Source organism: Kitasatospora sp. NPDC032757 (assembly GCF_055579305.1).
Map to the genome: position 1 here is coordinate 1 of NZ_JBVINN010000006.1, position 54483 is coordinate 54483.

Genomic DNA, 54483 nt, shown 5'->3' on the forward strand with positions numbered 1-54483 from the left:
CTGCTTGTGACCACGTGACAGGTAGTTACCTACCGCAACGCCGTATCGCCTTGACGGCAATACGGCTTCCCCTGACCCGCTACGCGGGAGATCCGTTTCCTCCCCCGGCTGAAGCCGGGGGTATCCACGGAGGTATCCGATGATGAAGGACCTCCCTCACGGCCTGCCGCCGGCGAACTCGCGGAAGTGGCACAGCCGCCGCTGGTGGGACCAGCTGGGGTATCTGCGCGTGCGTTCGCCGGCGAACCCGAACTGGCCCCGGGACATGCCGTGGCTGATCACGTGGTTCCGGCGCGAGCGGTCGGCCGCGCCGCCGGAGGACCAGGCCCTCTACGACCGGGCCATCACCGCCTCGGCGGACGCTGAACGGGCGTGGGATCGCGTGCCCGAGCCCGTCGACGAGCTGCTCGCGCGGCGGCAGGCGAGGCACCTGGACGAAGTCCGTCGGGCCCGAGCCGGCCGAGGTGAGGCCAGTCCCTGATGTCGCTGCCCGGCGTCGGTGCCGTCCGCCGCCCGAGGTTGATCGCCGGGCCGGCCCGGGTGCGCGAGGCCGTCAGCGCGACGCCGTCAGCGCGAGGCCGCCAGCGCGAGGCCGTCAGCGCGAGGCCGTCAGCCGCCGCTCCCCATCCCGCCCTGTGCGGCGACCATCGTCATCCCCAGGCCGGCCACCGCCCGGGCCAGGCCCGGTGCCTCCTCGGCCAGCCGGCCGGTGAGCGCGGCGACCCGGTCGGCGTGGTCCCGCCGGTCCTGCCGGGAGACGACCAGCCGCAGGTGCCCGTGTGCCGCCAGCGCCGCCAGCACGGCGTCGGCGAACGGGACCGCGCCGACCGGGCCGCCGCCGCGGACGACCTCCGCCGCCCTCAGCTGGAGGTCCTGGGCCTCGCGCGGATCCGCCAGAGCCACCGGGCGCAGCGGCTCGACCGCGCCGTAGGGGTTGCGGTCCTGCACCGTCAGCACACCGAGCACCGCGAGCTGTTGCTCGACGGCCTCCAGCGTCTCGTCCCGGCTCCGTCTGATCCACGACTTCCAGCTGCGCGGGCGGGAGTCCAGCTCGGCGAGCACCGCGTCGAGGACGCGGTCCTCCGCGGAGGTGGTCGCCATGACCCGGACCCGGCCGGTCCTGTCCTCGGCGAGGTCGCCCCGGTGGGCGAGTTCGGCCAGGGCGGCCGCGCGCAGCAGGAAGCCGGCCCGGGTGCGGTCCTGGAGGGCCTGGGCCCGGGTGTCGAAGGCCAGCAGGTAGGCGGCCAAGTGCAGCGGTCGGCTCATGACAGCGACGATACGGCGCCCCGCGCGGCCCGCCATCCGCCCGCAGGACGGAGTCCTTCTCCACGTCCGGAACCACCCGACCGGCCTCGCTCCTCCTGCGGTCCCACCGAGGCCGGGCCCGGGAGGGGTGCGGCGCGGCCGTCGGGTACCGGCTCGGCGGCGAGCACATCGAAGGCCTGGTCGAGGAGGTCCGGAAGGTCCGGGGCGGCGGCGCCGACCGCGGGGTTCCGGACCCAGGCGCGCGAGGCGGCCTGGAGGGCGGCGGCGCCGAGGCCGGTGGCGACGGCGGGGCGCAGGTCTCGGTCGGCGTCCAGGCCGAGCCGCGCGGCGGCGATCCGGATGGACGCCTCCTCCTCGTCGACGCAGATCCGCCGGTAGGCGGCGGTCAGCGTGGGCTCCTCGACGATCAGGCCGAACAGCTCCCGCACGCCCGGACGCCGGTGCCAGGCCGGGTCCCGGTCGTCCCGGAGCCAGGCATGCAGGGCCTCGCGGTAGGCGGTCAGCGGGGGTTCGGCCGCGGGGCGGGCGGCCAGGGCGGCGTTGATGCGGGCGAAGTCGGCCCGCAGGCAGTCCAGCACGGCGTCCTCCCGGGAGGGGAAGTACCGGCTGAAGGTGCGCCGGGAGACGTCGGCCAGGTCGGTGATGTCCTCGCCGGAGACGGCGGCCAGGCCCCGTTCCAGCACCAGCCGGAGGGGGCGGCGGCCAGCGACTCCCGGGTCCGGCGGGCCTTGCGGTCGCGCTGCCGCTCGGGGGCCTCCCCGGTGGCCGTGGCCGTCTCGATGCTCACGCCGCCCACCCGTACACTCGGGATGTCCCGCGAGGACATGAGTCCCGGCGGGACATCCCGGGTGCCGCTCAGCTCACCTCGGGGTGGAAGCGGTGCAGGCCCTTGCGGTCGTAGTACCTGGTCATCGCGAAGCCGAAGACCAGCGCCGCCACCGTCCCGATCCCGATCATGATCCAGGCCCGGGCCAGCCCCGCGTCGGCGCGCGCGTCGAAGTACAGGATCGACCGGACGCCGTCGCTGAGCTGGCGCATCGGCTCGAACACCGCCAGCCCCTGGTAGAAGTCCGGCAGCGCCTGCAGCGGAATGGTCGCCCCGGAGGACGGCAGCGACAGCGCGATGAAGACGAACATGCTGATCAGCTGCCCGATCCCGCCGAACGCGGCGATCAGCGCCTGCGCGCCGAGCCCCACCGCCGCGCTGGCGCAGACCGAGAAGACCCAGAGCAGCGGCAGGTGCGAGGCGTCCATCCCGAGGACCACCACCGTCGCCAGCATCACCAGGCTGGACGTCAGCAGGGCCAGTCCGACCGACATCACGTTGGTGACGACCAGCGTCTGGGTGCGGCTGATCCGCACCAGCGGCCGCTGGGTGCGCAGCGGGCCCAGCTCGCTGGCCGCGTAGCCCAGGGCCACGTCGACACCGTTGCTGATCACGTTCGCGCCCAGGAAGCCGCAGAGGACGAGCAGCAGCGTGTAGTAGAACGCGGTCAGGCCGAGGCCGCTGTGCGGGCCGATGGGGTGGCCGACCTGGACCTCGACCGTCACCGGGTCCGCCAGTTGGAGCGCCGCCGCGTTGGTCGCCGCGCCGCCCTGGGCGGGCGGCTGGCCCGGCGGCTGGGCCTTGGCCTGCGCCTGGGCCTGCGCGGTGAGGGTCCTGCCGAGCTGCGCCGAGGCCTGCTGCGCGGCCGCCTGGGAGATCGAGGAGGCCAGCGAGGAGGCCAGACTGCCCACCCCGGGGTTGGTCAGGACGGTCATCGTCGGGCGGGCCGGCGGCTGCGGCCCGGCCGGGGCACCCATCGCCGCCACGGCGGCGGTGAAGCCGGCGGGGACCTCCAGCGCGCCCGCGAGCTTGCCCGAGGACAGCTGCTCGTCGGCGCCGGCCCGGTCGAGCACCCGCCAGTCGATCTGCCCCTTCGGGTCCGGCGCGGTGGCGATGCCGGCGGTGATCTGCGCGCCGAGGTTCTGCTGCTGCCCGCCCACGACGGCGCCCCCGTCGGAGTTGACCAGGCCGATCGGCAGCCGGTCCAGGTCGGCGCGCGGGTTGATGATGCCGCCCATGTAGAGCAGCGACAACAGGAACGCCACCGTGCCGATGATGATCGTCGGCACCATCCAGACCTTGGGGTTGCGCAGCACCTGCCAGGCGCGTACGCCGCCCTCAGGCCGGTTCGAAGTCATGGCTCTCCCGTGGACGTCGCTCGGTCGGCCCCCGCCCGAACGTAGCCGTCCGCCTCCGCCCGACCGTGGCGCCTCGCCCGTACCGCCCACCGGGCCGACCCGGTCGGCCCGGTGCCCCGGAAGGCGAGGCGGGAGGCGGGGCGGGAAGCGACGGGGAAGCGGGGCGGGAAGCGCGCCGCGGAGGGGCTCGCACGGGTCGGGCCCGGCGCTCAGTGCTTCAACCCGTCCGCGCCCCGGTAACCCGCCGGCACACCCTGGGCGAACACCACGTCGGCCACCATGTGCCGGGTGCGCAGCGTCAGGATCTCCCGGTAGGCGGGCGAGTCGTACCAGGCGCGCAGCCGCTCGCGGTCGGGGAACTCGATGATGATGAGGCCCTGGCCCCAGGCCCCTTCGACCGTCTCGACGTCGCCCCCGTGGGCGAGGAAGCGGCCGTCGAAGGGGTCGAGGGTGGCGTCGATGCGCTCCAGGTACTCGACGATGTCCGGGCCGAACTCGACCGAGTGGACCTGGGCCAGCGCGTAGGCGGTCATTGCTGCTCCTCTGGGCGGTCCCGGACGTCACGCTCCGGGGCGGTGGGCCATGGGCTGTGGGTGCCGGGTTCCCGGCTGCGGGTTCCGGTTTCCGGCTCGGCCACGACGGTACGGGCGCGCGGGCGGGCCGGAATCGGTCATGGATCGGTAGGGGTTGACCGATTGCCCCTGGCGCACTGACTAAGCGCTTGCTTAGAATCGGCTCCGTCGTACGTCCAGCGATCGGGAGCCGCCATGTTGTCCGCAGAGAACCGTCAGATCCGCCTCGCCCGGCGCCCGGTGGGCGAGGTCGGGCCCGAGGACTGGGAGCACGTCACCGAGGCCGCCGCGGCGCCCGCCGAGGGGCAGTTCGCCGGGCGGACCAGGTTCGTCTCGCTCGACCCGGCGATGCGCGGCTGGCTGGACGACCGCCCCTCCTACCTGCCGCCGGTCGGCCTCGGCGAGGTGATGCGGGCCGGCTCGGTGGTCGAGGTGACCGAGTCCAACCACCCGGGCTTCCGGATCGGCGACCTGGTCGCCGGCACCTTCGGCGTCCAGTCGCACGTGGTCTCCGACGGCAAGGGCACACTGAAGATCGACGCGTCCGCCGCCTCGCCGTCGACCTTCCTCGGCGCGCTGGGCATGCCCGGCATGACGGCCTACTTCGGGCTGCTGGACGTCGGGGCGCTCAAGGGGGGCGAGACGGTCGTGGTCTCGGGCGCCGCGGGCGCCGTCGGCACCATGGCCGGCCAGATCGCCAAGGCGAAGGGCTGCCGGGTCGTCGGCATCGCCGGCGGGGCCGAGAAGTGCGCCCTGCTGACCGACGAACTCGGCTTCGACGCCGCCGTCGACTACCGCACCGAGAACGTCAGGAAGGCGCTGCGCACCCATGCGCCGGACGGCATCGACGTCTACTTCGACAATGTCGGCGGCGAGATCCTGGACGCCGCCCTGGCCAACCTTGCGATGCGCGCCCGGGTGGTGGTCTGCGGCGCCATCAGCCAGTACAACACCACCACGGGCGTCCAGGGCCCGTCGAACTACCTGTCGCTGCTGGTGTGCCGGGCCCGGATGGAGGGTTTCGTGGTCTTCGACTACGCGCCGCGCTTCACCGAGGCCGCCCGGGAGATCGGCGGCTGGATCGCCTCCGGGCAGATCAAGGTCCTGGAGCACGTGGTCAAGGGCACCGTCGACGACTTCCCGCAGACCCTGCAGATGCTCTTCCGCGGCGAGAACACCGGCAAGCTCGTCCTCGAACTGGTCTGACCGCTCCGCCCCCTCAGACGGTGAGCGGCCCGTCCGAGGGGGCGACCGGGGCCGGGAGGTCGGTGCTGCCACGCAGGTAGCGGTCGACGGCCGCGGCCACCGCCCGGCCCTCGGCCACCGCCCAGACGATCAGCGACTGCCCGCGCCCGGCGTCGCCCGCGACGAACACGCCCTCCGTCCCGGCCGCGAAGCCCTCGTCCCGGGTGAGCCGGCCCTGCCGGTCGGCGGCCAGGCCGAGTTGGCGGACCAGGCCGGTCCTGCGCCCCGGACCGTTGAAGCCGAGGGCCAGCAGGGCCAGCTCGGCCGGGAGGGTCCGCTCCGTCCCCGGCCGGGGGCGACGGTCGCCGGGCCGCGCCTCGGCGAAGCGGACCGCCGCCAGCCGACCGTCCGTGCCCGCCTCGAACCCCACCGTGACCGCCGCGAACACCCGCGGCTCGGCCGCCGAGCCCCCGGCCTCCTCGTGCGAGGTCGTCACCCGGTACACCTTGGGGTGGACGGGCCAGGGCTGGCCCGGCGAACGGCGCTCCGGCGGCCGCGGGTTGATGTCGAACTGGGTGACGGCGGCAGCCCGTTGGCGCAGCACCGTACCCAGGCAGTCGGCGGCGGTGTCGCCGCCGCCGACGATCACCACGCTGCGCCCCTCGGCGCTCAGCGGGGAGGCCTGGCAGTCGCCCTCGTCGACCCGGTTGGCCAGGGTCAGATAGGTGATCGCCTGGTGCACCCCGGGCAGCCGGCGGCCGGGCACCGGGAGGTCCCGGCAGGCGGTGGCGCCGACCGCGACCACCAGCGCGTCGCACCGGGCGCGCAGGCCGTCCGCGGACACGTCCCGGCCGACCGCCACCCCGGTGCGGAACCGGGTGCCCTCCGCCGCCATCTGGTCGATCCGCCGGTCCAGTCGGTGCTTCTCCAGCCGGAACGGCGGGATGCCGTACCGCAGCAGCCCGCCGATCCGGTCGGCGCGCTCGTACACGGTCGTGGTGTGCCCCGCCCGGGTCAGCTGCTGGGCGGCGGCCAGGCCGGACGGCCCCGAACCGACCACCGCCACCCGCAGGCCGCTCATCCGCTCCGGCGGCTGCGGCCGGTCGTAGCCGTCCTCCCAGGCCCGGTCGGCGATCGCCAGCTCCACGTTCTTGATCGTCACGGCCTCGGCGTCGATCGCCAGCACGCAGGCGCTCTCGCAGGGGGCGGGGCAGAGCCGGCCGGTGAACTCCGGGAAGTTGTTGGTCGCCAGCAGTCGTGCGGCGGCCGCGCCCCAGTCGTCGTGGGCGACCAGGGTGTTCCAGTCGGGGATGACGTTGCCCAGCGGGCAGGCGTGGTGGCAGAACGGCAGGCCGCAGTCCATGCAGCGGGCGGCCTGGGCGCCGATGACCGGCAGCAGCGCCCCCTCCCGGTAGACCTCGTGCCAGTCCCCCAGCCGCTCCTGCGGGGGCCGGCGCTCGCGCGCCCGGCGGGGCGTGGTGAAGAAGGCCATGCGGTCGGCCATGGAATCAGCCATCGCGGTCTCCGGCAGGGCGTGCCAAGGCGGGGCGGTGACGCCGCCGTACCGGGCCGGTCGGGCGCGCCGCCGGGCTGCGCATCACCGTGTGGCCACCGTACGCCTGCGAACCGCCCGGCGGGAGGGGCGGGGGCGGGCCGGCCCGCCGGGCGGCCGTCCCAGCGGGTCGGCGGACCCGGCGGTCGGACGTCGGCGGCGGGTCGGCGGCGGGTCGGCGGCGCGCCCGGCTGTCCCGGAGGGGGCCGCTCAGGCCTTCAGGAAGGCCTCCAGCGCGGTGGCGAAGGCCACCGGCACCTCGTGCATCGGGTAGTGGCCGGAGTTGGTGAGGACCTCCAGCTCCGCCTGCGGGTAGTGCGCCAGCCAGGTCTGCCGCATCACCTCGGCGGACAGGGCCGGGTCGCGCTCGCCGACGAAGACCTTGACCGGGAGGGTGCTCCCGGCGACCTCGGCCGCGAAGTCCTGCGTGGTCCAGTCCCGGAGGTAGCCGGCCACCGCCTCCGGGCGGGAGCCGGCCACCGAGCGGGCCGTCATCGCGTCCAGCCAGCGCGCGCAGGCGCGGTTCCCGGTGACCAGGTCGAGGATGGCCCGCCGGTTGGCCGGGTGCTCGGCCGCACCGTGGAAGAGGTCGTACGCATCGCCCTCCAGCGGGAAGGCGCTCGCCGGGACCGGAGCCACCCCGACCAGCTTCCGCACCCGGCCGGGCGCCTCGGCGAGGACGCGCTGCGCCGCCTTTCCGCCCATCGAGTGGCCGACCACGGAGAAGCCGTCCCAGCCCAGCCGGTCGGCCAGGGCGAGCACGTCCGACGCGATCTCGGCGAGGGTGAACTCGCCCTCCACGTCTCGCCGTTCGCCGTAGCCGCGGTAGTCCGGGAAGGCGTAGGCGAAGGCCTCCGGATCCAGGTGGTCGAGGAACTGGCCCCAACCGGCGCTGGTGCCGAACCAGTCGTGCAGGACGAGGACCTTGTGCTCACCGTCTCCGATGGTTCGATGACCGATCGTCATGGAAGGCTCCCTTGGGGTGGTGTGACGGCGGGTACCTTCCCCTCGGCCGCCGGGCTACTCCCGGCCCTGCCCACGCCGGTGGGGCCAGAACGCCAGACCGGTGCCGCAGACGGCCGCCACCAGCCCGAGCACTGCCACCGGGCGCGACCACTCACCCGCCCCGGTCGGCGCGAACGCGACCGGCAGGACCAGGACGGACGCGGCGACCGCGGCCACCGCGTGCGCCGGCCGGGCCGTGCGGCGGTGCGGGCCGAAGGCGTCGACCAGCAGCAGGTAACCGGTCAGCAGGACGGCCACCGCCGCGGCCTGCCAGAACGGCGGCTCGCCCGGCGCGGCGAGCAGCACAGCCCCGGCGGGCAGCACGGTGGCGCGGCCCGCCAGGAGCCGGGCGGGCCAGCCGACCGGACGGCGCGGCGCGTCCACCGGCGGCACGGCGACCGCGGCGGCGAGGACGACGGCGACCACGGCAGCGGCCGGCCCGAACCGGTCCACGGCACTGCCGGGGCTGCCCGCCGGCCCCGCGGCGGCGAGCGCCAGGGCGGCGCCCGTGACGCGCAGCGCGGCACGCTCCGGCCGGCGCTTCGGCGGCACGCTCGCCGTACTCCTCGGGCTGTCGTGGTGCGGATCCACGGTCTTCGGCCGCGCATTGTTCGGATCCGTGTTCATCGGATCCACGGTCTTCGGACCCACGTGCAAGCCAGGACCGGCGGTCATCGGACTCCTCCCCCGATCCGGCGGCGCAGCAGGGGCGCGAGCGCCAGGTCGAGCGTCTCCCCCGGGACGTAGCGGGCCACCGGGATGCCCTTCGTGCGCAGGGCCGAGCGCATCGCCTCGCGCTCGGCGTGCCAGAGCCGCAGGGCGACGGCGTCGATCTCGTCGCCGGGCGCCACGGGCGGCTCGCCGGCCGGGATCTCCACCACCACCAGCGGGTTGCCGCGCTCGCGGACCTGCCCGAGCACCTCCAGGATCCGCTGGTCGGCGAGCGAGCTGAACGCGTACACCAGCGCGTGGCCGGGCAGTGCGGGCAGCGGAAGCCGCGGGAGGGCGGGGCCGCGGTGGCGGCGGTCCAACCGGACCTCCAGCACGCTCTCCACCATCCGGTAGAACTGGCGGTCCCCCGTGCCGGCGGTCAGCCAGCGCAGCGTCCCGCCGACCGCGATCAGGCCGACCCGGTCGTGCCGGCGCAGGTAGGCGCGGGTCAGCCCGCCGGCCGCACGCAGCGTCTCGTCCAGACTGGACAGCCCGGTGGCCGCGTCCCGGAAGTCGGCCAGCGCGTCCAGCAGGACGACCGCGTCGGCGGCCCGCTCGGCTGCGAACTGGTTGATCTGGACGGCGTCGCGGCGGGTGGTCGACGGCCAGTGGATGCGCCGCTGGCGTTCGCCCGGCACGTGCGGGCGCACCCCGACCACCTCGACGCCGGTGCCCTCCTGGGCGGTGGTGTGCTCGCCGAGCCGTTCGGGCAGCCGGACCGGGATCGGGGTGAGCCGCGAGGCGCTGGGCACCGGGAAGACGTCCACCTCACCGAGGTCGCTGCGCACCGTGCGGCGGGTCAGGCCCCCGGCGTCGTAGACGTCGACGTCGACGGCGCCCAGGGTCCACCGGCCCCAGCTCCGGGTGCGCAGGACGAGGTCCACCCCGGTCGCGCCGACGGTGAGCGCCTCCAGGGCCACGCCGGGGCCGAGCGCGATGGTCGGGTCGAGCGGGCCGATGCGCCCGTCGTGCCGGACGGTGATCCGCACGACGATCTGCTCGCCCTCGAAGCAGCGGCGCGGTTCGGCCGTGCTCTCCGCGGTCAGCCGGGACGGTCTGCTGCGGCCCGGGGCGGCGAGCGCCAGCAGGACGGCGGGGCCGGCGGCCAGGGCGAGCAGCCAGGCGTGCCCGGTGGCCAGCGCGGCGACGGACGCGACGGCGGCCACGGTGAGCAGGCGCAGGCTCTGGTCACCGACCCGCCAGTGCGACGAGGGCGGGGTGCTCGGCAGGCCGGCCACGGTGGCCCGGGCGCTGCGGGCCAGCAGGCGGGCGGTGACCCGGTCGTGTGCTCGGGCGGGGGGCCGTGCCGTGGTGGGGGCGGAGGGCTTGCGGTCGGTGCTCGCGGGCGCCGAGGCCAGCCGCCGCACGGGGCGGCGGCCGGGGCCGGCGGTCTGCGCGGCGAGCCGCCGGGCCCGCTCCCCGGCACGGTCTCCGGGCGGCCCGGCGGGGCCGGGGTCTCCGGCAGGCCGGTTGGGTCCGGCAGGTCCGGCAGGTCCGGCCCGTCCCGTGCGTCCGGCAGGTCCCGTGGGTTCGGCCGGCGGCGCGGGACTCACCGGGCGCCGCCCGAGGAGCGTTCCGCGTCCGCCGCCCTCGGCAGGGTCTGCGGCGCCGGGACGGTGGCGACCAGCCGCGCCACCACGTCGTCCGCCTCGATCTGACGGACCCACAACTCCGGCTTGAGCGTGACGCGGTGGGCCAGGGCGGGCACGGCCAGCGCCTTGACGTCCTCCGGCGTCAGGTAGTCGCGGCCCTCCACCATCGCGCGGGCCCGGGCCAGCTGGATCAGCGCGAGACCGCCGCGGGGCGAGGCCCCGACCTGGATCTGCTGGTCGTTGCGGGTGGCGTCGACCAGCGCGACCACGTACTCGACCAGGTCGTCGTCCACCTCGACCTGCTCCACCGCCGCGCGCATCGCGAGCAGTTCGGCCGGACTGCTGACCGTCTCCAGAACCGGCTCGGGCGCCGACCGGTCCAGCCGGGCCCGGAGCATCGCGGCCTCCAGCCCGGTGGACAGGTACCCCATCCGGACCCGCAGGAGGAAGCGGTCGAGCTGCGCCTCCGGCAGCGAGTAGGTGCCCTCGTACTCGATCGGGTTGGCGGTGGCGATCACCGCGAACGGCTGCGGCAGCCGGCGGGTGGCCCCGTCCACGGAGACCTGACCCTCGGCCATCGCCTCCAGCAGCGCCGCCTGGGTCTTCGGCGGGGTGCGGTTGATCTCGTCGGCCAGCAGGAGCTGCGCGAAGAGCGGGCCGGGCTTGAACACCATCTCCCCGCTGTTCCGGTCGTAGAAGGGCGCGCCGGTCACGTCCGAGGGCAGCAGGTCGGGGGTGAACTGGATCCGGCGGAAGTCCAGCCCGAGGGTGGTCGCGAAGGAGCGCGCCAGCAGGGTCTTGCCGAGCCCGGGCAGGTCCTCGATGAGTACGTGACCGCCGGCCAGCACACCCAGCATCACCAGGCGGAGGGCCTCGGGCTTGCCCACCACGGCCCGTTCGATCTCCTCGACCACCGCGCGGGCGCGCTTGCCGGCCTCCTGCGGGGTCAGCACGGCGGCCGGCGCGGCCGGGGCCTCCGGCGTGGGTACGGCGTCCGGGGCGGCGGGGGCCTGGGGAACGGCGGTCATGGCTCTCCTGAAGGGGCTGCGGTGCGTGCCGTGAGGTGGTGGTGGGGTGCCGTGAGGTGGGGGTTGGGTGCCGTGAGGCGGGGGTGCAGTGCTGTGGGGTGGCGGTGCGGGGCCGGCTCCTCGGCTACAGGGATTCGAGCCGGTCGACGAGGGCGAGCAGGACCGGCGCCGGAACGGTCGCCGCCGGGGCCGCGGCCTCGGGGTCGATCCAGGGCCAGAGTCGGGGTCCCACCAGTTCGGCGGCCCGGTCGCGGTCGGCGGGGAGCGAGAGCCCGTGCGCCTCCGACAGCCGTGCGGCATAGAGCCGTTGGAGCCGGCCGCGCAGCGGTCGGCCGTCGCCCTGCGGGTCGAGCCCGTGGTGGATGGTCCAGCGCCAGTCGCCGAGCCCGGGCTCGTGCGCCTCCATCACCCGCGCGCGCCGGCGCAGGCCCTCCTCCCCGAACCCGGCGCCGGCGACGTACCGGCCGGTGACCAGGGCCACGGCGGTCAGCACGACCGCCCCGGCGCCGGCCGCGGGCGCGCCGCCGACCAGGGCGAACACGATCTCCGCCAGGACGCCCACCACGGTCAGCTCGATCAGGCTGTGCCGGACCGAGCCGGTCAGCTGCTGGTCGGTCGTCACCGGCGGTCTCCTGTCCTGCCCGCGGCCGCGACGGGTGCGGGCGGCTCCTCCGCGCGGCTCTCCAGGTGGGCCGCGATGGCGTCCAGGGCCGTCTGGGCCCGGCGCACGTGGGCGTCGTCCATCGGGTGGGTCGAGTAGCGCGCCTCCCGGAACAGCTCGGTGAGCGCCTCCGCGTGGAAGCGGTCGACGCGGTCGTCGGCCACCGCCCGCTCCAGCAGCTCGGCCGGGCTGTCGCAGACACGCCGGGACACCCCGGAGGCCGCCAACGAGCCCTCCATCGCGGCGTAGCAGGCGATCACCGCGGCACGCGCGTCGTCGCCGCTCAGCGCGCGGCGGCCGGTGGCCACGGCGGCCGCGAGAACGTCCTCGGGGCGCGGCGGGGCCGCGGGCAGCGACGACGCCGGCCCCTCCCGGTGGAGGCGCAGTCGCCGCAACCCCGAAACGAGGACCACCAGGAGCGCGATCACCGCCGCAACGGCCAGCACGGCGATCAGTCCCGCGAACACCAACCCGAACAGGCTCCCGGACCCCTCGTCGACGGCCATCGACGGCGGCGGTGTCGGCCGGGTCGATGGCGTCGGCAGCGGCTCCAGGGGCACCGCCGGTGGGTCGTCCGGCCCGGAGGCCCGGATGCGGAAGAGGTACATCAGCACCGGCACCGCGACCGCGGCCCCGGGCAGCAGCACGGAGGCGGACTGCCGCAGCCGCTCGGCCCACGGCGTCGGCCCGTCCAGGTGGCGGACCTCCTCCCGGAAGCGCATCGCGAACCGGCCGACGACCACCGCCCACCCGGCCCCGAGCAGCACGACCAGCCCCGCGGCCCCCGCCGGCCCGGTGGCCGCCGTCCCGAGCAGCCCTCCGTCCGGCCGCAGCGCCGCCGCGGACACCAGGAGCCCGGCCACCACCAGCACGCCCGCCGGCCACCGGCCGGACCTTCGTCGGGCACGCTCCGGCGCGCCCGACGGCACTTCGTCGCTCACGCGGCCCCCCAGTCCTCCGCAGCGCGGATGATCACGCGCGAGGTGCAGCGTCGCACACCAACTGTCGCGTTGTCATCCCCCGGGAGGCTGCCGGGCAGCGGCCTCCGGCCGTGCCGCCGGGCGGGGGTGATCGGCCCCGGGACGGCCCCGGGACCGTCAGCCCCGGGACCGTCAGCCCCGGGAGGGTCAGCCCCGGGGGAGGACGAGGGACTGGACGGCGGGGAGCTTGCGCCAGTCGCTGGAGACGATGCTCGCGTGGGCCCGGGCGAGCTGCTCGGTGCGGGCGCGGGCCTGGTCGGCCGTCGGGTCGGTCGCGCTGATCGCGGGGGCGACGTTCTGGGCGTCGGTCATCGTCAGCAGGTAGTGCCGGCTGTCGTACCAGGAGGTGTCCGTCCCGCCGGTGTACGCGGCGGCGTCGCCGTCGAAGACGACGAACCAGGGGCGGATCGCCGTCTCCGCGTACTTGGTGCGGGGGTCGCCGGCTGCGGCGCCGTGGACGGCGGGGAACACCTGGGCGTCACCGGTCCGGCCGGCCGCGGCGAGGTCGCGCAGGTGCCGCCCGTACTCGACGTCGGTGGGCAGGGTGTCGAAGGGGTTGCCCTCCTCGAACGACCCGGGGATGACGTACACCAGCACCCGGCCGGCGAGCGCCGCACGGCTCGGCCAGTTGCCGGCACGGGCGGCCTCGTCGACGTTCGGGTAGCTGCCGCCGCCGGGCTTGGCGAGCAGGTCGGCGGGGCGGAAGACGGCGGGGCCGAGGTGGGCGGCTATCAGCGAGTCGAGCTGGGCGGGGCCCATGCCGCGGTTGCCGGCGAAGCCCGCCTTCAGCTCCAGCTTGACGACCAGCGGGCCGGCCGCGGGGTGGGCCCCGAGCCAGATCCGGACGTCGTCGAGGCAGGTCTCCAGGTTCTTGTTGGTGCCGCCGCTGTAGAGCTGCGCGGGCGTGCCGGCGGCGGCGCAGTTGTTGGCGTTGCCCAGCGGGTTGGAGTGGCTGACCTTCCACTCCTTGGTGACGGTGTCCGTCCACGCGTCGAGTTCGATCATGCCGGTGCCGGTGTCCAGGCCCTGGGCGAGGTAGCCGAACGCGGCCGGGTCGTAGGTGTTGTGGATCCCGACGGTGGTGGCCGAGCCGAAGGGCAGCTCGGCGGGGCCGCTCGCGTCGGCCGACGTGGCCGGCAGGAGGGCGGTGGCGGCCGCGGCGAGCAGACCGGTGGCGATGGTGCCGGCGAGGGCGCGGCGTGCGGTCACGATGACTTGTCCCCTTGTCAGAACGCGTACGGCGGTCGTCTTCGGACGATGCCGGACCTGAGCATCCCTCACATGAAGGAGACACAACAACACCGTGACGGCCGCGGGACAAGTCCGCCCGGTCCCCCGCGCGGGCCGGCTCCCCGGCCCGGCCCGCTTCCCCCGGGGGCGGACCGGGCCGGGGCATCACTCCGCGACGATGGCGACCCGCCGGGCGGCGTGCCGGACGTCGGACACCGGGTGCGCGCGCAGCGTGCGCAGGGCGGACCGCCACCCCTGCGGCCAGTGGAACGCCGGACCGAAGGCCTCGGCCAGCCCGGTGGCCAGCAGGCCCTCCGCGAGGCCGTCGCCGGCCGACAGCCGCCGGACCGCCTCCAGCATCGCGGCCTCGTCGACCCCTCGACTCCGGTTGTACGCATGGAGGTTGCACAGGTGGGTGGCGGTGGCGGCGGCCAGCACGGGGTGGCCGTCCAGGGCGGCGGCCAGGGCGCGGAGGGCGGCCACCAGCTCCGGCAGGTCGGCCCGCACGTCCAGCGACCGCGTCATCGCCGAGAGCCGGGCCGGGAGGAGATCCGGCTCGTCCGCCAGCAGGCCGGCCACGGCCGCGAGGGCCTCCGGCCCGCGCACCGCCATCGTGACCAGGTGGTGCAGCCGCCGGAATGCCGGCAGATCCCGATCGGCCTCGTCCTCCGGCTCCCCGCCCCGGACGACGCCCAGCAGCTCGGTGACGGTGCGGTGCAGCAGGCTGCCCGGAGCGGCGCCGCCGACCGGGTGCGGCAGGCCCGAGCCGGCCAGTGTGCCGATCACCCCGGCAGCGCGGTGCCAGCCGGAGCGGCTGCGGGTCAGGTCGGTGGCGACCCGCCGGACGGCGTCGGCGGCCTGCGGCGCGTACGCAGCCCAGAGCTCCAGAGCGGACAGCGCGTTGTCCGCCACGTCGTGGTCCGCGTCCTCGGCCAGGCCGGCCAACAGCCCTGCGTAGCGCGGACGGTGGGCCGCTGGGAGGTCCAGCGGACGGGCCGCCTGCAGGGCCTGCCGCACCGGCGGCGCGTCGCTCCCCACGGCCTCGTCCAACAGCTCCCAGACGCCGGCGGCGGCCCGCGGGCCGGCGGCGAGCAGGCCGGGCACGCACCGGACGACCGCGGCCCGTACGTCCGGGTGCTGCCGCGGGGTGCGGTACGCGGTGGCGAGCAGGCCGGCCGCCTCCGCGGGCGGCAGGTGGCGCGCGGTGAGGCGGGCGGCCTCCTTGCGGCTGGTCACCTTCGCGCCGGTGGTGGCCGTCAGCAGCGCGCCGAGCGGGCCGGAGAGCGCAGCCGCCGGGGTGCGGGCGGCGACGCGGTCGGCCGCGTAGACGGCCACCCGGGCCCGGTCGCCGCCCGCGTGCGCGAGCAGGACGGCGAGGTCCTCGGCGGGCTCGTCCGTCCGCGCGAGGGCGGCGAGGGCCGCCTCGGCGAGGAGCACCTCGCCCGAGGCCGCGAAGTCCAGCGCGAGGGCGCGCCCCTGCTCGGGCACCGCGGCCGCCGAGGTGACGGCGGCCGGCCGCGTCGCGCGCGAGCCGGGCCGCCGCCTCCTGCTGCCGGGGCAGCCAGCGGTCGGCGTACCGGAAGTCGGGCAGCGGCCGGCGGGCCCGGCCCGGCAGGAACCGGCCATACGGCGGCTCCTCGGCGAGCAGGGCGTCCAGGAGATCGGTACGGCGGGCGGCCAGCGCCTCCCCGACGGCCGGCAGGACGGCGGCCGAGGGCTCCGACGCCAGCAGCTCCGCCACCCGTTCGTCGCGGGTCGCCGGATCGGCGAGCCACCTCCGGGCCGCAGCGCGGAAGGCCTCGTCATCGCCCTTGCGCAGCGCCTCGCCCAGCAGCTCCTGGAGCTCGGGCAGGCGGTACGCACGCCGGCCGAGCGCGCCGTGGAGCGCGAACAGCAGCCCGTACTCGCCGTGGTCGGCACCGGCGCGGAGCCACGGCTCCAGCGCGGCGACGACCAGCCCCTCCTGCCCGCGCCGCAGGGTGTGGACGAGCCCGCCCAGGTCGACGCCGCCGGTGCGGCCCGCGAGGCGGCCGAGGGTGCCGGCCGCCCAGTCGAGGAGCTCAGGCTCCCCGGCGGCGGTGTGGTGGCGCAGGACACCCAGGGCAAGGTCGCGCAGCGCGTTGCGGGTGGCCCAGGAGCAGTCGCGGGCCTGGACGGCCGCGAGGGCGATCCGGTCCAGCAGCCCGACGTCGCCCACGGTGAACGGCGCACCCGGCACAGCGGCCAGGGCCTTCAGGGCCTGCGCCCGGATCGGGTCCCGCTCGTTGCGCAGCCGGGCGTCCATCAGGACGAGCACCTCGGACAGGGCGGCGTGGTCCCGGGCGTGGCCGGCGTTGGCGACCAGGTACGGCCACGCCGTCGCCCGGTCCTCCGGGTCGGAGGACCGGACGGCCGCGAGCAGTCCGGGCCGGGCCTCGGCCACCGGCAGGTGCGCGAGCGCTGCCAGGACGTCGCCGATCCACCACTCCTCGGCCCGCCCCCTGGCCGCCAGCTCCCGTGCGACGGCCGCGCGGCGGTCCCGCGGCAGAGCGGTCAGCAGCGGCGCCGCGGCGGCCGTCCACTCCAGTGGTGCACCCGCCGTGACGGTGTCGTGGAACGCCTCCCGCCGGTGCGGCGGCATCGCCCGCAGCAGCGCCGCCAGGTGCTCCGGGTGCGCCAGCCACCGGTTTCCCGCACCGCCGGGTCGCCCGGCCGTCGAGCCGTCACGGTCGTGCTTCCGGCCCGCGCGGACCGGCACTCCCCTGGCGGCCGCGATAATGGCGTCGTGATCGACAGACAGCTGCGCGTGGTACTGGCCGAGGACTCCGTGATCCTGCGGGAGGGGATGGTCGAGTTGCTCGGCGCCCGTGGATGCGAGGTGGTCGCTGCGGCCGGCACGGCGCCGGAGTTGCTCGCCGCCGTGGCCGAGCACCGGCCCGACGTCGCGGTGGTGGACATCCGGATGCCGCCGACCCACACCGACGAGGGCATCCGCGCCGCTGTCGAGCTGCGGGCGACCCTGCCGGAGGTCGGCATCCTGGTCTTCTCGCAGCACGTCGAGACCGCCTGGGCGTCCCGGCTGCTGGCGGGTGGCGCGGCCGGGGTCGGGTATCTGCTGAAGGAACGGGTCGCCCGGACGTCGGAGTTCGTGGACGCGCTGCGCCGGGTCGCGGACGGCGGGACGGCACTGGACCCGGAGGTGGTGACCCGGCTGATGCGGGGCGGGCGGCGCGGCCGGGTGGACGCGTTGACGCCGCGCGAGCGGGAGGTGCTGGAGCTGATGGCGCAGGGGCATTCCAACCGTTCGATCGCCGGGCGGCTGGTGGTGTCGGAGCGGGCGGTGGAGAAGCATGTCGCCGCCGTGTTCACCAAGTTCGACCTGCCGGCCACGGATGCGGACAACCGCCGGGTGAAGGCGGTGCTCACCTACCTCTCCGAGACGGGTGACTGACGAGGCGTCACATACGGCTCGGGAGAACCGCGGTGACGACGGTGGGCCCGCCGGCCGGGCTCTCCACCCGGAGCACGCCGTCCACCGCGGCGAGCCGCTCGCCCAGACCGGCCAGCCCGGTCCCGCCGGCCGGCCCGCCGGGCACGGCGCCGCCGCGGCCGTCGTCGCGCACCACCAGCCGGACCCGGCCGTCGGCGGCGGTGGCCGACAGCTCGGCCGTCCGGGCGCCGCTGTGCTTGGCGAGGTTGGTGAGCAGTTCGGCCGCACAGAAGTAGACGGCCTGCTCGATCGCCGGGTCGGGCCGTTCCCACAGGTCGAGACGGACGGTGACGGGGACCGGCGAGGTGGCGGCCAGTCCGGGCAGGGCCTCGCCGAGGCCGCCGTCCAGGGCGACCGGGTGGATGCCCCGGGTGAGCCGGCGCAGTCCGGTGATGGTGTCGTCGGTCTGGCCGCGGGCGCGGTCGACGAGGGCTCGCAGGCGGGCGAGGTCGGGACTCCCGGGGCCGGCGCCGGGGGCGAGCGCGTCGTCGGCCAGCGAGAGGGTGATGGCGAGGGCGACCAGCTGGGCCTGGGTGCCGTCGTGCAGGTCGCGCTCCAGGCGACGCAGCCGGTCGGTGTTGGCGGCGAGGAGCGTGGCACGGGCGGATTCGAGGGTGCGGACCCGCTGTTGGGCGCGGGCCGGGCCGAGCAGCAGCCGGGCGATGCTCCGATTGGCCGCGGCGAGCGCGCGGTTGGCTGGTGGAAGGGCCGCCAGGACGGCCAGGCCGAGCAGGACGGCGGCCGCGTCCGGCCAACCGGCGGGCCGCTCCCCCGGCTCCAACAGCCGTACCCAGAGCGGGAACCCGAGCAGCCAGCCGCAGGCGAGCGGCAGGGCGACGGCGGCGGCGAAGCCGAGCAGTCCGAGCGGCAGGCGCAGCAACAGGTAGAGCAGCGCACGCCAGGCGACCGGGTCGGTCAGGACGGCGCGGCCGCGGGCGAAGGCGCCGGCCGGCCTCGGCAGCGGCGGCGGCGGTTCCACGTACTCGCCCAACAGCCGGCCGACCGGCCGGCGGTGGAGCCCGCCGAGGCCGCGCGCGCCGGCCAGCGCCAGGACCACGAACGGCAGGCCGAGGACCGTGAGCGAGAGCAGCGTCCCGGCGTAGAGGACGGCGAGCGCGTAGGCGCCGCCGAGGACGGCGGGCGGCAGGCCCGCGACGGCGAAGAGCAGTTCGCCGCCGCGGACCGTGAAGTACCGCCGCACTCCGGAGGGGCGCCGGTCAGCCACGCTCGCCGCCGGCCAGTTGCGCGGCCGGGCCGGTGACGGCACGCAGGCCGGTGCCCAGGATGCCGGGGACGGTCAGCGCGGCCGCGCCCGCCACGATCCAACCGCAGGCGGCCACCGGGACGGTCGGAGCGGCGGAGCCGGTGACGGCCGTGCTGAAGGCGGCCGAGGCGACGCCGGCGACCGCCGCACCCAGCAGGACGCCCACCGCCGTGGTGAGCGCCGCCTCGACGCCGAGCATCCGCAGCAGCTGGCGCCGGGTGGCGCCGAGCAGCCGGAGCAGCGCGAACTCGCGGCGGCGGTCGGCGGTCAGAGCCACCAGGGTGTTGACGGTGGAGACGGCCGCGAAGCAGACCAGCATGGCCAGCTCCGCCTGGCGCAGCCAGACGTCGCTCGCGGAGGTCACGGAGGCGGCCGAGGCGGCGGCCCCGGGGAGGGCGAGGGTCGCCGCGTGCTCGGCGGTGCTTGTCATGATCGACATGGTGCCCGAGAGACCGACCAGGAGCGCGACCGGCACCACCGCGGCCGAGAGCCGGTGCGCGTAGCCGCGCAGGTTGGCGTCGGCCAGCCAGCCCGAACGGGGCGCCGCCCACCGCACCGGCGCGCCCAGCACGGCGGCCAGGACGCGGGCCGCGAGCGGTCCCAGCAGGGCGACGGCGACCAGCAGCACCAGCGAGGCGAGCAGGGCCGCCTGCCCGGCCTTGTCGAGCTGGTCGGCGGGCCGGGTCGCCGCCAGCCGGAGCAGCAGCGCGCCGCCGGTCAGGGTGCCGGCGCCGGCCAGCAGCCGCAGGGCGCCCGTCCGGCCGTGCTCGGTCGAACCGGCGGTGAGTGCGGCGGCCGGCGGGATCCGGGTGATCCGTCGGGCCGCGACGGCAGCCGCCGCCAGGCCGACGAGCAGGGCGGCGGCGAGCGCGACCAGCATCGGCAGCGGTGTGCCCGGCACCCGGACGGCGGGCGCGGCCATCCCGCGCTCCTGCAGGGCGGCGAGGAACCTGCGGGCGGCGAAGGCCCCGGCCGCCCAGCCGGGCCCGGCCACCAGCAGGGTGGTCGCGACCACCTGGCCGCGCACCAGCCGGCGGACCTGCCGGGGTGTGGCGGCGACGGTGCGCAGGAGCGCCAGCTCCCGGTGCTGCTGGCGCAGCGCGAAGCCGAGCGCGTTGACCACCACGAAGAAGGCCACCAGCACCGCGATCTCGCCGAACGCGCCCGCGATCACCATCAGGCCCGGCCCGGCGGCCGCCCGGCGGGCGGCGGCCGGCGCGGTGACCTCGGCGGCGAAGAGCGAGCCGAAGAGCGTCACCGTGGCGACGGCGAGGAAGAGCGCCACGGCCAGCCCGGCGAAGGCGGCGGGTCGGCGGCGGAGCTGGCCGAGCGCGAGGGCCGGTACGGGGCGCCCGGTGCGGGGGGCCGCGCGACCGGCGCGGGAGGCGGGGGACGGCGGCGTGCTGCCCGGCGCGGGCCGCCGGTCCGGGGCGGCCTGCCGGTCTGTGGCAGTGCCAAGGTCCGGCGCGGCGCCCGGGGGCGGGACGGCGCCACGGTCAGGCGCGGTGCCCGGGGGCGGGGGCGTCATCGCGCTCACCCGCCCAGCCGGCTCAGCCGCTCGGCGACCGACGCCGCCGTCGGGTGGGCCAGCTCGTCGACCAGCAGCCCGTCGGCGAGCAGCAGGACGCGGTCGGCGTAACCGGCTGCCACCGGGTCGTGGGTGACCATCACACAGGTCTGCCCGTCCCGGTCCACGCCGGTGCGCAGCAGCGCGAGGATCTCGTGACCGGTGGCGCGGTCGAGCGCCCCGGTGGGTTCGTCGGCGAAGAGCACGTCGGGGCGGGTGACCAGGGCGCGGGCGATCGCGACGCGCTGCTGCTGGCCGCCGGAGAGCAGGCCCGGCCGGTGGCGTTCGCGGCCGGCCAGGCCGACCCGGGCGAGCGCGTCCTGCACGGCGGCGCGGTCGGGGCGGGCGCCGGCCAGCCGGCCGGGGAGTTCGACGTTCTGGGCGACCGTCATCGCGGGCATCAGGTTGAACGCCTGGAAGACGAACCCGATCCGGGTGCGCCGCAGTTCGGCCAGCTTGCGTTCGGGCAGCCGGGACACCTCGGTGGAGCCCCACCGGACGGTGCCGCGGGTGGGCCGGTCCATGCCGGCGAGGCAGTGGAGCAGGGTGGTCTTGCCGGAGCCGGAGGGCCCCATCACGGCGGTGAAGGTCCCGGGGGCGAACGCCACCGACACCCCGCGCAGCGCCCGCACGGCGGCGCCGCCCCTGCCGTACTCCCGGTGCAGGTCGTCCGTGCGGGCGGCCGGTTCCGCGACCGCTGTCATTCTCGTCTCAGCCATGTCTCCATGCTGGCCGGGCCGGACGCGGCGATCGATCGTGCTCGCCCCCGGATCGGGGGTTCGGTTTTCCGAACCCCCGCCCTCAGCGCGCGGCGACGGCGTCGATCTTGACCTGCAACGCCCGCAGGAGGTCCTGGAGCAGCCCGATGGTGGTCTCGTCGGTGAGGTTGCCCTCGCCGTCGAAGCGCTCGTGCGAGCGGAAGGCGATGACCTCGGGCTTGACCACGACGTCGCTGTCGGTCCAGACGAAGACCTGGCGCAGCGCCAGCTGGGCGCGGACGCTGCCGAAGTTGGTCGGGGCGGCGCCGAGGATCGCGGTGGGCTTGCGGTGCAGCGGCAGCCCCTCGGTCTTGGTCCAGTCGGTGCTCAGCCAGTCGAGGGCGTTCTTGAGGACGCCGGGGATGGAGTAGTTGAACTCCGGCGTGGCGATCAGCAGGCCGTCGGCGGCCTGGACGCGGCGGCGCAGGTCGTTGACGACGGCCGGCCGCTTCTCGGGGGTGTCGAGGTCCTGGTCGTACGCGGGGATGTCGCGCAGGCCGTCGTAGATCTCGATCTCCTGGCCACCGGGGTTGAACTTCTGGGCGGCGCGCAGCAGCTGGGTGTTGTGCGAGTCGGCGCGCAGCGAGCCGGAGATGGCGAAGATCTTGGCGGTGGCCATGGTGGGGCTCCTTCAGAAGGGCTACGGCGGGGGGGAGTTGTCGGACCGTCCGGTGATCCGGGCGGCTTCGACACCGAGAAAACTAAACCGATCAGTTCATTGTGTCAACCGAACGGTTCAGTCTTGACAGTGAACTGAATCGTGTAGTTCATTCGAGCCATGACCCCATCGAGCGCCACCGCCACCGCCACCGCGACCACCGCCATCTCCACCTCCGCGGCCACCACCCACGCCACCCCCACCCCGCGGTCCACCGTCCGCGTCGTCCGCCCCGTCCACACCTACGAGGGCGCGGGCTTCCCGGTCCGCCGCCCCTTCCCCACCGCCGACCTGCCCTTCCTCGACCCGTTCCTGATGGTCGACCAGGTCGGCCCGGTCGAGCTCGCGCCGGGCGAGGCCAAGGGCGCTCCCCCGCACCCGCACCGCGGCTTCGAGACGATCCAGTACGTCATCGCCGGTGACATCGCGAACGCCGACTCCCGCGGCCACCGGGCCGTCGTCCGGGGCGGCGGCGTGCAGTGGCTCACCGCCGGCTCCGGGATCGTCCACGAGGCCCTGCCCACCGAGGATTTCCTCGCCGAGGGCGGCCTCCAGCACATGCTGCAGATCTGGGTGAACCTGCCGGCCCGGCTCAAGTCCGTCCCGCCGCGCAGCCAGAACGCCGAGGCCGGCGACCTCCCCGTGGTCACCACGGACGACGGCACCGAGCTGACGGTCATCGCCGGCAGCACCCACGGCGCCACCGGGCCGTTCGGGACCCACACGCCGGTCCTGGTCGTGCACGCCCGCCTCGCGCCCGGCGCCCGGGCCGACTTCAGCGCGCCCGCCGGGCACAACGCCATGCTGTACGTGATGTCCGGCGAGGCCGCCACCCCCGATGCGGAGCTCCCGGACGGCCACCTCGCGGTGCTCGCGCAGGACGGCGAGCGGTTCACGGTGGAGGCCCGGGGCGGGGCGGCCGAGGTCCTGGTCCTGGCCGGCGAGCCGATCGGCGAGCCGGTCGCCCGCAGCGGCCCCTTCGTGATGAACACCGCCGCCGAACTGCGCCAGGCCCAGCAGGACTTCGGCCTCGGCCTGATGGGGCGGCTCCCCTGGTGAGCCCGGCCGACCGTCCGGCGCGTCCGTTTCGCCGCCTTTGCGAACCAAACCGTTCAGTTCATATACTGAGAAATCCCCGCTCCGGACCAGAACGCAAGAGGACACCGCCATGGGCGTCGACACGGCAGGCACGGCTGACGCGACGGACGAATACGGCATCCCGATCATCCCGGACCCCACCGACGCCGCCCAGCGCAAGCGCCAGGCCATCATCGACTCGGCGGTCACCGAATTCCTGGCCGCGGGATACTCGGCCGCCTCCATGGACGCGATCACCAGCCGGTCCGGCGTCTCCAAGGCGACCATCTACAAGCACTTCGGCAGCAAGGAACGCCTGTTCCTGGCCGTCATCGGCGGCATCCTGCCCCGCACCTACGCCGGGCTCGAGTCCTGTACCTCCACCATCGTCGAGGCCCCCGACCTGCGGGCCGCGCTGATCGACCTCACCACCGCCTGGGCCCGCATCCTGCTGCGCCCCGACATCATGTCGCTGCGCCGGCTGGTCATCGGCGAGACGGAGCGGTTCCCGCAGCTGGGCCAGCTCTGGTACCGGCTCAGCTACGACATGATCAACGGCCCGCTCGCCGAGGCCTTCGCCGAACTGGACCAGCTCGGCAGACTGGACACCCCCGAACCCGAGCTCGCCGTCCAGCAGCTCGTGGCCGCCACCCTCGGCGTCCCCCAGCTGATGGCCACCTTCACCCCCGACGCCGACCTCGGCGAGGCCGAACTCGCCCACCAGATCACCTCCGGTGTCGACCTCCTGCTGGCCCGCTACGCGCGCTGAGCACGCACGGGCAGGCCGCACCGGGCCGCACCCGGCCGAGCACGGTGATCAGAACAGCCGGTGCCCCTCGACCCAGACGGTCCGCTTGCCGCTCGCGCGGACGAGGCGGAACTTCCTGACGCCGGCGTGCGCCCGGCCGACCTGGACGAATGTCAGCCCGCCGATGAACCCCAGGGCCGCCAACAACAGGAGAATGCCCAACTGGTCCGTGGCCCCGGGATCGTTCTCGTCGACGGTCTGCCCACCCAGGTGGACGACCATGGGCACGGTGACGAGCAGCGAAATCAACAACGCCCACCCCACCGCCTGATAGACCAGCCGCTTCGAGCGGGCCTTGGCACGGCTCTCGACCGTGGCACAGAAATTGCGGCGGCACCGGTGACAGGTGAACGGGACGACCTTGTCACCCTGCTCCGGCCGGGTCCTTTCCTCTCCCGAGATATGGCCGACACTCCAGTTGACCCTGGTCGCGCTGAGTCCGGCCTCGACGCTCACGCGGCACCCCAGCGCCAGCGCATAGCGTTCGTCCACCGAAACCTTCCCGGCTCTCATCTTCCCCCCAACCCGCCCGCGTGCTCCGCGGGGTGAGTCAGAGTACTGCGCGGCGACCTTGCCCGGAACCCGGAACAGCCGACCGAATCATCTACGCCGAATGCGTCGGAGATACCGGCGCGAACGGCACCGGAATCCCTCGGAAACCGGTCCGCTTCTCGCTGAATGACGCGATCGAAATCACCGAGGAACGCACCGTGGAAATCGTCGCCGCCTGTCGGCCGGGCGACAATGGGCATGAACATGGCCGTGTTCGGGTTCCGCATGGGCAGCCCACCGGACGGACCTGCGCGCGGGCGCCCGTGTCGCCACCCGCGAGGCCCCCGCAAAGCGATAGGAATGGCTCCCGGGGGCCGATCCGAAGCGAGGGCGCGAGCACGGTGAACCAGCGAATCAGTGCACAACTACAGTAGCTGCGACCCGAGTTGGCACCGGGCGGCGACGCGCCGCCGGGGCTGGTCGGCACCGTCGCGGCCGCACTGGTCACCAACTTCGCCGCCTGGGGTAAACGTACAGGCTTCCCGCAGAGGAACCGGCGGCCCCGCAGATTCAGGACGACGAGCCGGCCGCCAAACGGCCGGTCGGCCAGACGCCGCCGGTACGTGCTGTGAACTCTCTGGCAAGTGGGCACGCGGCGGCCTCCAAAACGGCCCTGGACGGCCTTTCGCCACTCCCCAGCCGGGACAGTGATCGTCACGAAATGTGTGTCACAGTCAAAACCGGAGAGCGCCAACACCGTTACCTGGGCGCGCGCGGGTTGGTCCGTTCGTAGATGGTTCCTCCAGGGATGAACCATCCCGCCTAACTCTCCGTCACCATGGCCAGCATGGTCAGCGCAAACCCGACGGTCACCAACACCCAGAGCACTGCGGGGACCCTGCCCAACCAGCGCGGCCGGGGCTCCTTGAGGGTGCGGGAGGCGATCAGCAGACCCGCGCCGACCACCGCCACCCCCATCAGGGCCACCCCGGTCGGCAGGACCACGCCACCGCCCCAGATCCAGGCATCGCCATGGACGTACCGGGCGCGCACCGAGTCCGGATGCTCACCCCCGCACCACCAGGGCTTGTCCGGGTGGCTGCCCTTGCACGAGTTCGGCATCAGGTACGCATCACCCGAACCACCCCTCAGCTCGACGCCCTCGACCACCGGCCCGCCGTCGTCAGGCCGGAAGTCGCCGTAGCAGTGGTGTGTCGTACCGCTGCCGCCGTGATCGGTCGAGTACGACCGATTCTGACAGTCCGTCACTTTCAACATTCCGCGCTCGCCCACCAGCCCGGCGCCCGCCAGAGTCTGCGCCCCGAAGTGCACCAGCACCCAGAGCCCGACCGCCACCACATTCAGCGCGACATACAGCAGACCGACCCGCCGCGCAGTGCCCCCGCCCTCAGCAGCCATCCGTCCACGGTAGACGCCGGGAGTGACAAGTGTCAGTCCCCCTGCAGCCCAGGACAGCCACTCCCCATAACGCAGGCCACAGCCACGGACCGCAGGCCCTGACACCCCGGCCACGCAGCCAGACCTCGACGGCGGACCCGCCGGTCAGCGACCCGGCACCGGTCCCCGACCGCGGGACCGCAACGACGCCCCCCAGACGGAACGTCAGCCGGGGCGGCACTCATCTCGGCCGAGGTGGCAGCGGGGCACCGTCAGCTTGTCCTGTTGTCCTGGCCGGTCCATGGGATCGGGCCGAACCAGGTGCACTCTCGCCCGTGATCGGAGCTCCCGACGGCAGCAGCCGGTCCCCTCCTGTGACCGGGACCGATACCTGGCACCGGCAGTGCCAGTCGGCCACAGGCGGAGCCCCAATCAAGGCTGCCTTGACCGACGGGATCCCGGCCGGGCAGGGCAGCCGGACTGCTACCGGACCGGACCGGCCAGCGTCTCGACCGGGCCCAGGTCGGGATTGGGCTTGCGGGTGATGCCCGCCAGCTCCTCGGGCGGTTCACTCCCGTCGCTGACGATCGTCACATACGCCTTCGCCTCCTGCAGGCTCATCCGAGGGGCCTGCTTGCGAAGGTGCTGCATGGCGGCGGCGGTCCCGACCGAGTCCGCGAGGCGGCGGACGTCCGCGGCGAGGGGGTCGGGCACCCTGATGCCCTTGACCTGCCAGAGGTAGTCCTCCTCCCAGTCATCGGTCAAGCGGCTGCCGGGAACGAAGTGGATGCTCCCGTCCTCCCGATCGACCAGTAAAGGGCCGCCGAGCAGGTTCCCGCGCAGAGCAGGGTTACGAGCGCCCTCCGCCGAGGTCCAGTAAGCGAGCCACCCGACCGACCGCTCCTCGACCGCGTAGACCGCCAGCTCCGGGATCAGCCTCGCCCATGCCCAGGCCGGCCGCTCCCGCGCCAGCAAGGACTCGACCAGCTCGACCGCTCGTTCCTTGGAAATCACGCTCCCCATCCTTCACTGGCGGGTCAACCGGATTTCGGCGTACCCCGTCGTCGATCCCGCGCCGTCCGGCACGAGCCCGGCGACCCGGTCATCACCGCTGGGAGCAGACACACCCCGGACAGCAGGCCAGGCCCAGCAGCCCGGACAACGGGGCGCAGCAGGCCGCAGCACCGCCTCGAACCCCAGCGGGGCGTCAGCACCGCCCCGCGCCCGCCCAGCTGTACTGGCCGGTGCGCGGCGCGCGGGGGAAGGTGGCGCCCGGCGGCCCGGTGTAGGCGGTGAGGACCCATCCGTCCGGGATGGCAGCGCCAGCGCAGGACCACTGGCCGACGCCGGTGACGCCGGCCGGCTGGGCGGCCGCGTTCGACGTACCGGTGGCGGTGCCCGCGAGGACGAAGGCGGCGATGAGCGCGAGCGCGCCCATGGTGGCGCCGATGCCGCGGCGGACGACCGCGCCGGTGAGGCGCTTCCACAGGTGACGAGGATGCATGGTCGGTTCACTCCAGTCCTGGCGGCGGGCATGCTCGATGCCCGCTGCTCGGCGACGACGGGGTTGGGGAAGAGCGGATACCAGTCGCTCGGTGCCCGGTTGCTGGTGGTGACCAGGGACCGGTGTGCGCCGAATGGCAGGGAGGGCATCACCAGCAGGTGGACCGTCAGATGGCCGGTCGGCCAGATGAGACGTTCTGCCTCAGCCTTGGCCTGGTCCAGCTGGGCCATCCGGCGACCCCGGCTCGGGGCGTAAGCTCTCGGTTCGATCAAGGCAACCAGGAGAGGAACCCATGGGCCAGAAAGTCATCCGCTTCTCGGACCTGACCGGCAAGCACGTCGAAGACGATGCCCAGCTGGTCCGCATAGTCGTTCGGGAGCACCCCGACCTCGAAGACGGCCCGGTCGAGATCGAGGCCCTCGCCGAGGAGCTGTCCACGGTGGAGGAGCTGGCACTCGACCTGGTGACGTTCGAACTGCACTACCCGGACTCAGGCGAGCCGCAGAGCGTCGTCATGGAGGCAGAGACGTTCAACCGGCTGGCGTCAGCCGGTCCCATGGCCGGGGTGCTGCGCGGAGCCAAGCGCGTGACACGCACCTTCCCCAGCCAGGTCCCGCCGGCACCCGCCAAGGACCGCATCAACTATGCCAGCCTGGAGCACGCCGGCAAGCCCCACAAGGGCCGCACCACTGACGCCGAAAAGCAGCTCGTCCAGCAGCACCTGGACCAGATCAACCAGCGGCTGGCCGCTCAGAGCATCCGGACCATCGACCTCGGCAACCCGGACCACGTGGCGCGGTACGGCCTCGAAGCTCTGTCCGAGGAGCGCGGCGCCACGCTGGGATAGGCGCCTACAGTTGGCGCAGGCCCACCAGTGCCCGGCCAATCAGCACCGGGTCGGTGATGAGCCCCCGGTCGACTGCGTCGCCGCGGCCGGGTCGTCCCTGGGCGCCGGCTGGAGCGGCCGGCCCCGGCTACACGTTGCCGGGGCCGCACTCGGCCCGGACCACCTTGCCGCCGGTCGGCGGGTGGTAGTGGCCCCAGCGGTTGCTCATCGCCTCGACCAGGAACACCCCGCGCCCGCTCTCGGCGTCAAGGCCCGCGACCTTGCGCACCGGCGGACGGGAGTTGTGGTCGGCCACCTGGACGACGACCTGTGGGCCGACAAGCTGCAGCCCGAGCGTAAACGTCCGGACACTTGCCGGCTCGGCCGAGGTCAAGGTCTCCGGCTGGGCCGCGCCCGGGTGCCGGATGGCGTTGGTGGCCGGCTTCGACACCACGAGCCGGACCGTCTGAATGAGGTCGGGTGACACCTGCCACCGGCTCAGCGGGTCGACCGCGTGCCGCCGGAGCATAGATCCCGGGTGGCAACGATCAGTGCGAGCCCGTTCGTGCATGATGACGGGATGAACCGTAGTGCCCAGCGCTTCCACGTCATCGTGCTGTCGAACTTCGCGAAGGGCTTCGACAAGTACGCGTTCACTTACGGTAAAAAGGGGATTCCGGAGAGTACCCATCCCGACCGGTTCCACCTGCTGACCCGTTCGGAGTTGGGTATCGGCATCGGCAAGGCGCGACGCTTGCTGGACCGTCTGGCCGTTCCGGGCGACCGGCTGCTGGTGCTGGAAACCACGGTGGACCCCGACAAGTTGATGCCCAACGTGTCGACCGGCCTCGGCATGGAACTGCACGAGGCTCGCATCCGGTTGTCGGCCGTCCACGAGCTCGACCACGTAGGCGACGAGTTCACTCTGCGCCCGACGACCGTCGAGGATGCGATGGCGGATTCCCTGCACCTGCACGGATCGGCACTGCGCCGCTACGCCGACGTGCGACCGCGCTCGGTTTCGCTTCTGCCGGTGGCCTCCGCCTGCCAAGCCCGGTGTTCGTTCTGCTTCTCCTCGGCTTCGATCTCCAGCGACCAAGCGCCGGCACGGGTCCCGTGGGACGCGGTCGCCCACTGGCTGGAGCGCGCCCGTGCGGCGGGTGCCGAGCGTGCAGTGATCACCGGCGGCGGGGAACCCACGCTCATACCGTTCGAACAGCAGCTGCGGCTGGTGTCCGCCTGCTCGGCGGCCTTCCCGAAGGTCGTCCTGATCACCAACGCGCACACCCTGGCGAAGGGCCAGCACGCTGACAGGGCCGGCCGGCTGGCAGCCCTGAGCGCCGCAGGCCTGAGCGTGCTGGCGGTCTCCCGGCACCATCAGGACGACGCCGTCAGCGAGCGGCTGATGATGCTGCGCACGCCGGTGAGTTCCGTGGTCGACACCTGGCGCGTGGAACGTGACCGTTGGCCGGGCCTGCGGATGAGGCTGATCTGCGTGCTCCAGCGCGGCGGCGTGGCCGATGCGGCCGGCGTCGCCGACTACCTTTCGTGGGCCGCGGATCTCGGCGTCGAGGAAGTCTGCTTCAAAGAGCTGTACGTCTCCACCAGCACCGAGTCACTCTACTTCGACCGCGCCGCCAACGTCTGGAGCCGAGAGCACCAGGTTTCGCTGTCCGTCGTCACCCGGTTCGCCGAGCAGCACGGCTTCGAACGGGCGAGCCGCCTGCCCTGGGGCGCGCCGGTCTACCACGGCCGCTGGGACGGCCGGCCGATGCGGATCGCCGCTTACACCGAGCCCAGCCTGCTCTGGGAACGCACCAGCGGGATCGCGCGCAGCTGGAACGTCCTGGCCGACGGACGCTGCTACGCCTCCCTGGAGGACCGGGCCAGCGAGATCGTGGCGGAAGGTGCAGCGGCATGAGGTTCGACGAGTTCCAGGAATTCCGGCAGCGGCAACTCAGTGCTTCCTCGTCGCTTCTGGACGCCGCCGAGACCAACGTGTACCGGGCGCTTGCTCCGCTGCGACCGGAACCGCCGGCCGACACGAGTACGGTGCACCGGTGCGATCTCGCCCGTGCCTGGCTGCGGCGGTTCGAGCTGCCGGAAGAGTGGTCCGGCCGCGCCATGGTCTGTCGAGGGGTCCGGCACGGGCTCGGTGTGGTGTTCCAGTGGCTGCGCGCCGTGCAAGCGCGGTTGTGGTTGCCCAGCGACGTGTACCCGGTGTACTTCGAGCTGGCCCGCGCGGCGGGCCTGGCACCCGCGTCCTACCCGACGCTGCCGGCGCCGGCCCTGCCGGGGTCGCCGGCGGACGACCGGCCCGAGTACCTGCTGCTCGCCAACCCCAGCAAGCCGCTCGGCCGGTACCTGTCCGATGCCGAGTGCGCCGCGGTGATCTCGTGGCTGCAGGAATCACCACGCCGCCGCCTGCTGATCGACAGCGTCTACGACCTGGGAGCCCCGTTCGCCGTCGGAACACGGCGATTGCTGGACACCGGTCGTACAGTGCTGCTGCATTCGGTCACCAAGGGGTGGCTGTGGCCACGCACGTTCGGCGTGGTCCTGCTGGGTCCGGAACAAGCCGAACTGGCCGAAGCGTTCCGGGCGGATCCGCCGACGCCGGCACAGTTGAGGCTCGCCGACTGTCTGCTGACCGAGCACAGTGACGTGCCCCGGCAGGTCGTCGACGAACTGGCCGCACGGGCTGAGCGGTTGTTCGAACGGTTGCCGGACGAGGTGCTCGGGGCGATTCCCACGGCGAGCCGGACTTGTCCCGGCAACTACTTCTTCCCGGTTGACATCCCGGCGGAGACGCTCCAGCGCGAGTACGGCGTGCTCGCCATGCCGGTCAGCGTGTTCGGGGAGAGCAGTTGGTCCGGCTCCATCCTCACCAGCCTTGCCGAGGCTTCCGGCCCGAAGTCGGCGGTGGCGGTGGCGGTGGCGCGATGAAACCAGTGGAAGGCCTGGCCGTGTCCGACGATGCGGACTTCCACGACCAGGAGTTCGCCGCGCGCACCCACGACATTCCGTTCCCGGGCGAAGCGGTCCGGGCGGGCTGACCGGTCCTGACGGTGGCCTGCGAAACCGGGCGTATCACCCTGCCGATGGCGTGGGCGGGTTCGCGGTGTCTCATGAGACACCGCGAAGTCTGGAGAAGGACGGGGTGCGGGCCGCGATGGCCATGACGACGTCGAACGAGGCCTGCATGAGGCTGGTCGACGGCATGCCCATCGACGCCTCCGCGGCCCTCAGGGCGTCGTCGTCGATCCACCAGACCGACAGGGTGCCGCTCTGGTCAACGTTCAGCCAGGCGCCGATGTGGCCCTCGGTCCCGGAGGCCCAGCAGACCCGGCCGCCGCCACCGTAGACGCTACGGATCATGGAGACTGGGTGGCACCGGCCATGACACGCAGTGGGACAACAGGAAACACGAGGGAACAACTCATCGCACACCACCACATACGCCGGGCGTCCCTGGCCGCGCTGCTGGGCACGGCCGTCCTCGCCGGCTCCGGCTGCTCGATCACTACCGGCGCTCCCGACGGATCCGGCCCGTCCGCCACGGCCACCGCGGCCACCGCCACCAAACGCCCGCTGCCGGCCGATGCCATCGTCCCGGCGGCCGGGGCCGACCTCTGCACGCTCCTGGGGCCCGACTTCCTCACCCGGTACGCGCCCGGCTACACGCTGGACTACTTGCCGTCGAACCCGTTCACCCGTCCCGAGTACCGGCTCCTGAGCGCCGAACAGGGCGGCACCGGACCGGAACTGACCGCCGGTGGATGCCAGGTCAGCACACCTGGCGGCCTGGGGGGCATCGGAGTCTCCCTCACCCGCGAGCTGCCGGGGCCGAACACCGCCAGGTCACCGGAGGACCGCTGCGCCCTCGTCGCCAAGGCCCGGCACGACCGGGACTCCGAACAGAACCCGTCCTTGGGCCCCGCCTTCACCTTCGAGGACATGCCGGCCCTCGGCCCCGGCGGCTTCCGCGAACTCGAGATCAGGGACGGGAAGGTCCTGATGGCCAGGACCCAGGGCTGCCACGGCGCCGACTGGGTCCAGCTCTCGGTCGTCCCCAGCCCGCACAGCGACGCCGGCAAGGCCGTGAACGATGCCGTGGAGGCCCTGCAGGACATCTACCGTCGCTTGGGCGACGCCTGAGACCCGCAGCACGAGGCCCCGCCGCTGCCTGAGGCCACCGACTGGGTGACCTGCGTACGCTACACGGGGGAGCGTGAGGGCGGACGCGCGGCTCTCGACGTCGACCCGTCGGGCCTTCTGGCCTGGGGCGTCACACCGGGTCCTGACATTCTGTGCTGGCTGACTTCGGTGACCGCGAGCGCGTGCGGCAGGGCCATTGCGGCAGGATAGGTAACCAGCAGGGCTCCCCGGCAGAAGAGTTGAGACGTCAGATACCTCACTCAACTGTTTGGGAGCCCTGTCCGTTCTTCCTCGGTCCGCGACCGCCCGGCCGTCACCCGATCGGTGGCTGCTCTGAAAGGCTCACTCGTTCGTCTTGCCCGGCCCCGCCAGGCCGCGCCCTGTGTGGTCGCCGTCCGGCGGCACATGGGCATGCCGGCCCGGAGGCCGACGACAGGGACTTCCGTCCCTGAACATCCGGCCCGCTCCAGCGGTTCAGGAAGGTTGGGTGGAGGTGAGCGGGGTGACGGTGACCTTGTTGTCGCATTCGGCGATCTGGCCGTTGTCCAGGCCGATTTGGTGCTTTCCGGCCTGGGGCACGCCGATCACCAGCGTCGGGTAGACCACGGGGTCGGTGCCGGAGGTGCAAGAACCATCGCCTTCGCCCTGGACCTGGACGAAGGTGAGCTTCGTCCAGGCCTTCCCGCCCGGTGCGAGCCGGACCGGAGCGGCGGTGCCGGTCTGGCTGGCGGTCAGCGGCACGTTCTTGTCCGGCGAGCCGTTACCTGCACCGGCCACGGTCGGAAAGCCCTCCAAAGTGCAGGCGCTCCCGGAGGTGTTGGTGATGCCGATGACCACCGCGCCGGTACCTGTGCCGCTGGGACGGATCTTGGCCTGCTGGGCCGAGGAGACCGTCACGTCCGCAGCGGCACAATGCGCGGCCGCGCCACCGGAGGGAGCGCTACCCGGCGACGCCGGTGGGGCGGTCGAGGCGGGAGCGGAGACCGTAGGTGTGGAGGTTGCCGAGGGGACCGCGGTGACTGGGGCCGCGGTGGTGGAGGCTGGCGGGGCAGCAGCGTCGCTGGAGCCCGGTCTGTCGTTCTCCGGCCCGCATCCGGAGAGCAGTAGGGTGCCGGCCGAGGCCAGTGCCACGGCGATGGTGATTCCACGGACGGTCCTGCGCTTCATGATGTCCTCCAGAGGTGTGACCAGGTGTTTCACCGGTATTCACCCGTGTCACATCCATCTGCCCGACGGCGGTTTCCTCGTAGAGCAACTCGTTACACACGGATGACGAGATCGAGCCCGTGTGGTGATCAACTGTATGCAGAGTCATGCGGTGGTCCTGAACCGGCTCAAGGGACAGGGGCCTGACGCTGGAGGTGTACTCAAAAGCCGAGTCCGGGCGATGGTTGCCCGATCGACCTCGCTACCCGGACCCAACCGCGCACTTCGTGCGGTGGGGTAGATGTACGGGCTTCCACCTCGGTCCTGGCCAGCGGAAACGCGAACGACTCGCCAGCTACGCGCTCGTCGCATGAGCCCGGAAGCCCCGCTCCGTCGGTCTTCCGAGCGGTCCCGCGGGGCGGGGGCTCAGCCCGTCACTGACGGAGGTCTGGGGGTCCGGGAGCGGCGGGGTCTCGTCACCATCAATACCGGCATTCTCGGCGTCGCCGCTCGACGCGGATTCGATCCAGAGCCGTACATCCGCAGCGGGCCCGGCTCACCGACGGCCACGAAACCGGCGGCCTCTTCGGCTTCCGGTTCAAGACCGCCACCAAACCGTAGGAGTGCCCCACCCGAGACACCAGCCGCCACCTGGTCTACTCGCTCAACCCGACCGGCCTGACCGGCGCCGAGGCCCCCTACGTCCTCCGCATCGCGGCAGCAGCCTTCAGCTCGGGCAAGTCCGCCTGACCGCAGGGACGCCGACACCCCAACCAAGGATGAACAACTTCGGCAAGCTTCGCCGCTGCACCGAGCGACGAAGAGCCCCTGTCGAGTTCTTCATCGCCTTGGCCAGCACTGTCATCACCGTCCGCTGCCTGATCCGACGCGCCTGGACTCTCTACCGCCGGGACAGCCGCCCCCGCAGCCGATGACCTACTGGCGGACGCCCTAAGGGCTCAGCGCTCAGGTAGTCGAGGCCGCAGGTGCAGTTCGACGGGCCGCCGTCCGGCAGCAGGCAGGACGGGCTGAGTCGTCGGCTCTGCCCGTGGCGAATCTGCGGTGGGCAGAGAAACGGCATCCAGGGGTCTCCCGGGGTCAAGAGTGGAGTCGACGGCATCCCGCCCCGGCAAGGAGACCAGATGACTTCACTCACCACGCTCGCACCCCGCGCGGAGGAGGGCGACACGCCGCCCAGCCGCTTCGACGACCACCTCGCGGCGCAGTTGCTCGCCCAGCGGATCGTCCTCCTCGGCACGCAGGTCGACGACGTGTCGGCCAACCGGGTGTGCGCGCAGCTGCTCCTGCTGTCGGCGGAGGACCCGCGCACCGATATCAGCCTGTACATCAACAGCCCCGGCGGGTCGGTCACCGCGGGCCTCGCCATCTACGACACCATGCGGCTCATCCCGAACGACGTCTCGACGCTGGCCATGGGGTTCGCCGCCAGCATGGGCCAGTTCCTGCTCACCGTGGGCGCGCCCGGCAAGCGGTTCGCGCTGCCGAACGCGCGGATCATGATGCACCAGCCCTCGGCGGGCATCGGCGGCACCGCCGCGGACATCGAGATCCAGGCGGAGAACCTCCAGTTCACCAAGAGGGCCATCGAGCGGATCACCGCCGAGCACACCGGGCAGAGTGAGCAGACGATCGCCCGGGACGGCGACCGGGACCGCTGGTTCACGGCCGAGCAGGCCAGGGAGTACGGGATCGTGGACCGGGTGGTGGAGTCGCTCGCCGACATCCGCCCGGCCTCGTCGCGCCGACGGATGGGGCTGTGACATGGGGTCGTACACGGTTCCCTACGTCATCGAGCGGACCGCGCAGGGCGAACGGTCCTACGACGTCTTCAGCCGGCTGCTGAACGAGCGGATCATCTTCCTCGGCACCGAGATCGACGACGGGGTCGCCAACGTGGTCATCGCGCAACTCCTGCACCTGGAGTCGGAGAACCCGGAGCGCGAGATCTCGATCTACCTCAACTCGCCCGGTGGATCGTTCACTTCGCTGATGGCCATCTACGACACGATGACGTTCGTGCAGGCGCCGATCTCCACGTTCTGCGTCGGTCAGGCGGCGTCGACGGCCGCGGTGCTGCTGGCCGGCGGCGATCCCGGGCGACGCTTCGTGCTCCGGCACGCGCGGGTGCTGCTCGGCCAGCCGGCCAGCGGCGGGCGGCAGGGGACGGTCTCCGACCTCAGCCTCGCGGCCAAGGAGATGGTCCGGATCCGCTCGGAGGTGGAGGAGATCCTGTCCCGGCACACGCACCAAGAGGTGGCGACGCTGCGCGCGGACATGGACCGGGACAAGGTGCTCACCGCCGAGGACGCGGTCGCCTACGGGATCGCCGACGAGGTGCTGAGCCGACGGCTCGCGTTCGTCTGACCCCGCTGACCCCGCGCGGACGTGACCGGTACGGCGGCGGTGAGCCCCGCCGTACCGGCCGTCGGTCCGATCCGGTTGCCGGTCAGGTCAGGTCAGGTCCGATCAGGCGGCGAGGCAGAGGCCGTTGTACTGCGCCGTGGGCGAGGTGCGGCCCCGGCCTGCCCGGCTCGGGGCCAGCCCGTCCTGGGCGAGCGAGAGCAGGTCCGCGAGGCCGAGCCCGAGGGCCCGGGCGGCGGCCGCGAGCACCTCGGAGGAGGCCTCCTTGCGCCCGCGCTCCAGCTCCGACAGGTACGGCACCGAGATCCGGGCCGCCTCCGCGACGTCCTTCAGCGTCCGCTCCTGGGCGAGCCGCTCGCGCCGCAGCACATCGCCGACGAGGTCGCGCCACAGGGGTTCCCTCGGCGCAGGCGTCCGTGGGGCCCCCGCCGGCCGCAGCGGGGCGCGGTTCGCCCCACCGGAACCGGGCGACGAGGTCTGCGGGCGCAGGGGGATGACGCGGGCTTCGTTCGGCGCATGAGTACTCACCCCTCCAGCCTAAGGATCCGGGGCCCCGGGGGAAGGGAGCGGCGTTCTGCCCTGGGAGAAGCCGCGGGCCGGCTTCAGTCGTCGCGCCCGGCACCGCGACCCGGAGACACTCATGGTTGACGGCCAGTAACATAGCGTCGCCAGATACGAGCACAGACCGCACCCACCGCGGTGCGGCCGGCCCCGGGAGCCCCCATGTCCACGCCCGCCTACCGTTACAAGCTCACCGTCGAGGGACAGGACTACCTGTTCTGCGACATCTCCGGGCTGGAGGTGGCCTACGAGGTCATCGAGTACAAGGACGGCACAGGGACCTCGTACCAGATGCCCGGTCAGAGGCATCTGGTCGAGGTCTCCCTGCGACACGGCTCGCCCGAGGGCTACAAGGCCCTCTGTGACTGGATCGGCACCATCAACCTCAACGCGGTCGAGAAGAAGGACGTGACGGTCGCACTGCTGGACGAGTCCCTCACCCCGTCGGTGACCTGGGCCGTCATCGACGCCTTCCCGGGCAAGCTCACCTCCCTTGTTCATGTCGATGGCGTCGACCAGCCCGTCATCGGAGAACTCGTCCTGCGCTCGCTCCGCGTCGTCCCGCAGTTCCAGGCCTGACGTCCGGCTGGTGGCCCGCACCCCGCGGACGGGTGCGGGCCACTTGGTCAGGCACGATGACGGACATTCTCTTCGGCTGAGCCACGTGGTCCACGGGCGCCCGGGACGGTCCGCCGACGACGATGGTCACGCCTGCCAGTGCGGTTTGCCGCTGACCATCCGGCAGTAGATCACCCGGCCGCCGGCCTCATGGGTGCTCTTGCCGAGGTCGGCGTTACGGCAGAACTGCCCGGCCTGGTAGCAGTTGCCGGCGTTGGAGCGGATCTCGCAGTCGCCGGCGGCGGCCTTGGTCTGGACTGCCTCGGGCTCGGGGTCGGCCGGGGGCTTGACGGTGGTCGCCTTCGGCTCCGGCGCGGCTTTGGTGACGGGCGCCTGCGGCTTGGCCGCGGTCGGCGCGGGCGGCTGTGACGCGGGCGCGGTGGCCGCCGGGGGCGGCGTCGGGACGGCCGGGGCCGGCGCGGGCGGGGTCGGGACGGCCGGTACGGGGGTGGTCGGCACGGGGGCCGTGGTGCTGGGCGTGACCTGCGCCGTCACGGCGGGCGCCGAGGCGGCCGCGGGCGCCGCGGCGCCACCGGTCTCCGGGTCGCAACCGGTCAGGGCCAGGCCGATGGTGAGGACGAGTCCGGCGACGGAGGCCAGTCCGCGACGGCCGCCGCGCATCCGTGAATCCATGAGGGAGAACACTCCGTTCCACTTGAAAGAGGATCGTGATTCCATCAGATCGGCGACACAGTGCCCACACGGTTCGCACACTTGTTGGCAGATCGAGACCTCCCGACTACGGAGCGTCGGCAATCGCCCCGGCAGTGATCACCGGCGCCGTGATTCCGCCCCCGGACGCCGGGCGCCTCTGGCAGGATCGGCCCGCCGACCACAGCAGCCGACCGGAAGGAGTCCGCGCCATGCCGGACAGCACCTCTGCCCGCAGCGTCCTGGCCCGCTATCGCCAGGCCATCCTCGACAAGTCCGCCGACGACCTCGCCGGCCTCTACGCGGAGGACGGCGTCCACGAACTCCCCTTCCTCTTCCCGGGGATGCCCGCCGCCTACCACGGCCGCGAGGAGGTGCGCGCCGCCTACCGGGCGGCCTGGAACGCCAGCCCCGCGAAGCCGCTGGAGATCCGCGAGGTCGCCACGCACGAGGGCGCCGACCCCGAGGTGATCGTCGCCGAGCAGCTCGTCCGCGGCGAACTCACCACCACGGGCCAACCGTTCAGCTTCCCCGGCCTGCTGGTGCTGCGGGTCCGGGACGGCCTGATCGTCCACGCCCGCGACTACATGGACGGCCTGACCGTCGCCCACACCATGGGCCGCCTCCCGGCCGTGGCCGCCGCCCTCGGCGCCGCCGGGAGCTGACCACGGGGTTGCGCGGCCGGGGTCGGCAGACGGGGGCGCGGGAGCGGGCCCCGCGCGGTGACGGAGCAGGGCCGGAACGATCCCTGAGCCGGGCCGCCCGCCGCCGGGCAGCCGTCTCCCCCCTCCGCCGGACAGGGCCTAAAAACCCCCGATCGGCCGCGTTTGCCCGGGTTTACGCCACCCCGTTGCATACGGTCGGTGCCGTCCCGACCGAACCCCGGTCGGCAGGCCAAGGAGACCGGCTGCCGTGCAACGCAAGTGGTGGACCCTCATCGCCGTCTCGGTCGCGACGTTCATGCTGCTGCTCGACATCACGGTGGTCAACGTCGCCCTACCGTCGATCCGCAAGGACCTCGGCGCCAGCTTCACCGACCTCCAGTGGGTGTTCGACGCCTACGCGCTCTCCCTGGCCGCGCTGGTGCTGACGGCCGGTTCGCTCGCCGACAGGCTCGGCCGCCGCCGGGCGTTCGCCGTCGGCCTGGTGATCTTCTCCGGCGCCTCGCTGCTCTGCGCCCTGGCGCCGAACCCGACCTTCCTCAACGTGTCCCGGGCCGTCCAGGGCGTCGGCGGCGCCGTGATGTTCGCGGTCTCGCTCGCGCTCGTGGCCCAGGAGTTCCCGCCCGGCCGCGAGCGCGGCACCGCGATGGGCGCGTACGGGGCGACCATCGGTGTTGCGGTCGCGGTCGGCCCGCTGGTCGGCGGGGCGCTCACCGACGCGCTCGGCTGGGAGTGGATCTTCTACCTCAACGTGCCGATCGGGGCGGCCGCCCTGGTGGTCACCTACCTCAAGCTGGCCGAGAGCCGCGACCCGAACGCCACCCGGGTCGACTGGGCCGGAGTGGTGACGTTCAGCACCGGGCTGTTCCTGCTCGTCCTGGCGCTGGTACGCGGCAATGCCGAGGGCTGGGGCAGCACGCTGATCGTGTCGCTGTTCATCGGCTCGGCCGTGGTGCTCGCCGCCTTCGTGGTGATCGAACTCCGCGTCCCCGAGCCGATGCTGCCGCTGGGGCTGTTCCGCCGCCACGCGTTCACCGGCGTACAGCTGGCCGCGTTCGCGGTGTCCAGCTCGCTCTTCGCCCTGTTCCTCTACCTGACGCTCTACCTGCAGAACTACCTCGGGCTCTCCCCGTTCGCGGCGGGCGTGCGCTACCTGCCGATCACGGCGCTCAGCTTCCTCGTCGCCCCCGTGGCCGGCGTGATGCTCTCCCGGGTGCCGGCCCGGCTGATGCTCTGCGTCGGCCTCGTCGCGATCGGCGCGGGCATGCTGCTGATGGGCGACGTCCAGCCCGACGACGACTGGACGGGCCTGCTGGCCGGCTTCCTCGTCGCCGGCGCGGGCGTCGGCCTGATCAACCCGGTGATCGCGGACGTGGCGGTGAGCGTGGTGCCGAAGGAGAAGAGCGGCATGGCGGCCGGCATCAACGACACCTTCCGGCAGGTCGGCATCGCGGTCGGCATCGCCGTCTGGGGGGCGATCTTCGTCGGCCGGGGCGCCGACAAGGTCCGCGAACTCACCGCGGGCACACCGACCGCGGAGGGTGCCCACCCGCGCGAACTGATCGAGGCCTCCTCCTCCGGCAGCCTGCAGCAGGCCCTGGCCGCCGTCCCCGAGCCCGCCCGGCAGGCCGTCCAGGACGCCGCCCGCGCGGGCTTCCTCGACGGCCTCAACACGGTGCTGCTGCTCGGCGGCCTGGTCAGCCTGACCGGCGCGGCGCTCGCGCTCTGGCTGGTCCGGGAGAACGAGATCGACCGCACCGAAGCCTAGGCACCGGAGCCGGTGCGGGCCCGGACACCTCGTCTCCGGGCCCGCACCATGCCGGCGCCGGTGCCCCCGGCGCCCGGCGGGCTAGCCGATGGCGACCGTGAAGATCTTGTCCGCGCCGTCGCCCGCCCCGCCGTTGTTGTCGGCGTTGGTGGTGGTGAGCCAGAGCCGGTCGGCCCCGGGCACCTTGGACACCGTCCGCAGCCGGCCGTAGGCGCCGACGTAGTAGGAGGTGGGAGTGGACACGTTCTCGGTGTCCCCGTCGATCGGGATGCGCCACATCCGCTCGCCCCGCAGCGCGGCCATGTAGACGACGTTGCGGACGATCGCGATGCCGCTCGGCGAGGCCTGGTCGACCGGCCAGCTCGCCTTGGGATTGGTCATCCCGGCCACGCTGCACGAGCCTTCGCAGGTGGGCCACCCGTAGTTGGCCCCGGGCTTGATGAGGTTCAGCTCGTCCCGCTTGGAGTCGCCGAACTCCGCCTCCCAGAGCCGCCCGTTGCGGTCGAAGGCCAGGCCCTGCGGGTTGCGGTGGCCGTAGCTGTAGACGTAGTTGCCGAACGGATTGCCGGGGGCGGGCTTTCCGTCGGTGGTCAGCCGCAGGATCTTCCCGTTGAGCGTGTTCTTGTCCTGGGCCAGGGAGGACGTCTGGGCGTCGCCGGTCGACGCGTACAGGTACCCGTCGGGGCCGAAGGCCAGCCGCCCGCCGTTGTGGTAGCGGTTCTTCTTGATCCCCTGGAGCAGCACCGTGTAGCCGCCCAGACTGCTGCCGTTGTACGTCATCCGCACGATCCGGTTGCCCTCGGCCGCGGTGTGCATGAAGTACACGTAGTGGTTGGCCGACCAGTTGGGGTCGACGGCGGTGCCGAGCAGACCGCCCTCGCCGTCGGTGGTGACGGCGTTGGGCACGGTGCCGACCTCTGTCCTGGTGCCTGTGGTGGTGAGCCGGAAGACCTTGAAGCTGTCACGCTCGGTGACCAGCGCACTGGTGCCGTCCGGCAGCCAGCCGATGCCCCAGGGGACCGTCCACCCGGTGGAGAAGGCGGTCGGAGAGCCCGGGACGCCGCCGTCGGCCGGGCAGGCGCCGGTGGTGAACGACACGGTGCCGGACGGCGCCGAGTAGCCTCCCGCGGTGTCCTGGGCCACGACGGCCAGGGTGAACGGGGCGTCGCAGGCGAGCCCGGTGACCGTCGCCGTGGTGGCCGGCGGGGTGCCGGTCACGGTCTTCACGACGGCGGAGCCGCTGCGGATCTCGTACCCGACCACGCCCTTGTCGTCCGTGCTGGCAGCCCACTTGAGGGTGGCGCCGGTGGCGGTGACCGCCGAGACGACCGGCGTGCCCGGCCGGCTGGGCGGCGGGTCGGTGCTCGCCGCGGTGGTGCAGTCCACGGCGACGCTGGCCGGTGAGGCGTTGCCGGAGGCGTCGCGGGCGATCACCGTGAGGTTGTAGGTGGTGGCGGGGGTCAGCCCGGTGAGCTTCCAGGACGTCGCCGTCCCCGGCGCCTCGGCGAGCTTGTTGCCGTGTTCGTACAGGTCGTAGGCGGTGACGCCGACGTTGTCGGTGGCGGCGCCCCAGCCGAGCGTCAGGCCGTTGGGCCCGATGCCGGAGCAGCTCGGCGGGCCGGGACGGCCGGGCGGGGTGGTGTCGGCCGCGGCGCCCACCCGCAGGCGGTCCAGGTTGGGCCCGCCGTCGGCGGTGGTGGCGGTGGCCCTGATCCGGTTGGTGCCGGCGCCGAGGCCGACGGCGACGGTCTTCTCCGCCCAGGTGTCCCAGTCGGCGGTGGGCGGGAAGGCGACACCGGCTGCGACGACCTTCCCGTTGACCGCGATGTCCATCGGACGGTTCGCCGTCCCGGCGTTGGCGTACCGGAAGGCCAGCGGGGCGGTGCCGGCCGCGGTGGCGCTGACCGTGAACTCGACGGCGGAGCCGGTGGTGTTGGTGTAGTCGACGAAGCCGGTGCCGGTGTACCCGGTGTGGTTGGCGGCCGTCTTGGCCTGCATCAGCAGGGCGTCCTCGGCCTGGTAGTCGGTGCTCGCCGTGACCGCCGGGGCGGCGGTCGCCGACGGTGCCACCATCAGCCCGAGGATCAGGCCGGCGGCGGCGAGTGCGGCGCCGCCGGCCCTGGCGAGTGCCGTTCGCGGGCGGCGCGGGTGTGCTCGGTCTGTCATCAGGGCACCCAGTAGTTTCCGGAGGCGACGATCATCGACTGCAGCTGCACGCTGCTGCCGTAGTAGAGCGACGGGTCCACGGCGGTGGCGGCGAGCTTGTTCCAGAGCGCGTCCAGCCAGGCCTGCGAGCCCGGGTCGGTCATCGCGGTGACCACGAACGGCGCGGTGAACGCCATGTCGTGCCCGCTGTCGAAGGCCGAGCCGTTCAGGTGGTAGCCGGTCACGATGTTCGCGGGGTTGCCGCCGGCCTTGCCCTTGATCCAGGCGTTGAGCTTGCGTGCCGAGGCCAGCGAGGCGGTGTCGCCGCTGGTCACCGCGTCGGTGCCGATCCGCCACGGGTCACGGCAGGCGTTCCAGCCGTAGTCGCCGTCGTTGACGCTCTCCAGCACCTTGCCGGCGGCGGGCTTGGCCGTGCCGTTGGTGTTGACCACGAAGTCCGCGAGCAGGCCGGTGCCGGAGGCGTACGTGGACTGCTGTGAGGTGATCAGGTTCTGGTGCGCGGTGCGGATGGTGTCCCAGGCGGCGTCACCGGTCGCCGCCCGGAAGGCGCGGAAGTGGTCGATCAGCCAGTCCGAGGAGCGGGTGACGTAGTAGGTCTTGTCGTCCGAGGTGGACCAGTCGCCGAGTCGCATCAGGTGGGTGCTCGGGTTGACCTCGCCGGCCTTGATCGCGTTGATGTGCTTGACGGCCAGGTCCTTGTAGTCGTACGTCCCGCCGCTGCCCCACTGCCGGTCCGCGAGCAACAGCCCGTACGCGACGTCCAGGTCGCCGTCGGTCGCCGAGTCGGAGCCGTTGACGCTCTTGCAGGAGGAATCCTGTTCGGCGGCGAGGAGGTGGGGGTTGTTCACCGACGGGTGGGCGAGCACGAACCTGACCATGCCGTCGAAGGCCGTCTTCGCGTTGGCGTCCGCGCCGGCCATCAGCGCGGTGATCACCATGCCGTAGCCCTGGCCCTCCGCGACGTACGGGTGGTCGGCGTCCGGGGAGACGGTCTCGTACCAGCCGTTGCCGCAGTTCTGCCGGACGAAGGCGGCCTTCCAGGCGTTGTACTTGTCGATCACCTGCTGGTCGGTCACGGACTGCGCGCCGGACGGCCTGAGGGTTCCCGCCGCGTACGGGTAGCGGTGGCTGCCGAACGGCACCGCCGGCCCGCCGGAGGGCGGGCCGCCGCCGAGGTCGGCGTCCAGGTAGTCCAGGTTGGGCAGGCCGCCGGCGGCGGTGGAGGTGAGCCGGATCCGGTTGGCCCCGGCGGCGAGCCGGACGGTGAGCGTCGAGGTCGCCCAGGCGTCCCAGCTCCCGGTGCCCGGGAAGGCGCGGGCGGCCTCGACCGTGGCGCCGTTGACGGCCACGGCCGCCGGGCGGTCGGCGGTGGTCCCGTTGGAGTAGCGGATGCCGAGCGTGGCGCTGCCGGCGCCCGCCGCGTTGACGGTGAACTCCACCCAGCTGCCGGTGACGTTGTCGCCGTTGACGAAGCCGGTGCCGGAGTAGCCGGTGTGGTTGGACTCCACCACGCCCTGCGAGAGCGTCGCGCTCTCCGCCTCCTGGCGGACCGGCGCGGCCGAGGCCGGCGGGGCCGCGAGCAGCCCTGCCGCCAGGCCCGCCCCCGCGAGCAGGGCGGCGGCGCGGGCACGGTGTCTGGTGATCAGCTGTGCCATCGGGGTGCTCCTCAGCCCTGGTACTGGACGACGATCTTGGTGAACTCGTACGGGGACTGCGCGATGCCGCTGCACGCGTCGGCGTCCGCGCCGGAGCCGCAGGCCCGGTCGCGGTTGACCGACCAGAAGGCGAACCGGGCGAGGTGGTGCTGCTTCGCGTAGCCGAGGATGGTGCGGAAGTCGGCGGTGGTGACGGTCTCGCCGGCCTCGTCGGTCTTCCCGTTCATGGACGACACGCCTATGTGCCGGTACGCGGCGTCGTCGCTGTAGCCGTAGGCGCTCTTGACCGCCGCCTTGAGCCCGTCCAGGGCGCCCACCGTGGCCTGGCCCATGGTGCCGCTGTGGCCGCCGAAGTCGAACGGCATGACGACCCAGCCGTCGTTGGCCAGCCCGGCCGCGGCACCGCGCTTGATCAGGTCCTTGCCGGTGGCGTCCGGGCCGGTCGGCGTGGTGCCCATGGTGACGTAGGTGACGATGCCGGGGTTCCTGGTCTTGACGATCTTCAGGGCGTCGACCACCCGCTGACGGACCGTCGCGTTGGAGAACTCGGTGTTCTCGATGTCGATGTCCAGCGCCTTCAGCCCGTAGGCGTCGATCACCTTCTGGTAGGCGCCGGCCAGCGCGCTCGCGCTCGAACACTTCTCGCCCAGCTTGTTGCCGCTCCAGCCCCCGACCGAGACCATGACGTCGCCGCCGGCCGCCCGGATCGACTTGATCGCGGCCTCGTCGGAGCCGCCGGCCAGCGGCCGGCTGCCGTCCCACTTCGGGTTGCAGCCGCCGTCGGAGAGGATGAAGGCCAGGGTGAACCACTTGACCCCGGTCGCCTTCATCACGTCGGTCGGCTTCTGCGGGCTGCCCCAGCCGAGGTACTCGTACGGCGCGGCGGCCATCCCGGGTACGGCGCTCGCGGCGGCGGGGGCGGCCGACGCGGTGTTCACGGGCGCCAGCAGCAGGGCGGCCGGACCGAGGGCGGCGGCCAGCAACGGGGCGGTGAGACGGACTCCGATAGCCTTGTGCATGCCAACTCACTTTCGTCGGCCGGTCGCCCGGGGCGACGGACCAGGGGGAGGACGGGAGAGCGCCGCGGCAGCCACGGCGGGCGCCACCAGAATCGGGGCACCGGGCCGCGCGGTCAATGACTTTCGTTAGGAAAGTTTCCCAATGGTCAAACCGTTAACCCCCGTCAACTCCGCCGCCCCCGGTCAGCCTTGACGAATCTAGTAAAGCTCCCTAACTTGAACCCCCGCGCCCCGCCGGGCGCCCACTCCCCCCACTCCGGAGGCCCACGGTGTCGTCCCCAGGTCTGTCCCGAAGAATCGGCCTCTTCCAGGCCGCCGCCATCAACATGAGCCAGATGTGCGGCATCGGACCGTTCGTCACCATCCCCCTCATGGTCGCCGCGTTCGGCGGCCCCCAGGCGGTGATCGGCTGGATCGCCGGCGCCGTGCTCGCCCTCGCCGACGGCCTCGTCTGGGCCGAGCTCGGCGCCTCGCTCCCCGGCTCCGGCGGCACGTACGTCTACCTGCGCGAGGCCTTCCAGTACCGGACGGGCCGGCTGATGCCGTTCCTCTTCGTCTGGACGGCGATGCTCTTCATCCCGCTGATCATGTCCACCGGCGTGGTCGGCTTCGTCCAGTACCTCGGCTACCTGTGGCCCGGGATGACGGACGGGCAGGGTGACGCGGTCGGCCTGGCGTTCTGCGCGCTGGTGGTCCTCCTGCTCTGGCGCCGGGTCGAGAACATCGCCAAGCTCACCACCGTGATGTGGGTGGTCATGATCGCCTCCGTGGCGGCCGTGATCCTGGCCTGCTACACCCACTTCAGCCCGAGCCGCGCCTTCGACTGGCCCGCCCACGCGATCGAGCTCACACACGGGCAGTTCTGGCTCGGCTTCGCGGCAGGCCTGACGATCGGGATCTACGACTACCTCGGGTACAACACCGCCGCCTACCTGGGCGCCGAGGTCCGGCAGCCCGGCCGGGTACTGCCCCGCGCCATCGTGCTCTCCATCGTCGGGATCATGGCGATCTACCTGCTGCTGCAGGTGGGCGTGCTGGGGGCGATGGACTGGCACGCGATGCTGGACCCGGACTCGGTGGCGTCGAAGTCGGTCGCCTCGGCGGTGCTGGAGAGCACCTGGGGCAAGGGCGCGGCGGACGTCGTCACCGTCCTCATCCTGATCACCGCGTTCGCCTCCGTACTGGCCGGGCTGCTCGGCGGCTCCCGGGTCCCGTACGACGCGGCGCGCGACGGGGTGTTCTTCCGCGCCTTCGGCAAGCTGCACGCGAAGCACGGGTTCCCGGTGTACGGGCTCGCCGCGATGGGCGCGCTCACGGCCGCGGGCTTCCTGCTCGGCCGCCACCTGGGCAGCAGTGCGGCGCACCCGCCGCTCACGGTGCTGATCAACCTGCTGACGACGGTGATGGTGATCGTCCAGGCGCTCGCCCAGATACTCGCGGTGAGCGTCCTGCGGCGGCGCCAGCCGGGGCTGCTGCGGCCGTACCGGATGTGGCTCTACCCGGCGCCGGGCGTCATCGCCGCGGTCGGCTGGCTGGTGATCTACGGCTACGCCGACCGGAACGCGCCCGGCTTCCACCCCATCGAGTGGTCGCTGGCGTGGGTGGCGGCGGGGTGCGGGGCGTTCCTGCTCTGGGCGCGGGCGGAACGCACTTGGCCGTTCGGGCCGCGGGAGGTACGGGAGGAGTTCGCGTCGGCCTGAGGCCTCGCGATCGCGAATGGCGCGGCCTCGGGGCGACGGCTCCGAGGCTGCGCGCGTCAGTGGTGACCGTCGACGAATGCCTGCTCGACGCGACGCCTGACCCGCTCGAACGAGTCGGGGAGCGTGTGCGCCAACTCGGCTTCGAGGCGGCGACGTTCGGCCCGGAGGAGGCGCGCGACGGGGGCGCGGGAGCAGTGGACGAACCACCAGGGGTAGAGGAGCCGGATCACCGAACGTCCACCGGGGCCGCCCAGTCGATGCGCAGGTGGTGGAAGCCCTCGGGGAGGATGACGGGGAGGGACAACGGCCCGGTGTAGTTGAGGTATTCGGCGACGACGCGCTCGGCGCAGGGGCCGGTGAGGTAGCGCTCGAACCACAGCCACTGCGGCCTGCTCAGCGGGCGGAACTGAAGGGCGGACCAGAGGGAGTCCAGGGCCCTCGGGAGGAGCGGGAAGGTCGTCGGCGGCATGACGCCGCCGGTGATCTCGACGGTGACGAGGCGGTCATCCCTCACGCGGCACGCTCCCCGGCGGTGGCGTCCGGGCCGATCTCAGCCCAGACGATCTTCCCGAGCCCTGTTTGGGGGCAGCAACCCCAGCGCAGCGAGAGGGACTTGACGAGGATGAGACCGCGCCCGTTCTCGTCGTCGGCGGAGCTGGGGCGGAGCACAGGCTCCCGCTCCGCCCGGGCGTCATGCACCTCGATCCGCAGGCGGACGCGGTTGACGGAGAGCTCCAGGCGGATGCGGTTGCCGGTGGGCGTCCCGTGCATCACGGCATTGGTCACCAGCTCGGAGACGAGCAACAACCCGACATCGGCGAAGCGTTGACCGTAGGGAAGGTCGACGAGCAGCTTGTCGAGCAGACGACGCGCCTCACCGGGTGATCGCTTGCTGCGCACCAACCAACAGCCGCTCCCAGCAACAGGACTGAGAGGACGATCAGAGTCTTCGAGCATGCCGGAGCCACCTTCCGGAAGCAGGGAGTCGAAACGTCGCAGGAAGCGACGAAGGGCCGGCGACGCCGTGAGCGAGCAAAGGAATGCCCGATGACCAGCCGCCGTGATCACTCAATCGATCCGTCGAACTACTCACCGTCAGTGTGCGCTGTGCGACGGGTCACATGCAAGTGGCACTCATGCAAATTTGCACTCGATCGCAGAGTCAGTCCCTGCTAGCTTCAACTCCGGCCGACAGGCAGACTGATGACTTCAGATCGAGAGGCGGAGAGATGCCAGCAGGCGGGAGGCCGACCGTACGCAGCCGTCGACTTGGTGCAGCCCTGCGCAAGCACCGCCTGGGGGCCGGCCTCGATCAATCTCACGCCGCAGAGGCCCTGGTGTCATCGGTGGCGAAGATCTCCCGCCTTGAGTCGGGGAAGGTGACCTCGCGGCCCCTGGACGTTCGCCTGCTTCTTGACCTGTATGAAGTCCGTGATCCGGACGAACGGGCACGCCTCGAATCGCTTGCCCGTGAGAGCAATCGCCGCGGATGGTGGCTCGACTACAAGGGCGTCGGTGAGAACTACGCCGCCTACATCGAGCTTGAGAGCGACGCGACGCACATAGTGACGTGGCAACTCGGTCTCATTCCCGGGCTGCTTCAGACATCGGCATTCGCAGCGGAGATGCACAACGCAAACCCCACCGTCGTGCCGGCGGCGAACAGGGACGAGTTCATCAAGGTGCGCCAAGCTCGGCAGAAGCGCATCGAGGACGGTAGCGTCAGATTTACGGCCATCATGTGGGAGCCTGCCGTCGTCGCACCCATGGGCACGGAGGCGGTCCACCGGGAGCAGCTCCAGCACCTCATCAAGGTGGCCAGGCTACCCAACGTGACGCTTCAGGTTTTGCCTCTGAATTCGGGGAACGCCGCCAGAGTCGCAGGCCCGTTCACCGGGATGTCGTTCGGGTCCGACCCCACGTTGGAAGCCGTATCCTTCGAAGGCTTCACGAATGTGGTCGTTGTGGAGTCTTCGGAGGAACTGGCCGGCTATGCCTATGCATTGGAAACACTGAGGTCCGCCGCGTGGGCCCCGGACGCAAGCCTGGCCTTCGTCCGCCGAGTGCTTCGAGAGCTCCCACACGAAGAAGGTAAGGAAGAGGAAGAGTGAACAGGATCGAGCTGGCAACTCCGTTCAAGAAGTCGTCGTACTCCCAGCAGGGCGGTGAGTGTGTCGAGGTGGCGGGCCTCGTTGATGGTGGCCAGGCCGTCCGGGACAGCAAGGACGCCCACGGCCCCGCCCTCGCCTTCGCGGCCGATGCGTGGCAGGCCTTTGTCGCCGGCATCCATGCCGGGGACTTCCCCACCAACAGCTGACCCACCGCGGACCTCCAGCAGCCCCGCGCCACATCGGCGCGGGGCTGCTCGGCTGTCCCCGACTCCGTTGCGCCGGCGGCCGAGCGGGGAGGCCCGGAGCCTGTTGGCTCAGGCGTTGAGTGCATGTCCGGTCGTCGAGTCCACGTGGTCCGGGATCTCGTCGTGACGATCGCCTACGGTCAGTGTCCCGGCGGGCTCGAACATGAGGATTGCGGCGCCGGACGGAGCATACGGCTTGTGCTCCGTACCTCGGGGGACGGTGAAGACCGCCCCCTGTGGGAGCAGGACCGTGCGCTCGCCACCGGGCTCGCGCAAGGAGATGTGCAGCTCTCCGTCGAGCACCAGGAAGAACTCGTCGGTGTCGTCGTGGGCGTGCCAGATGTGTTCGCCCTCGACCTTGGCGATGCGGACGTCATAGTCGTTGACGCGCGTGACGATACGGGGGCTCCACAGCGCATCGAAGGAGGCCAGCGCCTTGCCGAGGGGGATGGGTTCGTTGCTCATGAGCTCATCCTGAGCCGTTCCGCACTGTCGGCGTGAGTGCTAGGAATTGCATATGGCGAAAGAATCCTCTCACGCAGTGCAGGCCGCGGGCGTACACCGGGTCGTCGTGATCGTGGACGAGAACTCGAACCCCTTCGAGCTCGGCTGCGCGACCGAGGTCTTCGGTCTGCGCAGGCCGGAGCTCGGTCGTGATCTCTACGACTTCAGGCTCTGCTCCCCCAAGCCCCGCACCCTGATGCGAGACGGGTTCTTCACGCTCACGGGAGTCGCCGATCTGGAAGCTGCCGACGCGGCGGACACCCTGATCGTCCCCAACCGCCCGGACACCGAGGTACCCCGCCGCCCCGCCGTGCTCGATGCCGTCCGACGGGCGCACGCACGTGGTGCGCGCCTGATCGGCTTCTGCAGCGGCGCCTTCACACTGGCCGAGGCGGGGGTCCTCGACGGCCGGCGGGCCACCGCGCACTGGCAGTGGGCGGATTCCTTCCGCGCCCGCTTCCCTTCCGTGCACCTCGAATCGGACGTGCTGTTCGTCGACGACGGCGACGTCCTCACCGCCGCGGGGAGCGCGGCCGCACTCGACCTCGGGCTGCATGTGGTCCGCCGCGACTACGGCGCGGAGGTCGCCAACTCGGTGAGCAGGCGGCTGGTCTTCGCCGCACACCGGGACGGCGGACAGCAGCAGTTCGTGGAGCGCCCCTTCCCCGACCTGCCGGACGAGTCCCTGGCGCCCGTCCTGGCCTGGGCCCAGGAGCGATTGGACTCGCCGCTCACGGTCTCCGGCCTTGCGGCACGTGCGGCGGTCAGTCCGGCGACGCTGCACCGCCGCTTCCGGGCACAACTGGGAACGACACCGTTGACGTGGCTCACGGGGGAACGACTCGCCTTGGCCTGCCGGTTGATCGAGCGAGGTGAGTACCGCTTCGAGGTGGTCGCGCGGCGCAGCGGGCTTGGCACCGCTGCCAATCTGCGCACGCTGATGCGCCGCGAGACCGGCATCACTCCATCCGCATACAAGGAGCGGTTCGGGCCGGAGATGAACTGATTGCGAGGCATCCCCCTCCCATGCGGCGCAGGACGTCTCATCGCCGACTGCCGCCTGGGGCAAGGAGGCTGGTGAGCCAAACCGAACCACCGGGTGCCGGTGCGGTGCCACCCGCCCGGCAGCACACTGCGCGGCGGCTCTGAAGGCATCGGCCGTCTCCGCACCCCCGAGAACGACCGCGCTCCGGCCGGTTGGCCGCGCCCCGGCTCCACGTCCGCCGAGCGGGCGTGGAGCCGGGGCCTGGCGGGGACAGCCCGCGCGGGACCGGTCCCCGGACCGCGGACAGCGGCGCCGCCGCCGGCCCCGGGGGTCACCGCTGTCAGTGCTGCGGGGCGGGCGGGGTGGTGGCCGGCGAGCCCGTACCGGTCTCGGTGGAGGTCGGGTCGGTCTTGGGGGCCGGATCGGGGATGTCGGCCATCGGCAGGGACTGCTGGGGCGTGCCTCGCAGGGCCTTGTTCATGGCGTCCCGCCAGATCGGTCCGGGGCCGTCGGCGCCGAACACCTCGGTGCGGTACTTCCCGTTGATGGTGATGCCGCGCATCTCGACGCCGCCGTCGGGGCCGCCGAGCCAGACGGCGGTGGCGAGTTGCGGGGTGTAGCCGTTGAACCAGGCGGCCTTCTTGTGGTCCGAGGTGCCGGTCTTGCCGGCGATCTGTCGGCCGCCCTCCAGGCTGAGCGCCGCGCCGGTGCCGTTGTTCTCGGTCACGCCGTTCAGGATGGTGTTGATCGCTTGCGCCGTCTGCTCGGAGAACGCCTTCTCGCAGCGGCCGGCCGGGGCGGGGACGTCCTTGCCGTCCACCGTGGTGATCTTGTTGATGGCGATCGGGGCGCAGTGCGTGCCTTGGGCGGCGAAGGTCGCGTAGACGTTGGCCATGGTCAGCGGGCTCATCTCCTCGACGCCCAGGGCCATCGCGGGGACCTCCTCCAGGGGCTTGCCGCTGGCCTTGGCGGTGACGCCGAGCTTGTTGGCCATCTGCTTGACCGAGCAGAGGCCGATCTCCTGCTCCATCTGCACGAAGTAGGTGTTGACCGAGAGCGCCATCGCCTGCTTCAGCTGGTACGGGCCCTTCTCGTTCACGGATTCGTTGGGCACCACCGCCTTGGGCCTGGCCTCGTTCCTCCAGGTCCCCTCGCAGGTCTTCATCGTCGGGTACTCGAGCCTGTTCGGGGACGAGTACTCCCGGGTCGCCGGCAGCCCCGCCTCCAGCGCCGCGGCCGCGACGACCGGCTTGAAGGTGGACCCGGGCTGGAAGCCGTTTCCGCCGCCCATCGCCGCGTCGACGTTGAGGTTGACGACGGTCTCGTTCTTGCTCGTCGCAAGGCCGTACGGGCGGGTCTGGGCCATGGCCAATATCTTGCCGCTGCCCGGCTCGACCATGGTGGCGGCGGCCGAGACGCTGTCGGTGATCCGCACGTTGTCGCTCACAGCGCTCTGGGCGGCGGCCTGCTTGGCGGGGTCGAGGGTGGTGTAGATGTTCAGGCCGCCCTGGTCCCAGAACTTCTGCCGGTCGGCGGCGGTCTTGCCGAACACCGGGTCCTGCTTGACCACATGGCGCACGTAGTCGCAGAAGAAGCCCATCCCGGCGTTGGCGGTGATGCAGCCGTGCTGCGGCTCCTTGTAACGCAGGCCCAGCGGGGCGGCCTTGGCCTCCCTGGCCTGGTCCGCAGTGATGTGCTTGTTCTCCAGCAGCTTGTCGATCACCACGTCGCGGCGGGTCTGCGCGGCCTGCGGGTGCAGCTTCGGGTCGTAGGCCGACGGGTTCTGCACCAACCCGGCCAGGGTGGCGGCCTCGGCGATCGTCAGATCCTTGTTGCTCTTGCTGAAGTACCGCTGGGAGGCGGCCTCCACGCCGTAGGCGCCGTTCCCGTAGTACGTGATGTTGAGGTAGTTGGTGAGGATCTGTTCCTTGGTCAGCTCCTCCTCCAGCTTGATCGAGACCTTCAGCTCCTGGATCTTGCGGCCCAGGGTCTTGCGCTGGGCCTCCCGTACGGCGGCCAGGTCCTCGCCGGCCTTCTCGACGTTGACGTTCTTCACGTACTGCTGGGTCAGCGTCGAGGCGCCCTGCGAGGCGGTACCGCTCTCCGCGTTCTTGCCGATCGCACGGAGCACGCCCTTGAGGTCGACGGCGCCGTGCTCGTAGAAGCGGGCGTCCTCGATGTCCACCTGCGCCTGCCGCATGAACGGCGACATCTGGTCGGCGGCCAGCACCGTGCGGTCCCGCTCGTAGACCTTGGCGATCAGCCCGCCCTTGGCGTCGAAGACCTGGGTGGCCTGGGTCAGCGGCGGGGTCTTGAAGTCGTCCGGGATGTCGTCGAAGCCCTCCGCCGTGTCCTTCGCGGCAAGTCCGAGCGCCCCGGCGGCGGGCAGGGCCATGCCGGCCAGCAGCGCACCGGACACCACGCTCACACCCAGGAAGGTCGCCCCGTAGCGCACCAGCCGAAGCGGCGAATTGCGGGACGGTCGGGGAGCCGTACTGTCGGATGAATTCCATATCGGAGGGAGATTCGATGCCATGTCGAAATGCTAGCCTTCGCACCTCGCGGATCGAACGGTTTGTCGCACGGGACTGTCACAGCCGTGCAACAGATACCGAATCCATCCCCGGAACAACAGATCGCATACGCACTCAATAGGCATGCCGGAACTCGGGCCGCCTGTAGCCAATTCATCCCCCTGCCAGTGGCACGGACCGGGAGGAATCCGCCCGAGGGAGGCGCCGACGGATGCGCGCCACGCCTGTTGCTCACCTGCTCCCCACCCGTGCGTCCGTGGCTTCGCGTACGGCACCCCTCCCCTCGCGCGGCCCTGACATCACTTGTGATGCCGCGAGCGGGGCGAAAGGTTGCGTACGCCCGGGAATCCCCGCGGCCGGCGTCGGGCGGCCCGTCGCCCACCCGCGCCGCCGGGGTGTTCGACGCGTCCGTGAGGCCGACGAAGCGCCCTGTCGTTTCCCTTGGTCCGGCCGTCGGCGCCGACCGTCCTTGCCGGGCGCGGGCCCGGCGCGGTCGGGCGCAGCAGACCCGGACCGACCGGGGCGGGCGGTGGAGATCACCCGCCGGCTTGACCGGCCGGGCCGCGCGGTCACCCCCTGCCGCCCCTTCCGGCGCCGGTCACCAACGTGCCGCCACAACGGCTGCCGTTCGGGCCACCGGGAGCCCCGACCTGTGACGCCGGAAGCCACCGGACCGCTCAAGGCCTGCTCTTCCTCCATTTTTCCAGTCTTTTGAGGTACGTCTCCTCGTCGACTGTCCGGGTACTGTGCTGGATCAAGTCCTGAGCAGTCGGGGGGATTCTGGATGCCACCGAATACCTGTTGCCCTTTTCGGCAAAGGCGTGCACACCGATGACCCTGCCGTCATCCTGGGAAACGATTGCGGCGCCGGAGTCTCCCGCCAGACCCGTACCGCCTTCGATCTGTATGCACGGACCGAGGCTGGTAAATCCCAAAGTGTCGTTCCCCCGAAACACCCAGCGGTCGATGTCCACCACCTTCCCGTGTTGAACGGAGCCCGTTTTCATGCCGAGCCAGCTCACAGGTTCGCGGTCCTTGGGGTCCCGAGTCCTCAGTGGAGCATCGCCGCCATAAATCCCCGGGATCTGCGAGATGGTTTCTCCCGCCACCGGAGCTATCCACGCAAAATCATAAAGCATGTCCTCGAGACGGAGGCCATATTCCAGCGCGTTCCGATATGTGAAGTATTTCGACCTTCCCGAAACGGGTCCGATGACATGCACATCCTCGCGGCGCTTTGCATACCACGAGGGCTGGAACACCGGTGCCCCGACCGAGTCCACCACATGGGCTGCCGTGATGGCCGCCAACTTGTCGTCCCACAGGACCGTCGCCCCCAGCGTTCCGTAGGCCTCGACATCGGCTGCCTGAATCTGATATCCACCCGGACACTTCTTCATGAACTGGTTGAGCTCCATGCCTATCGATTTCCCCTTTCCAGGAGAACGCGGCTGCGCCGGGTGTTCTCGTGGTCGCTCACTCCGGCGAATCCGCCGGGGCCGGTTCGATCGAGGAGAGGGTCGGACGGTACCGCTCTCCGCCGCTGCTGACCTCCGCACGGTGACAATCTTCTCTTTGCCGCCGAGTGTTCTTGCTGCCGTGATCCCGCTCCTTTCCTGTCGTTATCCGAGCCCCTTTCCCGACGCTCCGCCCCTTGGAACTGCCCCACCACACTCATTAGCCCATCCGAGTGACCCCTGATTCGGGGAGATTCGGCCGGCCCGGCCGAGCGGACTCAGGTGCGTGGTTGGCCAGCAGACGGGCGAACCCACGGGTTGACGGCTGTCCGAAGGGCCGGCTCCGGATGTCGGGCCCACGAGGCGTCGCCCTC

At 72.5% G+C, this 54483-nt stretch carries 53 protein-coding genes and 1 pseudogene; 19 read left to right on the forward strand and 35 right to left on the reverse strand.

The features are described 5' to 3' along the window. Window positions 1-139: 139 nt before the first annotated feature. Window positions 140-481 carry a hypothetical protein gene (locus tag ACZ5WK_RS10825; protein ID WP_465546981.1) on the forward strand — a complete coding sequence of 114 codons (342 nt, stop codon included), beginning with the start codon at window positions 140-142 and terminating at the stop codon, window positions 479-481. A 128-nt stretch (window positions 482-609) separates the two neighbouring features. Here ACZ5WK_RS10825 and ACZ5WK_RS10830 read toward each other — a convergent pair whose 3' ends face one another. The 4 genes from ACZ5WK_RS10830 to ACZ5WK_RS10845 form a co-directional block, all read right to left on the reverse strand. Then, window positions 610-1266, reverse strand: a complete 657-nt coding sequence (locus ACZ5WK_RS10830) for a GPP34 family phosphoprotein (protein ID WP_465546983.1) — start codon at window positions 1264-1266, stop codon at window positions 610-612. After that, window positions 1263-1949, reverse strand: coding sequence for an acyl-CoA-like ligand-binding transcription factor (locus tag ACZ5WK_RS10835; RefSeq protein ID WP_465546985.1), 687 nt, complete (start codon window positions 1947-1949; stop codon window positions 1263-1265). Before ACZ5WK_RS10835 ends, ACZ5WK_RS10830 begins: the two co-directional genes overlap by 4 nt. A gap of 172 nt (window positions 1950-2121) precedes the next feature. Continuing rightward, the gene (locus ACZ5WK_RS10840) at window positions 2122-3450 is read right to left on the reverse strand and encodes a YhgE/Pip domain-containing protein (RefSeq protein WP_465546986.1); all 1329 of its coding nucleotides are present in this window, start codon (window positions 3448-3450) and stop codon (window positions 2122-2124) included. Between the two features lie 209 nt (window positions 3451-3659). Further along, a complete protein-coding gene (locus tag ACZ5WK_RS10845) occupies window positions 3660-3983 on the reverse strand; it encodes a DUF1330 domain-containing protein (RefSeq protein ID WP_465546988.1) in 324 nt (107 codons plus the stop codon). Between the two features lie 234 nt (window positions 3984-4217). Here ACZ5WK_RS10845 and ACZ5WK_RS10850 point away from each other — a divergent pair, with 234 nt between their 5' ends. Next, a complete protein-coding gene (locus ACZ5WK_RS10850) occupies window positions 4218-5228 on the forward strand; it encodes an NADP-dependent oxidoreductase (RefSeq protein ID WP_465546990.1) in 1011 nt (336 codons plus the stop codon). A 13-nt stretch (window positions 5229-5241) separates the two neighbouring features. Here ACZ5WK_RS10850 and ACZ5WK_RS10855 read toward each other — a convergent pair whose 3' ends face one another. From ACZ5WK_RS10855 to ACZ5WK_RS10895, 9 genes are all read right to left on the reverse strand, one after another. Then, window positions 5242-6711: a glutamate synthase subunit beta gene (locus ACZ5WK_RS10855; RefSeq protein WP_465547236.1), complete on the reverse strand. Its 1470-nt coding sequence runs from the start codon at window positions 6709-6711 to the stop codon at window positions 5242-5244. Window positions 6712-6969: 258 nt separating this feature from the next. Then, entirely contained in the window at window positions 6970-7725 is a 756-nt protein-coding gene (locus ACZ5WK_RS10860; RefSeq protein WP_465546992.1) for an alpha/beta fold hydrolase, read from the reverse strand. A 54-nt stretch (window positions 7726-7779) separates the two neighbouring features. Beyond that, on the reverse strand, window positions 7780-8391 hold the full coding sequence (locus ACZ5WK_RS10865; RefSeq protein ID WP_465546993.1) for a hypothetical protein: 612 nt from the start codon (window positions 8389-8391) through the stop codon (window positions 7780-7782). A gap of 44 nt (window positions 8392-8435) precedes the next feature. Next, window positions 8436-9842, reverse strand: coding sequence for a DUF58 domain-containing protein (locus ACZ5WK_RS10870; RefSeq protein WP_465546995.1), 1407 nt, complete (start codon window positions 9840-9842; stop codon window positions 8436-8438). Between the two features lie 182 nt (window positions 9843-10024). Further along, window positions 10025-11095, reverse strand: a complete 1071-nt coding sequence (locus ACZ5WK_RS10875; RefSeq protein ID WP_465546996.1) for an AAA family ATPase — start codon at window positions 11093-11095, stop codon at window positions 10025-10027. A gap of 124 nt (window positions 11096-11219) precedes the next feature. After that, window positions 11220-11717, reverse strand: coding sequence for a hypothetical protein (locus tag ACZ5WK_RS10880; RefSeq protein WP_465546998.1), 498 nt, complete (start codon window positions 11715-11717; stop codon window positions 11220-11222). Further along, window positions 11714-12697 carry a DUF4129 domain-containing protein gene (locus ACZ5WK_RS10885; protein ID WP_465547000.1) on the reverse strand — a complete coding sequence of 328 codons (984 nt, stop codon included), beginning with the start codon at window positions 12695-12697 and terminating at the stop codon, window positions 11714-11716. The genes ACZ5WK_RS10880 and ACZ5WK_RS10885 overlap by 4 nt, the downstream gene beginning before the upstream one ends. A 186-nt stretch (window positions 12698-12883) precedes the next feature. Beyond that, complete coding sequence (locus ACZ5WK_RS10890; RefSeq protein WP_465547001.1) at window positions 12884-13945, reverse strand: phosphatidylinositol-specific phospholipase C domain-containing protein; 1062 nt, start codon at window positions 13943-13945, stop codon at window positions 12884-12886. A gap of 186 nt (window positions 13946-14131) precedes the next feature. Then, on the reverse strand, window positions 14132-15454 hold the full coding sequence (locus ACZ5WK_RS10895) for a hypothetical protein (protein WP_465547003.1): 1323 nt from the start codon (window positions 15452-15454) through the stop codon (window positions 14132-14134). A gap of 1276 nt (window positions 15455-16730) precedes the next feature. Between ACZ5WK_RS10895 and ACZ5WK_RS10900 the strand changes: the two genes are divergently transcribed. Then, complete coding sequence (locus tag ACZ5WK_RS10900; protein WP_465547237.1) at window positions 16731-17396, forward strand: response regulator; 666 nt, start codon at window positions 16731-16733, stop codon at window positions 17394-17396. A gap of 7 nt (window positions 17397-17403) precedes the next feature. Here ACZ5WK_RS10900 and ACZ5WK_RS10905 read toward each other — a convergent pair whose 3' ends face one another. The 4 genes from ACZ5WK_RS10905 to ACZ5WK_RS10920 form a co-directional block, all read right to left on the reverse strand. Next, the gene (locus ACZ5WK_RS10905; protein WP_465547005.1) at window positions 17404-18660 is read right to left on the reverse strand and encodes a sensor histidine kinase; all 1257 of its coding nucleotides are present in this window, start codon (window positions 18658-18660) and stop codon (window positions 17404-17406) included. Then, complete coding sequence (locus tag ACZ5WK_RS10910; RefSeq protein WP_465547007.1) at window positions 18653-20227, reverse strand: FtsX-like permease family protein; 1575 nt, start codon at window positions 20225-20227, stop codon at window positions 18653-18655. The genes ACZ5WK_RS10905 and ACZ5WK_RS10910 overlap by 8 nt, the downstream gene beginning before the upstream one ends. Before the next feature lie 5 nt (window positions 20228-20232). After that, window positions 20233-20985: an ABC transporter ATP-binding protein gene (locus tag ACZ5WK_RS10915; RefSeq protein ID WP_465547008.1), complete on the reverse strand. Its 753-nt coding sequence runs from the start codon at window positions 20983-20985 to the stop codon at window positions 20233-20235. Between the two features lie 82 nt (window positions 20986-21067). Beyond that, a complete protein-coding gene (locus ACZ5WK_RS10920; protein WP_465547009.1) occupies window positions 21068-21643 on the reverse strand; it encodes an NADPH-dependent FMN reductase in 576 nt (191 codons plus the stop codon). A 159-nt stretch (window positions 21644-21802) separates the two neighbouring features. Between ACZ5WK_RS10920 and ACZ5WK_RS10925 the strand changes: the two genes are divergently transcribed. Next, window positions 21803-22741: a pirin family protein gene (locus tag ACZ5WK_RS10925; RefSeq protein WP_465547011.1), complete on the forward strand. Its 939-nt coding sequence runs from the start codon at window positions 21803-21805 to the stop codon at window positions 22739-22741. Between the two features lie 109 nt (window positions 22742-22850). Next, a complete protein-coding gene (locus tag ACZ5WK_RS10930) occupies window positions 22851-23528 on the forward strand; it encodes a TetR/AcrR family transcriptional regulator (RefSeq protein ID WP_465547013.1) in 678 nt (225 codons plus the stop codon). 48 nt (window positions 23529-23576) lie between these two features. On the opposite strand, the gene ACZ5WK_RS10935 is transcribed toward ACZ5WK_RS10930, so the two are convergent. The 4 genes from ACZ5WK_RS10935 to ACZ5WK_RS10950 form a co-directional block, all read right to left on the reverse strand. Continuing rightward, window positions 23577-24059 carry a hypothetical protein gene (locus ACZ5WK_RS10935; protein WP_465547014.1) on the reverse strand — a complete coding sequence of 161 codons (483 nt, stop codon included), beginning with the start codon at window positions 24057-24059 and terminating at the stop codon, window positions 23577-23579. An 822-nt stretch (window positions 24060-24881) separates the two neighbouring features. Then, the gene (locus tag ACZ5WK_RS10940; RefSeq protein WP_465547016.1) at window positions 24882-25478 is read right to left on the reverse strand and encodes a hypothetical protein; all 597 of its coding nucleotides are present in this window, start codon (window positions 25476-25478) and stop codon (window positions 24882-24884) included. 462 nt (window positions 25479-25940) lie between these two features. Then, a complete protein-coding gene (locus ACZ5WK_RS10945; protein WP_465547018.1) occupies window positions 25941-26480 on the reverse strand; it encodes a YrhB domain-containing protein in 540 nt (179 codons plus the stop codon). A 184-nt stretch (window positions 26481-26664) separates the two neighbouring features. After that, window positions 26665-26961: a hypothetical protein gene (locus tag ACZ5WK_RS10950; RefSeq protein ID WP_465547246.1), complete on the reverse strand. Its 297-nt coding sequence runs from the start codon at window positions 26959-26961 to the stop codon at window positions 26665-26667. A gap of 292 nt (window positions 26962-27253) precedes the next feature. On the opposite strand from ACZ5WK_RS10950, the gene ACZ5WK_RS10955 reads away from it, so the two are divergent. Continuing rightward, window positions 27254-27808, forward strand: a complete 555-nt coding sequence (locus tag ACZ5WK_RS10955) for a hypothetical protein (RefSeq protein WP_465547019.1) — start codon at window positions 27254-27256, stop codon at window positions 27806-27808. Window positions 27809-27935: 127 nt separating this feature from the next. On the opposite strand, the gene ACZ5WK_RS10960 is transcribed toward ACZ5WK_RS10955, so the two are convergent. Further along, entirely contained in the window at window positions 27936-28358 is a 423-nt protein-coding gene (locus ACZ5WK_RS10960) for an ATP-binding protein (protein ID WP_465547021.1), read from the reverse strand. Between ACZ5WK_RS10960 and ACZ5WK_RS10965 the strand changes: the two genes are divergently transcribed. Next, window positions 28326-29708, forward strand: coding sequence for a radical SAM protein (locus ACZ5WK_RS10965; RefSeq protein WP_465547023.1), 1383 nt, complete (start codon window positions 28326-28328; stop codon window positions 29706-29708). The genes ACZ5WK_RS10960 and ACZ5WK_RS10965 overlap by 33 nt on opposite strands. Next, window positions 29705-30733 carry an aminotransferase class I/II-fold pyridoxal phosphate-dependent enzyme gene (locus ACZ5WK_RS10970; RefSeq protein ID WP_465547025.1) on the forward strand — a complete coding sequence of 343 codons (1029 nt, stop codon included), beginning with the start codon at window positions 29705-29707 and terminating at the stop codon, window positions 30731-30733. Before ACZ5WK_RS10965 ends, ACZ5WK_RS10970 begins: the two co-directional genes overlap by 4 nt. Before the next feature lie 180 nt (window positions 30734-30913). On the opposite strand, the gene ACZ5WK_RS10975 is transcribed toward ACZ5WK_RS10970, so the two are convergent. After that, window positions 30914-31165, reverse strand: coding sequence for a hypothetical protein (locus ACZ5WK_RS10975; RefSeq protein ID WP_465547026.1), 252 nt, complete (start codon window positions 31163-31165; stop codon window positions 30914-30916). Window positions 31166-31186: 21 nt separating this feature from the next. On the opposite strand from ACZ5WK_RS10975, the gene ACZ5WK_RS10980 reads away from it, so the two are divergent. Continuing rightward, window positions 31187-31945: a hypothetical protein gene (locus ACZ5WK_RS10980; protein WP_465547028.1), complete on the forward strand. Its 759-nt coding sequence runs from the start codon at window positions 31187-31189 to the stop codon at window positions 31943-31945. A gap of 474 nt (window positions 31946-32419) precedes the next feature. Here the strand turns inward: ACZ5WK_RS10980 and ACZ5WK_RS10985 are convergent, their stop codons facing one another. After that, window positions 32420-33112 (reverse strand): DUF4232 domain-containing protein, encoded by a 693-nt coding sequence (locus tag ACZ5WK_RS10985; RefSeq protein WP_465547238.1) that lies wholly within the window; start codon window positions 33110-33112, stop codon window positions 32420-32422. A 758-nt stretch (window positions 33113-33870) separates the two neighbouring features. Between ACZ5WK_RS10985 and ACZ5WK_RS10990 the strand changes: the two are divergent. The 3 genes and pseudogenes from ACZ5WK_RS10990 to ACZ5WK_RS11000 all read left to right on the forward strand — a co-directional run. Beyond that, window positions 33871-34026 (forward strand): annotated as a pseudogene (locus ACZ5WK_RS10990) (IS5/IS1182 family transposase); the annotation flags it as partial. A 207-nt stretch (window positions 34027-34233) separates the two neighbouring features. Next, entirely contained in the window at window positions 34234-34872 is a 639-nt protein-coding gene (locus ACZ5WK_RS10995) for an ATP-dependent Clp protease proteolytic subunit (RefSeq protein WP_465547030.1), read from the forward strand. 1 nt (window position 34873) lies between these two features. Further along, the gene (locus ACZ5WK_RS11000; RefSeq protein ID WP_465547032.1) at window positions 34874-35476 is read left to right on the forward strand and encodes a ClpP family protease; all 603 of its coding nucleotides are present in this window, start codon (window positions 34874-34876) and stop codon (window positions 35474-35476) included. A gap of 102 nt (window positions 35477-35578) precedes the next feature. On the opposite strand, the gene ACZ5WK_RS11005 is transcribed toward ACZ5WK_RS11000, so the two are convergent. Continuing rightward, window positions 35579-36001, reverse strand: coding sequence for a helix-turn-helix domain-containing protein (locus tag ACZ5WK_RS11005; protein ID WP_465547033.1), 423 nt, complete (start codon window positions 35999-36001; stop codon window positions 35579-35581). Window positions 36002-36196: 195 nt separating this feature from the next. Between ACZ5WK_RS11005 and ACZ5WK_RS11010 the strand changes: the two genes are divergently transcribed. Beyond that, complete coding sequence (locus ACZ5WK_RS11010) at window positions 36197-36613, forward strand: phage tail protein (RefSeq protein ID WP_465547035.1); 417 nt, start codon at window positions 36197-36199, stop codon at window positions 36611-36613. 126 nt (window positions 36614-36739) lie between these two features. On the opposite strand, the gene ACZ5WK_RS11015 is transcribed toward ACZ5WK_RS11010, so the two are convergent. Beyond that, window positions 36740-37273 carry a hypothetical protein gene (locus ACZ5WK_RS11015; RefSeq protein ID WP_465547037.1) on the reverse strand — a complete coding sequence of 178 codons (534 nt, stop codon included), beginning with the start codon at window positions 37271-37273 and terminating at the stop codon, window positions 36740-36742. Window positions 37274-37515: 242 nt separating this feature from the next. Here ACZ5WK_RS11015 and ACZ5WK_RS11020 point away from each other — a divergent pair, with 242 nt between their 5' ends. Both ACZ5WK_RS11020 and ACZ5WK_RS11025 read left to right on the forward strand, forming a co-directional pair. Next, a complete protein-coding gene (locus ACZ5WK_RS11020; protein WP_465547038.1) occupies window positions 37516-37968 on the forward strand; it encodes a nuclear transport factor 2 family protein in 453 nt (150 codons plus the stop codon). A 247-nt stretch (window positions 37969-38215) separates the two neighbouring features. Next, window positions 38216-39733 (forward strand): MFS transporter, encoded by a 1518-nt coding sequence (locus ACZ5WK_RS11025; protein ID WP_465547040.1) that lies wholly within the window; start codon window positions 38216-38218, stop codon window positions 39731-39733. Between the two features lie 81 nt (window positions 39734-39814). Here ACZ5WK_RS11025 and ACZ5WK_RS11030 read toward each other — a convergent pair whose 3' ends face one another. The 3 genes from ACZ5WK_RS11030 to ACZ5WK_RS11040 are packed head-to-tail and all read right to left on the reverse strand — an operon-like array spanning window position 39815 to window position 44573. Next, window positions 39815-41899 (reverse strand): PQQ-dependent sugar dehydrogenase, encoded by a 2085-nt coding sequence (locus tag ACZ5WK_RS11030; RefSeq protein WP_465547042.1) that lies wholly within the window; start codon window positions 41897-41899, stop codon window positions 39815-39817. Then, window positions 41899-43554: a glycosyl hydrolase family 8 gene (locus ACZ5WK_RS11035; RefSeq protein ID WP_465547044.1), complete on the reverse strand. Its 1656-nt coding sequence runs from the start codon at window positions 43552-43554 to the stop codon at window positions 41899-41901. The genes ACZ5WK_RS11030 and ACZ5WK_RS11035 overlap by 1 nt, the downstream gene beginning before the upstream one ends. Window positions 43555-43565: 11 nt before the next feature. Next, on the reverse strand, window positions 43566-44573 hold the full coding sequence (locus tag ACZ5WK_RS11040; protein WP_465547046.1) for a chitinase: 1008 nt from the start codon (window positions 44571-44573) through the stop codon (window positions 43566-43568). A 269-nt stretch (window positions 44574-44842) separates the two neighbouring features. On the opposite strand from ACZ5WK_RS11040, the gene ACZ5WK_RS11045 reads away from it, so the two are divergent. Further along, window positions 44843-46273: an APC family permease gene (locus tag ACZ5WK_RS11045; protein ID WP_465547048.1), complete on the forward strand. Its 1431-nt coding sequence runs from the start codon at window positions 44843-44845 to the stop codon at window positions 46271-46273. Window positions 46274-46329: 56 nt separating this feature from the next. On the opposite strand, the gene ACZ5WK_RS11050 is transcribed toward ACZ5WK_RS11045, so the two are convergent. Genes ACZ5WK_RS11050 through ACZ5WK_RS11060 form a run of 3 tightly spaced genes read right to left on the reverse strand, consistent with a single transcriptional unit; the run spans window position 46330 to window position 47173 of the window. Next, the gene (locus ACZ5WK_RS11050; RefSeq protein ID WP_465547050.1) at window positions 46330-46503 is read right to left on the reverse strand and encodes a hypothetical protein; all 174 of its coding nucleotides are present in this window, start codon (window positions 46501-46503) and stop codon (window positions 46330-46332) included. Further along, window positions 46500-46787, reverse strand: a complete 288-nt coding sequence (locus ACZ5WK_RS11055; protein ID WP_465547052.1) for a hypothetical protein — start codon at window positions 46785-46787, stop codon at window positions 46500-46502. The genes ACZ5WK_RS11050 and ACZ5WK_RS11055 overlap by 4 nt, the downstream gene beginning before the upstream one ends. After that, entirely contained in the window at window positions 46784-47173 is a 390-nt protein-coding gene (locus ACZ5WK_RS11060) for an ATP-binding protein (protein ID WP_465547239.1), read from the reverse strand. Before ACZ5WK_RS11060 ends, ACZ5WK_RS11055 begins: the two co-directional genes overlap by 4 nt. 329 nt (window positions 47174-47502) lie before the next feature. Between ACZ5WK_RS11060 and ACZ5WK_RS11065 the strand changes: the two genes are divergently transcribed. Both ACZ5WK_RS11065 and ACZ5WK_RS11070 read left to right on the forward strand, forming a co-directional pair. Next, entirely contained in the window at window positions 47503-48384 is an 882-nt protein-coding gene (locus ACZ5WK_RS11065; protein WP_465547053.1) for a helix-turn-helix domain-containing protein, read from the forward strand. Continuing rightward, window positions 48381-48590 carry a DUF397 domain-containing protein gene (locus ACZ5WK_RS11070; protein WP_465547054.1) on the forward strand — a complete coding sequence of 70 codons (210 nt, stop codon included), beginning with the start codon at window positions 48381-48383 and terminating at the stop codon, window positions 48588-48590. Before ACZ5WK_RS11065 ends, ACZ5WK_RS11070 begins: the two co-directional genes overlap by 4 nt. 108 nt (window positions 48591-48698) lie before the next feature. Here ACZ5WK_RS11070 and ACZ5WK_RS11075 read toward each other — a convergent pair whose 3' ends face one another. Beyond that, the gene (locus ACZ5WK_RS11075; RefSeq protein ID WP_465547055.1) at window positions 48699-49094 is read right to left on the reverse strand and encodes a cupin domain-containing protein; all 396 of its coding nucleotides are present in this window, start codon (window positions 49092-49094) and stop codon (window positions 48699-48701) included. 52 nt (window positions 49095-49146) lie between these two features. Here ACZ5WK_RS11075 and ACZ5WK_RS11080 point away from each other — a divergent pair, with 52 nt between their 5' ends. Further along, window positions 49147-50139: a GlxA family transcriptional regulator gene (locus tag ACZ5WK_RS11080; protein WP_465547056.1), complete on the forward strand. Its 993-nt coding sequence runs from the start codon at window positions 49147-49149 to the stop codon at window positions 50137-50139. A gap of 319 nt (window positions 50140-50458) precedes the next feature. Here ACZ5WK_RS11080 and ACZ5WK_RS11085 read toward each other — a convergent pair whose 3' ends face one another. Together ACZ5WK_RS11085 and ACZ5WK_RS11090 are read right to left on the reverse strand one after the other, a co-directional pair. After that, the gene (locus tag ACZ5WK_RS11085) at window positions 50459-52546 is read right to left on the reverse strand and encodes a transglycosylase domain-containing protein (protein WP_465547057.1); all 2088 of its coding nucleotides are present in this window, start codon (window positions 52544-52546) and stop codon (window positions 50459-50461) included. A 783-nt stretch (window positions 52547-53329) separates the two neighbouring features. Next, window positions 53330-54070, reverse strand: coding sequence for a serine protease family protein (locus ACZ5WK_RS11090; RefSeq protein WP_465547058.1), 741 nt, complete (start codon window positions 54068-54070; stop codon window positions 53330-53332). Window positions 54071-54483 lie beyond the last annotated feature (413 nt).

What these genes read in the sequence shown, in the direction of transcription:
- ACZ5WK_RS10825 (WP_465546981.1), top strand. Translation starts at nt 140, where the DNA reads ATGATGAAGGACCTCCCTCACGGCCTGCCGCCGGCGAACTCGCGGAAG.
- ACZ5WK_RS10830 (WP_465546983.1), bottom strand. Translation starts at nt 1,266, where the DNA reads ATGAGCCGACCGCTGCACTTGGCCGCCTACCTGCTGGCCTTCGACACC.
- ACZ5WK_RS10840 (WP_465546986.1), bottom strand. Translation starts at nt 3,450, where the DNA reads ATGACTTCGAACCGGCCTGAGGGCGGCGTACGCGCCTGGCAGGTGCTG.
- ACZ5WK_RS10845 (WP_465546988.1), bottom strand. Translation starts at nt 3,983, where the DNA reads ATGACCGCCTACGCGCTGGCCCAGGTCCACTCGGTCGAGTTCGGCCCG.
- ACZ5WK_RS10850 (WP_465546990.1), top strand. Translation starts at nt 4,218, where the DNA reads ATGTTGTCCGCAGAGAACCGTCAGATCCGCCTCGCCCGGCGCCCGGTG.
- ACZ5WK_RS10855 (WP_465547236.1), bottom strand. Translation starts at nt 6,711, where the DNA reads ATGGCCGACCGCATGGCCTTCTTCACCACGCCCCGCCGGGCGCGCGAG.
- ACZ5WK_RS10860 (WP_465546992.1), bottom strand. Translation starts at nt 7,725, where the DNA reads ATGACGATCGGTCATCGAACCATCGGAGACGGTGAGCACAAGGTCCTC.
- ACZ5WK_RS10865 (WP_465546993.1), bottom strand. Translation starts at nt 8,391, where the DNA reads ATGAACACGGATCCGAACAATGCGCGGCCGAAGACCGTGGATCCGCAC.
- ACZ5WK_RS10875 (WP_465546996.1), bottom strand. Translation starts at nt 11,095, where the DNA reads ATGACCGCCGTTCCCCAGGCCCCCGCCGCCCCGGACGCCGTACCCACG.
- ACZ5WK_RS10910 (WP_465547007.1), bottom strand. Translation starts at nt 20,227, where the DNA reads ATGACGCCCCCGCCCCCGGGCACCGCGCCTGACCGTGGCGCCGTCCCG.
- ACZ5WK_RS10915 (WP_465547008.1), bottom strand. Translation starts at nt 20,985, where the DNA reads ATGGCTGAGACGAGAATGACAGCGGTCGCGGAACCGGCCGCCCGCACG.
- ACZ5WK_RS10920 (WP_465547009.1), bottom strand. Translation starts at nt 21,643, where the DNA reads ATGGCCACCGCCAAGATCTTCGCCATCTCCGGCTCGCTGCGCGCCGAC.
- ACZ5WK_RS10925 (WP_465547011.1), top strand. Translation starts at nt 21,803, where the DNA reads ATGACCCCATCGAGCGCCACCGCCACCGCCACCGCGACCACCGCCATC.
- ACZ5WK_RS10930 (WP_465547013.1), top strand. Translation starts at nt 22,851, where the DNA reads ATGGGCGTCGACACGGCAGGCACGGCTGACGCGACGGACGAATACGGC.
- ACZ5WK_RS10940 (WP_465547016.1), bottom strand. Translation starts at nt 25,478, where the DNA reads ATGGCTGCTGAGGGCGGGGGCACTGCGCGGCGGGTCGGTCTGCTGTAT.
- ACZ5WK_RS10945 (WP_465547018.1), bottom strand. Translation starts at nt 26,480, where the DNA reads ATGGGGAGCGTGATTTCCAAGGAACGAGCGGTCGAGCTGGTCGAGTCC.
- ACZ5WK_RS10950 (WP_465547246.1), bottom strand. Translation starts at nt 26,961, where the DNA reads ATGCATCCTCGTCACCTGTGGAAGCGCCTCACCGGCGCGGTCGTCCGC.
- ACZ5WK_RS10955 (WP_465547019.1), top strand. Translation starts at nt 27,254, where the DNA reads ATGGGCCAGAAAGTCATCCGCTTCTCGGACCTGACCGGCAAGCACGTC.
- ACZ5WK_RS10960 (WP_465547021.1), bottom strand. Translation starts at nt 28,358, where the DNA reads ATGCACGAACGGGCTCGCACTGATCGTTGCCACCCGGGATCTATGCTC.
- ACZ5WK_RS10970 (WP_465547025.1), top strand. Translation starts at nt 29,705, where the DNA reads ATGAGGTTCGACGAGTTCCAGGAATTCCGGCAGCGGCAACTCAGTGCT.
- ACZ5WK_RS10975 (WP_465547026.1), bottom strand. Translation starts at nt 31,165, where the DNA reads ATGATCCGTAGCGTCTACGGTGGCGGCGGCCGGGTCTGCTGGGCCTCC.
- ACZ5WK_RS10980 (WP_465547028.1), top strand. Translation starts at nt 31,187, where the DNA reads ATGACACGCAGTGGGACAACAGGAAACACGAGGGAACAACTCATCGCA.
- ACZ5WK_RS10985 (WP_465547238.1), bottom strand. Translation starts at nt 33,112, where the DNA reads ATGAAGCGCAGGACCGTCCGTGGAATCACCATCGCCGTGGCACTGGCC.
- ACZ5WK_RS10995 (WP_465547030.1), top strand. Translation starts at nt 34,234, where the DNA reads ATGACTTCACTCACCACGCTCGCACCCCGCGCGGAGGAGGGCGACACG.
- ACZ5WK_RS11000 (WP_465547032.1), top strand. Translation starts at nt 34,874, where the DNA reads ATGGGGTCGTACACGGTTCCCTACGTCATCGAGCGGACCGCGCAGGGC.
- ACZ5WK_RS11010 (WP_465547035.1), top strand. Translation starts at nt 36,197, where the DNA reads ATGTCCACGCCCGCCTACCGTTACAAGCTCACCGTCGAGGGACAGGAC.
- ACZ5WK_RS11015 (WP_465547037.1), bottom strand. Translation starts at nt 37,273, where the DNA reads ATGCGCGGCGGCCGTCGCGGACTGGCCTCCGTCGCCGGACTCGTCCTC.
- ACZ5WK_RS11020 (WP_465547038.1), top strand. Translation starts at nt 37,516, where the DNA reads ATGCCGGACAGCACCTCTGCCCGCAGCGTCCTGGCCCGCTATCGCCAG.
- ACZ5WK_RS11030 (WP_465547042.1), bottom strand. Translation starts at nt 41,899, where the DNA reads ATGACAGACCGAGCACACCCGCGCCGCCCGCGAACGGCACTCGCCAGG.
- ACZ5WK_RS11035 (WP_465547044.1), bottom strand. Translation starts at nt 43,554, where the DNA reads ATGGCACAGCTGATCACCAGACACCGTGCCCGCGCCGCCGCCCTGCTC.
- ACZ5WK_RS11040 (WP_465547046.1), bottom strand. Translation starts at nt 44,573, where the DNA reads ATGCACAAGGCTATCGGAGTCCGTCTCACCGCCCCGTTGCTGGCCGCC.
- ACZ5WK_RS11065 (WP_465547053.1), top strand. Translation starts at nt 47,503, where the DNA reads ATGCCAGCAGGCGGGAGGCCGACCGTACGCAGCCGTCGACTTGGTGCA.
- ACZ5WK_RS11075 (WP_465547055.1), bottom strand. Translation starts at nt 49,094, where the DNA reads ATGAGCAACGAACCCATCCCCCTCGGCAAGGCGCTGGCCTCCTTCGAT.
- ACZ5WK_RS11080 (WP_465547056.1), top strand. Translation starts at nt 49,147, where the DNA reads ATGGCGAAAGAATCCTCTCACGCAGTGCAGGCCGCGGGCGTACACCGG.
- ACZ5WK_RS11090 (WP_465547058.1), bottom strand. Translation starts at nt 54,070, where the DNA reads ATGGAGCTCAACCAGTTCATGAAGAAGTGTCCGGGTGGATATCAGATT.